We start from the raw sequence: 57,671 nt of genomic DNA, 5'->3' as shown, positions 1-57,671 counted from the left end.
TTCCAGTGCTTGTGCCGCTGTTGTGGGAGCAGTACCGTTAAGGCCGTGTCCATATTCCCGCTGAAAATCGAAAGTGTTCATCAGTTGCTCTGCACGAACACTGGTATTGAATTCTACACCAATACCTTTGCGCTTTTTGCCACTTTTAGTAGTGATCAGGATTACACCATTGGCTGAGCGGTAACCATAAAGGGCAGACGCAGAGGCACCCTTCAAAACAGAAATCGTCTCAATATCTTCTGGATTGATAGAAGATATACCATCACCACCATCAGCACCGCCCCACATACCGGCGGAGCCCAGGTTGGTGTTGTCGATCGGGATACCATCCACCACATAGAGTGGCTGGTTACCGCCGGAAAGGGAGTTGTTGCCCCGGATGACCACACGGGAAGAACCCGCTGCACCCGTTGCAGTAGTAGCAACGTTCACACCGGCTACCTTACCGGAAAGGGAGTTGACCACGTTCATTTCGCGTGCTTCCACAAAACCGGTGGGGTCCACTTCCGTTACGGAGTAAGACAATGCTTTCTTATCCTTGGCAATACCCAAGGCCGTGACAACCACCTCGTCCAGGTTAACACCCGCAGAGAGTTGTACATCAATCTTGGTCTGACTGCCCACCGCCACTTCCTGTGTTTCGTAGCCGGTGTAGCTGAATACCAAAGTGGCATCTTCTCCAACTTTAATGGAGTAGTTGCCGTCCAAATCGGTTAGCACCCCGTTTGAGGTTCCTTTCTCGATGATGTTCACCCCGATTAGGGATTCACCATCAGAGGTGACCGTACCCGTGACGGTCTGCTGTGCCACCAACGGGAACGCCAGCAGCATGGCAAAGCATAGGGTCGTTAGTAGTTTTTTACTCATTGTTTTGAATTTTGTTGATCACAATCATGAAAATTGGTTACAAGGCTTAGTTGATGATATAGTCGCGTTTTCATGACTTTGGGGATACTATAATAGCAAGCCTACCGGTCATGCCAGATAGGTAATGTTCGATGGGAAGGCAGGAAAACTAAAGGCTAAATCCATTAACCGCCGTTTTTTGCCTGTTTCAGATTTGCATTTTACGGGTAGGCCAAAAAGCTGGAATTTCCTATTGGTAATTTTGCTTCCTGCCCTATTTTATCGCTTTCCGGGGACTAATTTATGCATAATTGTTAGATTCGCACAATAAATTTGAGAAAATTGTGTGCGCACACAATTTTAGATATGCAGTAAATCAGTTGCCGGTTGTTGCCGGAATTTGCACGTTTTTGCCTAATTGTGCGGGAAACGTTGCAAACCTGGCTTTTTCAGGCTTCTGATTTAGCCCAAACTGCTGAATTCCTTGCATCAAAAAAAAATGACTTTATAAAATGAAAAAAAACTTAGCCTGTTACCTGATGATTTGTTTTGTCTCCCTGCTGATGGGATGTGCCGGCTCAGATGCACCGGTGTCCGATCCGGTATATGATGTGCTTGTTGTCGGTGAGGGCACAGGCGGCACAGCTGCCGCCATTCAGGCCGCGCGGTCCGGTGCTCAGACAGCCCTGGTCAATCCGCTGCCGTGGTACGGTGGGATGCTGACTTCAGCTGGTGTGAGTGCCATTGATGGCAACCATGAAATGCCGGCGGGGCTTTGGGGGGAATTCCGGTCTGCCCTCTACGATTACTACGGCGGCCCGGAAGCTGTCTTCACCGGTTGGGTGAGCAATACGCAGTTCGAGCCGCATGTGGGGGCGGCAATACTGGATTCCATGATACAAAAGGAAGCGTTGCTGACGGCTTTACCATCTACAAGGTGGGATTCGGTCTGGCGCTCCGGTGACCTGTGGGCCGTCCGTACAATATCCGAATCCGGAAGTACACAGGTTTTGAAAGGCAAAATCCTGGTAGATGGCACTGACCTCGGGGATGTAGCGGCAGCTGCCGGTGCAGACTTCTGGGTGGGGATGGACAGCCGGTCCGAAACAGGTGAAAGCATGGCGCCAGAACAAGCCAATACTATTGTACAGGACCTGACCTATGTAGCCATTCTTAAAGATTATGGAGAAGGCAAGGCTCCGCTCTTGGAAGCACCCGAAGGGTACGACCCGGAGGAGTTCTTCTGCCTTTGCCGCAAGCGCTGCGATGACCCGGAGCGTATTGAGTGCGATAAAATGCTGGACTACGGCAAGCTGCCCAACAATAAATACATGATCAACTGGCCCATCATCGGCAACGATTATTATGTGAACGTGATGGAAATGACCGAAGAAGAACGGGCAGCGGCTTATGAACAGGCGAAGCTTCAAACCCGGCAGTTTGTGTACTACCTGCAGAACGAACTGGGCTATACCAACCTGGGGCTTGCAGATGATGAATTCCCCACTCAGGACCGTATGGCACTAATGCCCTATCATCGCGAAGGGCGGCGCATCAAAGGGTTGGTGCTTACCACCATCAATCACATCAAAAGCCCTTTCGATAACAATCAGCCCCTCTACCGCACGGGTATTGCTGTGGGGGATTACCCGGTCGACCACCATCATGAGAAAAACCTGGATGCGCCGGAGATTGATTTCCCCAAGGTGCCTTCCTTTAACATCCCGGCGGGCAGCTTAGTCGCTAAGGACGTACCCAATCTGCTGATGGCCGATAAGGCCATCTCGGTAACCAATATCGCCAATGGCTCCACTCGTCTGCAGCCGGTAATCCTGCAGGTAGGGCAGGCGGCTGGCCTGATGGCGGCAATGGCTGCTCAACGAGGGCAGCGTGTGTCAGATATGCCCGTGCGCGAAGTGCAGCAGGGCATGTTGGAGGCTGGTGGTTACCTGATGCCGTATTACGATGTAAAACCCGGCGATCCCCACTTTGAAGCCATTCACCGGATCGGTGCTACCGGTCTGCTGGCAGGCACGGGTGAGCCTTACAAGTGGGCCAACCGGACCTGGTACTACCCGGACTCCATCCTGACAGACACTGCTCTGTCGCAGGGGCTGGCCCGCTTAGGCGTGTTATGGAACAAAAAGACTACTGCAACCCCCATCACCTTAGCTCAGGCTAAAACCGCTCTGGTCCAATTGGCAGGGGCACTGTCGCTGGAGGTTTCCTGGCGGGGAAAGCCCGATGCATTCGAAGCTGCTGTGGCAGAAGTGGGACAGGCTGCCGGGCTCGACCTGCCCGGAGCAGATGCCCCAATCACCCGACGGCAATGGACCGTGTTAGTGGATGAACTGATAAGCCCCTTTCAGCAGCTGCCGGTTACGTTTGAAGGCGTGCTGAAGGAGTAAACGGTTAGCCTCCGCCTGCCAGGCTGGGGCTAATACAGTTCTTCAAAAAAGGACTCCTGCCTTTTCAGCCCTTCATAAAAGAAGAACACCTCGCCTTCCAATCCGAGCGAGCGATTGTGTTCCACCATTTGGCGGAGCAAAGTGTCGGAGGCGATGTAGTCGCCGACTTTCAGGAGGATGCCAGGGGCTAGCAAACGATGATGTTCTGGTGCAACCTGTTCATTAACGATGGCATCAAGGGCGGAGCGGTAAGCCTCAATATTATAGCGGTAGACCTGCGGGCAGATTTCATCCACCCAGCCGTTTTCCACCCAGGCCGGCCAGTCTTGGAGGTATTCGAATTTGCTCCAGGGGTAGATGCTGGGCGAGAAGGAAAGCGTCAGGGTATTGTCCAACGCCCGAAGCTCCCGGCTCATCCGGCCCATGAAGTCGTTGAGGCGGTTGGCGCGCCAGTCCACCCAGGCGGTATCTTTATAATTCATCGGTGGGCGCTGCCCATCGTGTTCTGTTTGGTAAGCGGCTACCGTGAGGCTATCGTAACCGGCCAGAGAGGGCAAAGCAGGCAGGCGGTCGTCGCCCTGAATGCCATCTACATCGTACTTTTCGACTACCTCTTTTACCAGGCTCAGCACAAAGTCCTGTACCTCTGGGTCGAAGGCGTTCATCCATTGAAACCCATTTTTGGAGACGATCTGCCCGGCGGAGTCCCGGGCGGCCCAATGTGGCTTTTGCCGGAGCAAGTAGCCGCCATCTGCTTCTTCATAAGAGCTGGCGAATCCAAATTCGAACCAGGCAACCACTCGGATATTTTTAGCATGAGCGAGGTCAATGAGCTCCTGTAGCGGATCGCGACCTTCGAGCTTAGGGTCGATAGGTACATCAAAGGTTTTTTCCATAACCGCACTTGGGTAGAGGGTATAGCCCCGGTTCCAGGTGACGGTATAGATGGTGTTGAAGCCCAGGCGGGAGCAGTGCTCCACTGCGGCTTGCAGCCCGGCTTTGGAAAAGAGGGCGTCACTGTCTACGTTGGTCAGCCATACGCCGCGGGTGGGTTGTGGTGTGGGTTCCGCTGCCTCCTGAGTTTTGGGATTCCTACAAGAGGCAAGAACGATTAAGGTGAGCAATATTGGCAGGAGGGTCTTTGTCATCCGTTTTTTGACAAAGCTACTAAAGGTTTTTCTAACACCGGGGGCACGCTCTGACCGCCATAGTCTTGACGGAGGCGGTACCTTCCCCCGGTGATCTCGGTTAGTCTTAGCCAAGACGCCCGGCGAAGGGACCGACTTCGTTGTTCTTAAACTACGCCGGACAGGGAGAGCGCCGGGCGTCTGCGCCGGGCCTACTCAAAACCGCCACTGCCTGGTCACCTCCCAGCAAACGACCCCTACGCAGACCGCAATATTCAGGGAATGCTTGGTGCCATACTGCGGTACCTCCAGGCAGCCATCAACCTGTTCCATCGCGGCATCACTGACGCCTTCCACTTCATTGCCGAAGACCAGTGCGACTTTTTGGCTTTCCGGCCAGCGGAACTCCTGCAACCAGGTCCGCTCATCGGCCTGCTCTACAGCCAGCACAGTATAGCCCTGTCCCTGTAGCTGTGTAATAGCAGCGACGGTGTCTTCCTGGTAGCTCCAACTGACGGACTCGGTAGCCCCAATAGCGGTCTTCAGAATTTCCCGGTGCGGCGGGCAGGCGGTGATGCCGCAAAGGTGGATGTGCTCCAGCGCAAAAGCATCAGCAGTCCGGAAGGCAGCCCCGACATTCAGGCCGGAGCGGATGTTGTCCAGCACGAGGGCCACAGGTGCTTTGGGCTGTGCCTTGAAAGTGTCGATATCCGGGCGGTTGAGTTCCTGCAATTTGAGTTTACGCATAAAAGCTGTTTGTTTTTCTGATTCTTTACCGAAGGAGCTGCACACCTCCCCGCCATACCCGCCTTGTCCCATCTTTCAGGGCGAGCACCGCCTGATAGGCATAGAACCCATTATTACAAGGCACTCCGGCTCGTTGGCCGTCCCAGGTATCGTTGGGCACGCGGGAACGAAAGACCAGGCCGCCCCACCGGTCAAAAACTTCCAGTTGGAGGACCTCCTGCACGCAAGGTCCGAAGAAAATCTCAAAGTTATCATTCCGGCCATCGCCGTTGGGGGAGAAACCGGTAGGAGCATAGACATCCTCACAGGGCGGTATGATGATCCGCTGTTCAAGGGTGTCGGCACAACCGGTGAGGCTGTCGCGCACAGTAGCCAGGAAATTAGTGGTTTCCAGCAGGGTCGCTGTTGGCTCGGGGCAATCGCTGCAATCCAGTTGGTCATTGGGCTGCCAGGACCAAATCAGCGGCCCAACCCCGTTGCCACTCCCTTGCAACTGAACGGATTCTCCGGCAATAATAGTATCTTGCGAAGCTCGCACACTGGCCTCAAAGTCAACGGTAGACAACTGCAATTGCACCACGCTGTCGCACCCCAGGCTGCTTAGTAGTGTATCGGTGTAAAAACCAGGCTCATCGTACCATCGGTCGCCAACTGCAAAGGCTTGCCCGGGGCACAGGAAAGTATCCAGCATCACTTCATCCCCATTACCATCAATGATTTCAGTGATCAAAATGCTGTCATTGCAGAACTGAGCACCTGGTAAGGTATCCCGATAGGTGCCGGGCTCTGGGAATTCCCGCCCGTCAATCACCAAAGGGGCACTTGTACATAGAGTGGCTGTCTGTTCCCGCACCGGATTGCAAATGCGCAGGCTCAAATCGTCTATAGCGAAGTCATTGCCGCAATCGCCAGGCGCAAAATTAACGATACTGAGCCTGACAGCTTCCTGGTCTTCTGGCAGGGTGAAAACGATGCCAAACCGGTTCCAGCTCAGGATAGGAGTGGTCGGCAAGTTTCCGGTCGAGAGGCTTTCCAACAGCTCATCATCATCCGGATCACGGAGCTCAAAGCGGATACTGGGCTCCGTGCTTTCCCCACCGCATGCAGAGGGCGTAACGACATTGGTTATGAAGGCACTGAATTCATACCGGGTGCCGGGACAAAGGCCATCAATAAGGAGGCTGAAAAACTCACCAGGGGTATCAGCCGCATCAAAAAGGAGCATATACCCAAACCCATCATCCGGGGTGTTGTCCAGTCCATCGTGCCAATTTGCCCCATTGAGCTGCGTGCGGTTGGTGACCATGTAGGTGCCTGCCTGGGGGCTCCCGTCGTTGTAGCTGTAACTGGTTATGCCGGATGGCAGCGGTGGGCCGAAGTTGGTGCCCTGCCCAAAACCTTCGGATAGGGCGGCGGCACCGGGCTCGCCTTCACACAGCTGAGCTAATGACCAAATGGGAGATGCAAAAAGCAGGAAAAATAGCCAAAGTCTCATGGGGTTTATGGGTTATCGGTAATTAAAGACGATAAACCACCAAAATTGTTGACGACAGCCCTGGCTTTCTTTGCCTTGATTGTTAAAGCTTTCCGAATAGAATCAGCTTTACGCTGCCACTTTCTAATTGTTTTACAACTGTCCACTCTTCCTGTAGCCGCTCCAACTCCCCATCCGAAAAATCATTCATCACATTGGAGTATAGGATGTAGTGCTGTTTGGATAAATTCTTTGGCGAAAAGCCGGCTGTCCTGCCGGATAAATCTTTGAGATACTGTGGCCCGATTTCCGGAAAAGCGGTCCCTACTGTCTCCAACGGGATGCCCTGCTTATCCAGATAGCTAATCATCCGGCTTTTAAGGCGGTAGTAGGGTACGTGGGCCAGGGTGGTGTCCCAGCTTTGGGCGATGTGGTCAGGGTAGGCCCAAAAGTGCCCGGTAATCAAACCGGTGAACAGCAAAGCGAACAGACGAACCTTCCAGATTTGGTCCCATGAGCTTTGAGTAATAGCCGTAAAGGTGAGGAGCAATGCCGCAAGCAATAAAGGCAGCAAATATCGGTGCTGCTGCAGCCCGCTGTACAGCAAAAAGGTCGGCGTGAGCAAAACCAGGCTTATGCCGGCCAGCCAGAGTGCACTTTTGACTTTAGGATGGCGGAAGGTCGCCGGCTTACGCCAAATCACCAGCCCCAGGAGCAGCCAACTGAATACCATGCCGTAGTCTGCCAGCCGCCAACCCAGTACCAGCCCGTTCTTGAGCAGCCCGCTGAAGCCCACCCGTGCAAAACTTGGCGCCCATTCGGAACCAGCATGGTAGCCGACCCAGCCTTTTTCCAGATAATGGTAAAGCAGGAAAACCAGGGCTAACAGCCCGGAGGGAAGATAGGGCGGGAGCGCTTTCAGGGCGCCATACAGGTATGCCAATGGCTTTTTTGCTGCCTGAGTGTGCATTGAAAAGCGAAGGTACAGGTCAAATAAAAACAAAATCACGACCGTCATCATCCCACGGGTACTGATAGCGGCGAGCAGGAGCGCACCAAGGGCCAATGCCCAGCCTTTTTGGTAAAGCACACCAAATAAACCCAGGAGAAAGCCAAACGCCAGCACCACATCCGGGCTGACCAGTACCAACTGCCCGGACAGCGGTGGCAGCGCCAAAGCCAAAAGTGGGAATATCCAACCCCAGTCACCGGCAAAGTACCGCCCTACGGGGAACAGCAGCCCTGCAATAGCCAACACAAAAGGCAGCATGGCCCAGTGGCTTACCGCCAGCGATTTCCCAAACAGCATCCACGCAGCCGCCAGGTACATCCCGAAAAATGGCGGGTGCCCGCTGTCAATGGCATCGGGCAGCAAGAGCTGAGCAAAACCAGTTTGGTAATAATGATGAGCGTGCTTTGAGCCGAGTTGTATCGTATCCCAGAAAAAAGGGAAAGGACTGCTGTATGCAATCCCCAGAACAGCTGCGGCCAGCAACACTGGCCGCAGCCACTTTTCGGTCCGGGTGGGCGGTACCAATTACTGCTCTGAATTGTACTTCCGGTCCAGGGCCGCTTTCACAAAAGCCACAAACAAGGGTTGGGGCACTTCCACAGTACTCTTAAGCTCCGGGTGGAACTGCACGCCAACAAACCAGGGGTGGTCTTTTATTTCCACAATCTCTACCAGGTCTGTATCAGGATTAATGCCGGAAGCGATCATACCGGCTTTTTCCATAGCCTCCCGGTATTGGTTGTTGAACTCGTAGCGGTGGCGGTGGCGCTCGCTGACTTTCAGGCTGCCATAGGCTGCACTGGCTTTGCTGCGGCGGCGGACCTCACAGGGATAAGCCCCAAGGCGCATGGTACCGCCTTTTTTAGTAATCTTTTTCTGGTCGGGCATCAGGTCGATCACCGGGTGGGGGGTACCGGGGTCAACTTCCGTGGAAGAAGCGCCTTCCAGCTGCATGACGTTGCGGGCGAATTCCACAACGGCACACTGCATGCCCAGGCAAATGCCAAAGAAAGGGACCTGCTGTTCCCGTACATACTTAATGGCGTTGATTTTGCCTTCAATACCCCGCTCTCCAAAACCGGGGGCAACGAGCACACCGTCAAAATCTCTCAGCCGCTCGGCTACTTCTTCGGGCGTACCTTCGAGTTGCTCAGAGTGGATAGGGTGGACTCTGACTTTGCATTCATTTACAGCGCCAGCGTGGACGAAGGATTCGTGTATGGATTTGTAGGCATCCTGCAGCTCGTTGTATTTGCCAACCAGACCGATATTGATGGCGTAGGTCGGGTTTTTGAGCTTGCCCAGGAAGTTCTTCCAGGCATTGAGCTGTGGCTCCCGCCGGTCTTTCAGGCGCAGGCGGGTGATGGCCACCGTATCGAGCTTCTCACGTAGCATCAACAGAGGCACATCGTAGATGCTCTCCGCATCAATGGCTTCAATGACAGAGCCCACGTCAACGTTGCAGAACAGGGCCAGTTTACGACGGATTTCCATGCCGATGGGGTGCTCCGTACGGCATACCAGGATATCGGGTTGAATACCGGTGTTGAGTAGTTCCTTTACAGAGTGTTGGGTCGGCTTGGTCTTCAGCTCCTTGGCCGCATTCAGGTAGGGGATGAGGGTCAGGTGAATGACCAGGCAGTTGTCGGTGCCCAACTCCCACCGCAATTGCCGCAGTGCTTCCAGGTAAGGAAGGGACTCAATATCGCCGACTGTACCACCAAGCTCAGTAATCACGATATCGTATTCATTGGTAGCGCCCAGCAGTTGAACCCGCCGCTTGATCTCATCAGTGATGTGGGGAATGACCTGTACGGTCTTGCCCAGGTAGTCGCCGGCCCGTTCCTTCTCAATGACGGTCTGATAAATACGGCCAGTGGTCACGTTATTGGCCTGGGAAGTAGGTGTGTTCAGGAAGCGCTCGTAGTGCCCCAGATCGAGGTCCGTTTCCGCCCCGTCATCGGTCACATAGCACTCCCCATGCTCATAGGGATTGAGGGTGCCCGGATCGACATTGATGTATGGGTCGAACTTTTGGATCGTCACGGAAAAGCCCCGTGCCTGCAATAATTTAGCCAGTGAAGCTGCAATAATACCTTTACCGAGGGAAGAGGTGACCCCGCCCGTAACAAAGATGTACTTGGTCATTTGAAATTACTTTGGTAGATGCTGGTTGCCCAACAGGTTGTTTTGTTACGGGGTACAAAGGTAGGGAAAAGGGCCTTAGAATGGGAAGAATCCGGGCAGTAAGTGAAATGGGGTCTGCCGATAATCGGCAGACCCCATTCCAATGAACAATAAATCAGTCGTTTACCCTTTCTTCGGGTGTACCAAAGTCATCTCCTCCACCAGGTGCCCGGCACCGGCAAATTTATCGATGACAAACAGGATGTAGCGTGCATCTACCATAATATTGCGGCAAATGGAGGCATCGTAGTTCAGGTCACTCATCGTACCTTCCCAGGCGCGGTCAAAGTTGAGGCCGATCAGATTGCCGTAGGCATCAATAGCAGGGCTGCCGGAGTTGCCGCCCGTAGTGTGGTTGGTACCGATAAAGCAGACCGGCATTTTGCCCTCTTCTCCGTAATCACCGTAGTCTTTCTTTTGGTAAAGCTTACGCAGGCGCTGCGGCACATCAAACTCATAATCACCGGGCACATATTTCTCCATAACGCCATCCAGGTAGGTGACGGGCTCGTAGCGCACGGCATCCCGGGGCTGATAGCCATCCACCTTGCCGTAGGTGACGCGCAGGGTGCCGTTGGCGTCCGGGTAGAAGCGGCGCTCGGTGAAGACTTCAATCTGGGCGCGCATGTACTGCTGCTGCAGGTCATCAATTTCGGCTTTGATGTCGCGGTATTTGCCCGCGATATTGTTATCGTTATAATCGGAAATGGCGCGGGCCAGCGCATAGGCCACATCGTTTTTGATGAGCTTAATCAGGGCTTCCGGGCCTTCTTCCATAGCCAGTTCCAATACGCCCGGGCGGGCCAGCTTGCTTTTCAGGTAGATCATGGAGGCCAGCTTTTCAGCATCCTTGCCCGCTTCCACGTAACGCTCTACGGCAAATGGCGCCTGATGCTCATCGGAGATTTCGGTAAAGTAGTAGTCCATCAAAGTGGCGAAAACGCCCTGATCCACTGCCGGCTCGTAGTCTTTGTAGAAATCCTCCACGAATGCCCGGATGCGGTCCATACGGCTTTCCACCATGGGGGCTCCGCTGGATTCATACATTTTGACAACGCTGTGCAGCGTATTGGCCAGGCGGAACAGCTCGATATTGCGGCCGGCGATTTCCCCCACCGCGGTATTGGTCGCGGCGTAAGGCTCAAGGTCACCATACAAGCGCTCGAAGCTGCTCAGGAGGCTACCGTATTTTTCACGCCAGTCAGGATTGCCCATCACGCGTTCTTTGAACTCTGCTTCGTAAGCTTTCTTGCGGCCTACGCCATCCGTAGCCTTAATCCCCTGATTCTCACCAATCCACTTTTTCCAGTAGTTGGCAATGCGGGATTGCTTGGAGGCATACTTTATGTGTACGACCGGATCAGCCTGCATAGCGGCATTCACAACATTCAGCGCTCGGTCGCGGATACCGATCCGGATGGGGTTGACCACATCCACCCGCTGCTCAATAGCAGCAGCCGGGAGGTATTCTTCGGTACGCCCGGGGAAGCCAAAAACCAGGGTAAAGTCGTCTTCTTCCACACCGTCCAGGGAAATCGGCAGGTGGTGGCGGGGCTTGAAGGGCACGTTCTCCTCACTGTACTCCGCCGGCTTATTGTCCGGGCTGGCATAAATACGGAACAGAGAGAAGTCACCGGTGTGCCGTGGCCAGACCCAGTTGTCAGTGTCCGCACCAAACTTGCCAATAGATGATGGGGGCGCTCCGACCAGGCGGATATCCCGGTAAGTCTCCGTGATGAACATGTAGTATTTGGTGCCCTCAAAGAAATCACGCACCATGGCTTCCTGATAGTCCTCCATTTTAGCGGCAGCGGTCACTTCCTTCGTGTTTTTGTCTACCCAGGACTGCCGCATTTTGGCGTCCATCTCTTCCGTGACGTTGTTTAGGACCAAATCCGTCACATCTTCAATGCGGACAATAAAGGTGACAAACAGCCCGGGATTGGGGATTTCCTGTTTCCGGTTCATGGCCCAAAATCCATCCTCCAGGTAGTTGTTCTCCAGAGTAGAGTGGCTCTGAATCTGTCCATAGCCGCAGTGGTGGTTGGTCAGCACCAGGCCTTGATCAGAGATGACCTCCCCGGTGCAGAATCCGCCAAAATGAACAATCGCGTCCTTCAGGCTGCCCTTATTGACGCTGTAGATGTCCTCGGCAGTCATTTTCATGCCCATGCTCTGCATTTCCTGCTCATTGAGCTGGGCCAGCAGCAAGGGCAGCCACATGCCTTCCGTGGCTTTTACATAAGTGCTGAGGCAGATCGCCAGCAGCAGAATCCAAACATTCTTCATGGTTATACTTTGGTTATGTTAGTCAACTACTTTACCGAAGGTACGCACTACGCCGAACAATACGGCAAGCCCAATAACCAGCAGCAGCAGGCAAATGCCCCAGCCGCCACCTAAAAAGGTAGACAGCCCACCAGTGACTAATGCCACCGCCCCAACCGTTAAAGCATAAGGCAGCTGCGTGCGCACGTGGTCAATATGGTTGCAATCTGAAGCCAGCGAGCTGAGAATGGTGGTGTCCGAAATCGGCGAACAGTGGTCGCCCAGTACCGAAGCCGCCAGGGTCGTAGAGATGACATTGAATAAAAGCTCCATAGCAACTTCTGTTTCCACGCCCTGTGCTGCACAAATCGCCCAGGTGGTTGGAATGGCAATAGGGTAGAGGATAGCCATGGTGCTCCAGCTTGAGCCCGTGGAAAAACTAATGACCGCCGCCAGAATGAAAATAATGACCGGCATCACAAACGGATTGATGCTGTCCTGCAGGGCTGAGGTGAGGAAGGTTGCCGTATGCAATTCCTCCGTAGTGGCCGCAAGAGACCAGGCCATCGTTAGAATGAGAATAGCCGGCAGCATAGCTTTGAAACCGGTAATCATAGTGGAAATGGCATCTGCCAGCCCCATGATGCGCCCGCCCACAGTAAGGAGGATCGCTGCGATGACGCCTGAAAGGGAAGCCCACAGCAGCGCGACGTAGGAATCGGAATTGCCAATCAGCTTACCCACCTTCATCAGGAAGGAATCGCCCATATCCGGCAGGGCGCCGATGCTGCCCCATACCGCTCCCCAGCTTTGAGAAGCCGGTGCTAGTCCGGCATCAAGCAATTCTCCGTAAGTACTTGCCAGACCGGTGTCAATGAGCCCATAAAGGGTAACCAGGATGACGAGCGCAACGGGGATGACGGCATTGTACCACTTCAACGGGGCCCCGTCAATGGGGTCGAGGTTTTCCATGTCTTCTTCGGCTGCGGCGCTGCGCTTGGTGAACAGTTCGCCCGTTTCCCGTGCCCGTTTCTCAGCGGCATACATGCCTCCGAAGTCCCGTCTGGTATAGACCAGCATGAGGATGAAAGCCAGGGTCATCACCGGGTAGAAAGAGTATTTCAGAGAACTAATGAAGACCCCGTAAGGCGTTAGCCCCAGATCTGTCCCTGTTTTTTCAGTGATTTGCAGCAAACCATCATCAATGTACCCCAATTCGGCTCCAATCCAGGTGGTAATAAATGCCACAGCCGCCACCGGTGCCGCCGTACTGTCTACGATGTAGGCTAGTTTTTCCCGGGAGACCCTGAATTTATCCGTCACCGAACGCATGGTATTGCCTACGATGAGCGTATTCGCATAATCATCAAAAAAGATGGCCACGCCCAGCAGCCAGGTAATGAACTGTGCGCTGCGGGGGGAGCGGGCGTAACGCGAAAAGGCCAGGACCACCCCGGCCATGCCCCCGTTGCGGGAAATGATGGCCACCATGCCTCCAATCAATGAAGAGAATACGATAATGGCCAGGTGCCCGCTGTCGGCCAGAGCCTGAATAACATAGCGCTCTACCACATCAAACAGGCTCAGCAGTGTATAATAAAGGGATTCAATGCGCATACCTCCGGCAATAAAGGCCCCCACCCAAACCCCAACGAACAACGATACGATCACCTCCTTAAATATAAGCGCCAGTAAAATGGCGATAAGCGGCGGTACTACCGATAGCCACATCGGGATGCGGCGCAGGCGGGGTGTGCCATCGTTGCGGGCGGATAGGTGATAAAGGCGGTAGCCTTTGCCGGCATGCTGAATCAGGAGTAGTTCTCCGCGCTGGGAGAGCTCAACTGGCAATTTGGCTTCTCCACCCACGAGCGGCAGGGTATGTTTGGTGCTGTTGATTTCGAGCGTGAGCGAGTCCCCGTGCTGGGCAGAAGCGAAAACCAGGTGGCCCCGCCCGGCACGCAACTGGTAGTCTTTGCTTAGCGTCGGAGCAGAATTTTGCCCGAAGGCAAATATGGTAAGCGCACTGCAAAAGAGTAGAAAAAAGTACCGGTAAGCGTTTTTCATGCTTGCTTTTTAATAAATTCAGCCGCCGTAAAGCAGGGGCAAAGCCATAACTCCTGCGCTGTATAACTGTTCTGAGGAAATAGAATTCCGAAAGGCACACAATTAACGAAGATTTCAATAAACGACCAATTCCGAATTATGAAAAGATTGGCGCTACTGCTCGCGACCGTATTGTTCCATTCCCTTTCGTCGGATGCACAACCTTATCCGGCCATCTCCTTCCCGGTCACAGTGGATGGGGAACAAAAGGGCCTGCCCTTCGCCGGTGGGCTTAACAATCCACAGCCCAACGAAGTAGACCTTAATCAGGACGGGCTTATGGATCTGGTGATTTTCGACCGAACCGGGAACGTCCTGCTGCCTTTCCTGAATACCGGAGGGGCGTTTTCCTACGCTCCAGGCTATGCTCCTTACTTCCCGGAACTGCTGGGCGACTGGATCATTATGCGGGATTTCAACGATGACGGTGTAATGGATATCTTCGGGCAGTCCCAGCGCACTGAATTTGTGCAGGGCGTTTTAGTCTACACGGGCTATTACGAAGACGGGCACATCGCCTTTGAGCGCCTGCCCATGAAACACCCCAATAACATCATACCCTTTGTACTGTCTAACGGGACGACCACGCAGCTCTACGTAAGTAATGTGGACTATCCGGCAATTGACGACCTGGATTGCGATGGGGACCTGGACATTCTCACTTTCAATCCGGCCGGCGGCTATATTGAGTTGTTTGCCAACCGCTCCGTAGAGCAGGGCTATGGCAGAGACAGCCTGATTTTCCAACTGGTGGAAAACTGCTGGGGCGGCATTTTTGAGAATAGCATTGAGCAAGAAGTAGGGCTGGCGGAGAACCCCGGAGGCTGCTTTAGCCTGCAGGGCGGGCTGACTGAACGCCACCCGGGCAGCACCCTGCTCACTTATGATGCTGATGCAGATGGCGATAAAGATATGCTGCTGGGAGATGTTACCTACTCCACCCTTAATTTTTTGCACAACGGCGGCAGTTGCGAGCAGGCCTGGATTACGGAGCAGGAACTTGGCTTCCCTGTGGATGGGGTGACGGCGGATGTGCCGCAATTCCCGGTAGCCTTCCTGGCAGATATCGACTTTGACGGGCTTAAAGATCTGTTGGTTGCGCCCAATTCTGTCAATATTTCTGAAGACCGAAACGTGCTTTGGGCTTATCCGAATGCAGGAACAGCCGATGTGCCGAATTTCCAGTACCAGCAGCGGGACCTTTTCGTGGAGGACATGATCGATTTAGGTACCGGTGCGAGCCCTACCTTTGTCGATTATAATGCAGACGGGCTCCTTGATATGGTGGTGGGAACTGTAGGCGCCTTCGAGCCCTTTGGCGAACGAGATACCCGGCTGTACCTCTTTGAGAATACCGGCACGGCTCAATCACCCGCCTTCGAACTTGTAGATGAAGACTACCTGGGGCTTTCCGTTTTCAACTCCTACACCAATTTTGCCCCCACTTTCGGTGATTTAGACGGGGATGGCGATGAAGACATACTGGTGGGAGAGGTGCTGGGCCGCCTTTTTTATGCTGAGAATATCGCAGGTGTCGGCAATCCGATGGTTTTCGGCCCCTGGCAGTACGAGTACATGGATATAGATGTGGGCAGCCTCTCCGTGCCCCAAATTATCGATCTGGACCGAGATGGGCTGCCGGACCTGGTTATTGGTGAGCGGACCGGTAATATCAATTTCTTTAAGAATGTTGGAACGGCAAGTGAGCCTATGTTCGACCCTGATCCGGAAGCCGCCCCCAATATCCTTGCGCTGGGCAACATCAATACGGCCATCCCCGGTAGTATCTCAGGCTATTCTTCACCGCAAATCATTGATCAGCAAGGTACTTATGTTTTGGTGACAGGAACAGAAGCCGGGCAGCTGGAGGTCTACAACAATATCGAGGGCAACCTGTCCGGCACCTTCGACCTGGATTCCGAGCGCATGGGCGATGTCTATGTAGGTATCCGTACCCGTCCAGCAATAGCTGATATAGACAACGATGGGAAGCTGGAAATGGTCGTGGGCAATGAGCGTGGTGGCTTAAACGCCTTCCAAACCAACTTATGGCTGGACAGCACTTCTCCGGTGGCGGAACCGAACTGGGCAAGCCAAATGGAGGTTTTTCCCAACCCGGCACGGCATATACTTCAAGTGCAGCTGGGGCAGGAGGTTCAGGCTTCAGTGGAGCTCATTAGTGCAGCCGGGCAGGTCGTTGCAACAGCACAGAGCCAGGATGCCAGGGCACAAATATCCCTGCAAGCCATTCCAGCCGGTGTCTACTTCCTGCAGGTCACCGCTGCCGGGCAGCGGGCTATACGTAAAGTAGTCGTCTGGTAACGTCCGGGCTATTCCTCAAAATTCAGCTGGACCCTCGGCGGCTTTTCAATGTAGGGATAAGTGACGCTGGAAAGGTACAAGCCTTCCGGATAGGCAGAGCGCAGGGGGCGCGGAGGGTCATGTTCACGAAGGGGCCGCAGAAACTCCTCCTCCGTGATTTGGCCCCAGCCTACCTCCAGCAGACGGTGAACCAGGATACGGATCATGCCTCTCAGGTAGCGGTTAGCGGCAAATTGCAACCGTATCCGGGTCCGGTCTGGGTTGGCAAAAATCCGGACCTGGCGGAGGTGGCAAATCGTGGTATTGTGCCGGTCGGGCGTCAGGCAGTACGCCTGGAAGTCTTCAAACTTTAAGAGTTGTGCTGCTGCCGTTTGCATGCGGGCTATATTTGGTGCATCCTGCAGGTACAGGGCACTAAGCTCGCCCAGGAAAGCTTGTTTGCGGGTATGCAAAAGGTAGTCGTACTGCCGGTCGGTGGCATCATAGCGGGCGTGGGCTCTGGGGTGGACCGGTATCACATCGAAAATAGAAATTGTCGGTGGCAGATTCTTATTAAGGATGAACTTGAAATCCGGCCGCAGTTCCTCCGGTGTATCGAAATGCGCAAAATACTGGCTGGCATGGACCTGCGCGTCTGTGCGGCCACAGCCCACGAGGGAAATCTCATGCTTTAGAATGCGTTGCAAGATCCCTTCCATCACCCCCTGGACAGTACGCACCTCACCCGGCTGCTGCTGCCAGCCCCGGAAGTTAAAACCCTGATACGCAAAGTGCAGAAAGTACCGCATGAAAATGGATGTTTCCCGCAAATGTAGCCAAACTGGAATAGGAAAGAATTGTAACTTTGGTAAAAAATGAAACTATGTTCCGCTCCCTACTCTTCCTGATCTTACTTTGCCCGGCTTTGCTACAGGCTCAAAACCTGGACGAAGAACTCCGAGCCATTGAGACCGAACTGGCTGCCCTGGAAGCCAAAAAGAAAACCCTGAACGAGCGCCGGGAGGGCATAAAGCTGGAGCGCATACAACGCGATCTGCAAGCCATCGGGCTGCCCTCTGAATCCTACATTTTGCATTCGGCTATGGCCTTGGAATATGCCGAGGCGCACGAGCAGGCGGCATGGGTAGCGCATATTATTCTGCCGGACGTCACCTCCGGCAACGTGGGCTGTACGAATGATTTCCGGCCAGACCCCAAAGTGGCAACTGGTACGGCGGTGGAGGAAGATTATTTCCTAAAGTACCTGCAGCCTGACAGCACCTATGAGTACGATGGGTTTGGTTACGACCGCGGGCACCTGGCACCCTCTGCTGATTTCAGGTGGTCCGAAAAAGCGCTTTCAGAGAGCTATTTCTACTCCAATATGTCGCCTCAGGTCGCGGAATTCAACCGGGAGGCATGGGCCGAACTTGAAGCCCTGCTGCGAGGCTACCTGTACGAAAACCCTGGTGCACAGTTGTATGTGGTCACAGGCCCTGTGCTGGAGCCGGATTTACCGGTCATTGAACGTTCCATCAACAAGGTGTCCATTCCGGAGCGGTACTTCAAAGTAGCACTTGATTTGGAGAACGGGCGCGGGATTGGCTTCATTATGCCGAATGAAAAGATCAGCTATCCGCTGGAGAGCTTTGCCGTGCCGATAGATCAGGTGGAAGAGGTGACCGGGTTAGATTTTTTCAACAAGCTGCCTGAAGTCCAGGAAAACGAACTGGAGCAACGCCTGGACAAAAGCGCGTGGCTCCCGGAGCTAGCCGGTGGAGACGTGGAGCCTTTGTTTCCGCCCGACTTGCCGCCCAATCATTTCAATACGGTGCAAAGCCGGCAGTATATGGGCAAAGGTGAGGAGATTAATGTTTGCGGTACTGTGGTAAGCACGCGCTACAGCCGCAGCGGCAACCTTTGGCTGAATATCGACAAGCGCTTCCCCAACCAGATTTTTTCCGTCTTTATCCGCAAAAAGGATTTACCCAATTTTTCTTTCGATCCGCAGATCGTCCTGGCCAACAAAAAAGTCTGTTTCCGTGGAGAGGTAGAGAACTTCAGCGGCACGCCCACGATGAATATCCATCTGGAAGAAGCCATACAGATTGGGGTGCCGGGACAGTAGCTTAATCGAAGCGTTCGGGAAAATGCTGCTGGATCACCTTCAGCAAGTCTTCTTCTGTTAGGGGCTTGTTAAGAAAGCCGGAGAAGTTAGGTAATCTTTCTGCCCGTTCCCGGTCTTTGCTGAAAACAGAGGTGGTCAGCATTACGATAACTACGGCGCTTTGCAGTTCGTCGGGAAGCTGGGCATAAGCTTCGAGGAACTCCCACCCATTCATGCGGGGCATATTGATATCCAGAAAAATGAGGTCAGGAGGTAGCTGATCGGCTCCTTTTTCCAGGTACTCCAGCGCTGCTTTGCCATCGGGCTGATCTACAACACTCTCCGCAACTTCAGCTTCAGAAATGATAAGCTTGTGCAAATAATTATCGGCCTCATTGTCATCAACAAGCAGTATCTTATTCAGCTTTTGAGTCATATCCTCCTTTTTTTAGGGTGAAAAAGAATGTAGCGCCCTGGCCTTCTTCTGATTCCAGCCAAATCCGCCCGTGGTGCATCTCCACAATCTTTTTGCAGTTTGCCAGGCCAATACCTGTGCCCTCGTAGTCTTTTGATAGATGCAGGCGCTGAAAAATAGTGAAAATCTTGTTTTGATATTTCAAGTCAATACCAATACCGTTGTCCTTTACGGAAAACTGCCAGTAGGCCTGCTTTTCAGCGGCATGAATTTCAATGAGAGGCTCCTCCCCGGGTTTATGGAATTTGATGGCATTGCTGATCAGGTTTTGGAAGAGCTGCCGCAATTCCACCTTATAGCCCTGCAAGGTAGGCAGGTCGTTTACCTTGATCGTTGCTTGGTGTTTGGTGATGCTGGAGTTCAGGTCTTGAAGTACCTCTTGCAGCAGCACGTTGCAATTAACTGTGCCGACCTGACGGTCGGTTCCAATCTGACTGTACTCCAACAGCCCTTTGATGAGGTTGCTCATGCGCAGGGAAGCATCGCCAATGAAATTGAGAAACTGCTGCCCGTCCTCTCCTAACTGATCGCTAAAACGGCGGTTGAGCAGGCCAGAATAGCTCCGTATGGTACGCAGCGGCTCCTGTAAATCATGGGAAGCCACATAGGCGAACTGTTCCATCTCCTTGTTCTTCACTTTTAGCTCTTGGGCAAACTTTTGAATTTCCTCAAGTTTCCGCTGTTCTGTGATGTCCTGGAAGATACCGTACCAAACCATTGTTCCATCTGCTTTTTGCTCTGGTTGGGAAATGGTCCGGTGCCAGCGTATTTCATCATCAGGATGAACCGTGCGATAATCGGCAAAGAACGAGGTCAGATTTGTTTTGGACTGCTCAATCTTATCGAGAATGTCGGGAAGATCCTCCGGGTGAATGATTGAAAAGCCGACTTCGGGTTGCGCCTCTAGAAGGGCAGGTGTCAGGTGCTCATGCAAATCTTGTATACCATCACTCATAAAGGGGAATGCTATTTTTCCTTCTGCATCCATTTCCATCTGGAAGATTGCGCCCGGCACACTCGCGGTCAGCTTAGTAAGTTGCTCCTGACTGGAGCGCAACTCCTGATCGTTTTTGGCACGGGTAAGGGCATTCACGAGGACTTCGCTGAAAAGTTTTAGCAGTTTGAGTTCGCCCTCCGAATAGTCATGGACTTGCTTAACGGAATCAAAGCCCACGCAGCCCAGACATTCTTTTTCCCGCATCATGGGCACGGTCAGCAAGCTTTTAATCTGCTGCCGCTGAAGGTCGGTTTTAGCAGGGCCTTCTTCCATCTTTGAGATGTTGGGGATGATAAAGTTTTTACCCTCTACGTGGAGATTTACAAACACCATATATTCCTCCATAGGGACATTCTGGAGGCTGTCTTTCACAGATTCGATAGAATCCGCACACCATTCATGGGTATTGGAGGCTGTATTTTTTTCAAAATCGTACTGTATCACATATACCCGGTCTGCGTTCACAAACTGCCCAATCTCTTTCAGGGAGGCCTGAATGTGGCTGTCCATTTCCTCAATGGGGAAGTTGATGTATTCAGACGCAATTTTCATCAGCTTTTCCTGCATCAGGCTTTGGCTGACTAAGGCTTGCTGGGCATTTTTTAAGGGTGTGATGTCCGTAATGATGGTATTCCAAACGGTACTGCCGTCTGAGGATCTTTTGGGAGAGCCTTTGCCATTAACCCACTTGATTGTTCCATCCCTGTGGCGGATCTTCCAATCAAAGGAAAAAGTCGTCATTTCCCGGGCGGAATGCTCAATTGCTGTTTGTAGCCCCTTAGCATAACCTGGTAGAATAGCGTTCCATAGTAGGTTTACATCCTCAATAGCTTCTTCAGGGGAGATGCCCCACAGGTCATTGGACCCCTTGCTGAGGTACAATAGCTCCTGCTTACCTTCAGGGGTGTTTTTGTATTGCAGGACGGCTCCTGGGATGTTGGTAGTGAGGGAGGTCAGTTGTTCCTTGCTGTGGCTGAGTGCGATCAATGCCTGCTTCTGCTCTGTAATATCCTGGAACAGACCCTGTACTTCGGCTGTGTGGCCATTTCTCAGCACTGGTGAGCCGGTCACCCTTACCCATTTTTGGTTCCCCTTAGCAGAAATAAATTGAAAAGTATGATCGAAGCTTATATTGGAATGAATAGCTTTGTCAAGGGCCATTGTTAAGGCTTCCTGGTCGTTGGGATGATAAAATTTGATCCCGGATTCTTTATTATGATTGAAGCTCTTTGGGACTTCATGAATTCGGTAAACCTCGTCAGTCCAGGTGGTTTGCCCACTTTTAACGTCTAAGCGCCACCCTCCGACTTTAGCCATTTTCTGGGTGTCGCTAAGCAGTTGGCTGGTGAGCTGTAGTTCCTGCTCAGCTTGCTTGCGCTCGGAAATGTCCCTGATCAGGAGTATAAGGCGGTCTCCATCGTTGTCAAGATTGCCTTTAGTTTCCACCCAAAGGGCCTGATTTTCAGATAGCTTAAGGCGGTGCTCCAGCGCTTGTGGCGATGAGTTGCCATCAGCGATTGAAGAGATGAAGGCTTCAAAATCAGGCCGGTCATCATCCAGGCAATAATCTGCGACCGATTGGCCTATGGCTGTTTCTTGGTCCAGATTAAAATTGGTGTTCCAGCTTTTGGAAGCATAGGAGATGTTGCCTTTTAAGTCAGTGGTGACCAAAGCGTCCCCAATATTATCTACCAATAATCGGTATTCGGCCTCAAGTTGTTTTTTGGCAGAAATGTTGTAGCCAATACACAGTATATTATCCGGAGCTCCTTTGCTATTGGTTTGTGCAGAGAAATGCCATCTGTTCGTCTGCCATCCGCCCTGCCTTTTGGGTTTGCGTAAGTCAACTAGAAACGCCGTATTGGGTTGCTCCATGCATCGGGTTACAATATCAATGCACGCCTGATGGTCATCTGGGTGAATGGAGGGCAAAGAATCCTTGCCGATTGAAACAAAAGGGTGCCAGCCAAAGTCGTGTCTGAACTTTTCATTAAAATAAGTAAAGCGCCCTTCTATGTCTGTACTTAAAATATACAGCCCGGAGTTTTCCAGCACAGCACTGAGCTGCCGGTTTTCCTTTTGCAGCCTGATTTCAGTTTCTTTAAGGCGGGTGATATTATTGTGGGCGCCGAGCATCCTGGTGGGATGCCCGTTTTTATCCCTTATCGCCATCCCCCGGCACCTTACCCAAACAATATACCCTTTTTTGTGCCGGTAACGGACTTCCTGATCATAGGGATGGGAGGGATCTGCGAGGTGGGCGGCCAGGTTTTGTCTTGCGAGTTCAAGGTCATCCGGATTGATAAGATTTTGCCAGGACTTAGCCGTATGGGGCATTTCGGTAGGGTCGTAGCCCAGCGTTTTCCAAAACTTGGGGCTCATCCACTCCTGCTCCGGGTCGTTCAGGTCCCAGTACCAAAGCCCATCGAGGGAGGCTTCCTGCAAAAACTCAAAAACATCTTGATCAGATTGGACCAAGTCATATAGCTCCTGTTTCAGATAATGGTCTTTCATGGAATTGAAAATCAAGCAGCCTAACGGCTAAGGGGGACTGAGGGGAGGTTTTGTGCAAAATGTGATTAAATATAGTTAGGTTTGTTCATTAGTCAAGCCACGATGGGCTATTTTATGACTTTTGAAGCTACTTTTTTTTCTTTTTCCGCTTTTGCTCTGCTTCCAGATCTTCTATTTCAGAGAGCATGTCTTCTAAGCTCAACCCGGCATCTTCCGAAAGCAGGCGGGTGTTTTCGTATTCTCCCCGCTCTACATCCAGGACTTTGATCGCCTTGCCAATATAAGCTTCGATAGCCTCCAGCAGTTCCGCTTCATTAGGACTGCAGAAACTCAGCGCCTGCCCGCGGGCCTTACCCCGTCCCGTCCGCCCTACGCGGTGCACATAGTTTTCCGCCTGCTCTGGTAAGTCGTAGTTAATGACATAGGTTACACCGGGAATGTCAATGCCCCTTGCACTCACGTCAGTGGCAATGAGCACCCGTGTTGCCCCTTCCCGGAATTGCCGAAGTACAGCTGAACGGTCTTTCTGATCTTTGTCGCTGTGTATGGTCAGCGCCTGAATATCGACCCGCTCCATCGCTTTGGCGACCCGCTCGGCACGGACTTTGGTGCGGACGAAGACCAGGATTTTACTGTCGGGATTCTCTTTGATGATCCGCTCCAGAAAGAAGCGTTTGTCATCCATTTCTATCGCCGCTACGTAGTGGTCCACGTTTTTGGAAACCGGGTCCTTTGGCGAAATCTGAATGCGTATGGCCTGCTGATTGATTAGCGCGTAGGCCATTTTCTTAATGTGCAGGTTGATGGTAGCAGAGAAGAAAAGGGTCTGCCGTTTGGCCGGTAGTTTGCGGTGCAAGTCGCTAATGTCCTGCAAAAAACCCAGGTCCAGCATGTGGTCCGCTTCATCAAGCACCAGAATTTGAATGCGTTCGGGCCGCAGGTGCCCCTGACTGATCAGGTCGAAAAACCGCCCGGGAGTGGCAACGAGTACGTCCACACCTTTTTGAAGGGCCTCAATCTGAGGTTCCTGGTCCACCCCCCCAATAAGCGCCATGGTTTTTACGAGCGTATGGGCGCCGAGGTCCTGAAAGACTTTAGCTACTTGCAGGGCCAGCTCGTGGGTGGGCGTCATGACCAGGCAGCGCATGCCATCGTCTCTGCGGGCCTGCTGTTTTTGTACGTGCAGTTTGTGCAGGATAGGTATGGCAAAGGCAGCCGTTTTTCCCGTACCGGTTTGGGCAACAGCCAGCACGTCCTCTCCTTTGAGAATGCCGGGTATGGACTTATACTGAATATCGGTGGGCCGTTTAAGCCCGGCTTTTTCAATCCCTTTTTGTAGCTGTGGATGTAGGTTGTAGTCCTTAAACTTCATGTACTGCCTGTTTGACTTCGAAGGTACAATAAAAACTATTGGATTTCGTGCTTCGGCAGTCCTGTAGTGTATGTCATGCTGCCGTCAGGTCTGAGACTGCGATTGTGGGAAACCCCGGAGAACCCGTATTTTACCTTTCAAAACGAAAAAGCACCTTATGCAAATGATTCAAAAGTTAAGCTGGCTGTTGGTTTTCAGCCTTAGTGTTTTATCCTTTCCTTTATCCGGTCAGAATATCGACCTGGACCACTTTGAAGCCCTTGCGCCCCGCAGTATTGGCCCTGCTGGGATGAGCGGGCGGGTCACCACCATTGATGTAGTAAATGCTCAGCCTAACCGTATCTACATCGGCACTGCATCGGGCGGTGTCTGGTACTCCGGCAGCGGTGGCATCAAGTGGGAGCCTGTATTTGAGGATGCGCCTCTGCAGTCCATCGGCGCCCTGGCGATCAATCAGGATAATCCCGATGAAATTTGGGTGGGTACAGGCGAAGGCAACCCCCGGAACTCCCACAATAGCGGCGCGGGCATTTTCAAATCCATCGATGGGGGCAAAAACTGGAAGCGGATGGGGCTGGAAAACACCCGCACCATCCACCGGATCATTATCCATCGCGACAATCCGGATGTGGTGTACGCCGCTGCACTGGGCTCCGCCTGGGGCTCAAATCCGGAACGGGGCGTTTTCCGGACCGAAGACGGAGGAGAGACCTGGGAAAAAGTCCTGTTTGTCAATGACTCCACGGGCTGTGCGGATTTGGTGGTGGACCCCTCCAATCCGAACAAGCTGATTGCTGCCATGTGGGAATTCGGGCGTAAGCCCTGGTTTTTCAATTCTGGTGGCGAAGGTTCCGGCCTCTACGTATCCTTTGACGGTGGAGACAGCTGGGAAGAACGGACTTCAGAGGATGGCCTGCCAAAAGGAGACCTCGGGCGCATGGGGCTGGCGATTGCCCCTTCTAAGCCTAATATCGTTTATGCGTTGATCGAGGCGAAGAAAAACGGATTTTACAAATCTACGGACGGCGGCTTCAAGTGGAAACTGGTCTCCACCGAAGATATTGGCAATCGGCCTTTTTACTATGCCGATATCTTCGCAGACCCTAAGAACGAAAACCGGATTTTCAACCTTTGGTCCTATCTGTCTAAATCGGAAGATGGTGGCAAGACTTTTGAAGGCTTTGGCCGGGGCACCCACCCGGACCACCACGCTTTTTGGGTGCACCCCGAGAACCCTGCCTACATGATCGAAGGGAATGACGGCGGCCTGAATATCAGCCACGACGGCGGTGACACCTGGCGCTTTGTGCAAACTCTGCCCCTGGCGCAGTTTTACCACATTAGTGTGGATATGGATGTCCCTTACCATATCGCCGGCGGTATGCAGGACAACGGTTCCTGGGTGGGCCCCAGTTCGGTTTGGGAATACGGCGGCATTCAGAATACAGATTGGCAGGAGGTCTACTTTGGCGATGGCTTTGATGTGGTCTTCCGGCCCGATAACAACCGTTACGTATACGCCATGTCACAGGGTGGCAATGTGTCCTATATCGACCGGGAGACAGGCAAAAGCCGTTTCGTCAAGCCGGTACATCCGGAAGGGGAGGAGCTGCGCTTCAACTGGAATGCGGCTATCGCACAAAACCCCTTCCACGATTGTGGGGTGTATTTCGGCAGTCAGTATGTGCACAAAAGCATGGACTGTGGCCTGACCTGGGAAATCATTTCCCCTGACCTCACCACCAACGACTCCACTAAGCAGCGGCAGTTTGAAAGCGGCGGGCTGACCATCGATGATACCCGGGCGGAGAATTTTACCAATATTCTGGCTATCGCTCCCAGCCCGGTGGCCGAAGACGTGATTTGGGTGGGCACAGATGACGGCCACCTGCAGCTTACCCGGGACGGCGGCAAAACCTGGACAGAATTGAGCAGCCGCCTGCCCGGTGCCCGCCCCGGGAGCTGGATCCCCTATATCGAAGTCTCAGCAAGCGATGCCGGTGAAGCCTTTGTCATCGTCAATGATTACCGCCGCAACGACTGGCGCCCGATGGCTTACCATACGACCGACTTTGGAGCAACTTTTGACCGAATTGTAGATGAAGACCAAGTGGAAGGGCACGCGCTGTCTATCGTGCAGGACCCTGATGCTCCCAGTCTGCTGTGGCTGGGCACAGATTACGGGCTATACTTCAGCCTGAACGGCGGAGCAGACTGGCAGCAGTGGGATCAGGGCTTTCCGGCCACACCGGTACGTGATCTCAAAATCCATCCCAGGGACAAAGATTTGATTATCGGCACTTTCGGGCGTGCGGCCTGGGTACTGGACGATACCCGCCCGATGCAGGAGATTGCCAGGACAGAAGGCGGCGTTCTACAGGATACGTTCCGCACCTTTCCGGTCCCCGATGCGTACCTGGCTAATTACAAAAGCTACGAAGGCTCTCATTTTCCGGCAGACGGAGAATTCAGCGGGAAAAACCGCTCGCCTTACGCCCGGATTACCGTTTGGCAAAAACCAGCTGAGGAAGAAGAAGCTGATGAGGAGAAAGAAAAGGTGGACAAGCAGGAGGCTGAAGAAGAGACTCAGGAGGAAGGCCGGAAACTGGGCAAGAAAGCCCAAATCGTCGTGTTTGACATGGCAGGCGACACCATTCGCCGGTTTTCAGAAAAGCTTAAGCCCGGCATGAACCGCTTTACTTGGGACCTGCGTACCGAGGGTGTGCGATTCCCTTCCCGGCGGGCGGCGAAGCCTGACAGCGATCCACCACGGGGGTATCAGGTACTCCCCGGTGAATACAAGCTGGTCATCAGCAGTGGAGACTTTTCCGATTCCACAAAGGTACAGGTCCATGCCGATCCGAGGCTAGACGTTAATTTGGCCGATTTGCGGGCGGAGCACGCGGGCTATAAGGCGTTTTATGAGATGGTGGAAGAAGCGGAGGAAGCCTTCACTCGTCTTCAGGAGGCTCAAAAGACCATCAAAAGGGTGAACGAAGCGCTGGTCCATGCACCAGACAGTACGCTGAAGGCCATCAAAGCGCAAGGTAAGGTACTACAGGACAGCATCACGCAGCTGGAAGAGTTGTATATGCTGCCGGAGGACTTCAAAGGCATCCGGCGATCGACCGGCTTGCTCAACAGTACTTTATATGGCGTTTACTCCTACCTGGAAGGCGTGCAGGGGACCCTGTCACCGATGGGCCAAATGAAGGTGGACCAGGCAAAAGTGCAGGTCCGGGAAGTGACGGATAGAGTGGAATCCTTCTTTGAAAACGACTTTGCCGCTTACCGCAAAACGGTGGAAGCTGTGCCATTCTCACTATTTAAAGAATAGGACCGGACAACAAAGCAGGAAAAGGAGAAGCCCCGTTGGTATATCAGACCGGCGGGGCTTCTTTTCGTTTAGGAATGATGCGGAAAGTTACTTTTTGGTGCGCTTTCCGCCTTTGAGCTCCTTTTGAAGTTCCTCCAGTTTCTCCCATTCGCCAGCGTTTGCCAGTTTGGCCTGCTCCATCCAGGTAGCCGGATCGTGCATTTTGTAGCGAGGGCCAGCTGTGGTCAGTACTTCCTGTACTTTTGTCTTTTTTGCGGTAGCGAGGTCCTTGAAGGTCTTGATGCCTGCTTCGGCCAGCAGGGTAGCGATTTTTGGGCCAATGCCTTCAATTTTCTTAAGGTCATCAGTTGCTGTCTTCTTTGCAGCGGCTTTTTTAGGTGCTGCTTTTTTAGCAGGTGCTGCTTTCTTTGTCGCCGCTTTTGCCGGCGCAGCTTTCTTGGCTGTTTTTTTGGCAGGAGCTGCCTTTTCAGCTTTGGCAGGGGCTGCTTTGGGCTGTTCTTCCAGCACCACTACAGAGTTGTCGATGCCAGAGTAAGGAGAAGGAATGTAGCCATCGGCCTGGTGGTCATTTTCCCAGTAGGCTTCATCGATGAGGTAGCGGAACTGGTACTGACGGCCGGTTTCCAGTTCGAGTACGGCTTTGTACTCGTCCTTTGCGGCTTTCATTTTTGGAGCGGATTCAGGGCTCCAGTTGTTGAAGTCACCGAGAAGTTTTACTTCCTTAGCGCCGTTCACGGCATGGGCAGGCAGGCTGAAGGTTACTTTACAGACTGGCTTAGTTTTCAGATACTGTTTCTTAAGCATGGTTATAAGTTTTTTGATAGTGTTTGGTTTACACTAAGGTGCAAAGCTATTACAAAAATAGTTTTAATTCAATGCTTGTACAAAGATAATTGCCTGATTATCAATAGACGGTTGTAAGGGATGGACAACAAAGACATGGTCGCTAAGGGGAGGCTCGGAACAAAAAGTGTAGATTGGCAGTTTCCTCCGTTTTCTTTTTTTAAGCGACCGCTCCTTTCCGAATTTACTACGGTTTTAAAAAAGTGGATTCAGGACAGGGAGTTCAGGCAAAAAATAATTTCTTATTTAGATTTTTTTTATCTAACTTTACACTTGTCTTAAGAACCCAATCAAAAGACGCAACACAAAAACTCACCGGCTTTCAAGCCACTCTTTTACCTACAATAAGTAAGGACTATTTATTTAGTATCCTGTAATTATTATACACCCTTGATTTTGCGGAAAAAGCGCCTAAAACCCTAAATTAAAAGCGCAGGCGGTCTATTGTGTACCTCCCCCTATGCCAAATAAGACCTAATTATTTTACGCAAATTATAATCCACCTACAAATTAATACTGAAGTTACAACTGCTGTAGCCGTACGCTTAATCGTGTACACTATACCGGTTGGCGTTGGTCATACCTTTGGGTAAGGGACCGAGATGAAGATTTATTCTGCCTGCTTAGCGGCGAGGCCAAACGATCTGGAGCTGAACAATACTACTTAAACCTAAGAACTCCAGCAGACACTATGAAATAATTTTAGCCGCTACTTTACGGATGCCTGCCTTGCGCAGTGCATCCGTTTTTTCTTCCAAACATAGCCTTAAAATTCAATGCCCCCACACCCGCCTTGAGGCAGGGTGCAGGGGCATTATCTACTACATGCAACCCGCATTTGGAGCTTACATGCTAAGCTTTTTACGCAGGCTTGCCGGTATGCCTTCCTTATGGAGCAGGAACGACAGGGTCTTAAAACGAACGTAGTTTTTGCTCACGTACAGATAACCTTCGTAGTCGTTGCCCGTACCCCAGGAGTTCTTCACCAGATACCATTCCTTGCCGTTTTGATCTTTGGAGATGCCCACAATCTGCATGCCGTGGTCATCTGTGGTGGTATAGTTGTCATAAGCTTCCTGGCGCATTTCCACTGTGATTGCTGCTTCCGGCTTGGGTCCGTTGAAGAGTTGTTCCCGCTCTTCGGCAGACATATCGGCGTAGTCCTGCTCGGGCACAAATGCAATACCGTTCTTCCAGGAGAAGTACTTTTCGCTTACATCTGCTGCCCATGAAATGGAGTACCCATTTTCCAAGGCGTGGTCAATGATGGTGATCATGTCTTCCATGGCCACGTTGTACGACTCCCCGTAGGTCCAGTTGTCCGGCACCAGGATGACACACTTTTCGTAAAGAGGGTGATGGGTCCAGCTGGTGACCTGCACATAGTCATTGGCTTCAACGCCCACGACTTCTTTTGCAAACGACTTTGGGGTATAAGTCTTGCCCATGTATTCAAACGACTCTGGGTGTTCGCCCAGGTAAACATCCAGGACTTTGTTGTAGGCTTCTTTCCAAGCAGGGGAGAGGCGTTTGTTTTTATTCGCGATGACGGCATCAAGCATGCCTTTCAGGATCGCTTCCATCTCGCCGTGGCGGTTGTAGTCGTACCCATAGTTCAGGCCGGCATAGGCAGACTGAGGCACGGCCCCATATTTGCCGTACATATCGATCACATCCGGCAGTGCACCGCCCTGCCCGAAGTTCAGGTTGCCGTGAAGGCGCACGTAGCGGTCGGCTTTTTCTTCATAGGTATTGCGCACGGTGAACATTTCGGCCAGATCTACCGGCTCTTTACCCATGCGGATCATTTCGGACTCCAGAAAGGAGTTAGAGCTGTAGCTCCAACAGGTGCCGGATGCGCCCTGATTTTTCACGGAAGTACGCTCCAGGTCCACCACAGGTGTCCATTGGAAGCCGGCTTTGGCGTTTTCACTTTGGTTGTTTTTTACCTTGTTGATGAGGTCTACCTGAGCTCCTGCGGGCAGAGCCAACAGGAAGGCGAACAGGATAATCAGGATTGGATTGAGCTTCATGATTTATCTTTTGATGTTTCGGCGGAAAATAAGGAAATCTGCCGAAAAGACCTATGCATTTGCTTACCCCACCTGCCTTTAAACATCTACAGTGGCTTGCTTATGCTACCGCTTCCACATCTTCTGACATAGGAACTTTCGATTCCAGGTCGCATTCTTCATGCATGACAATGGTTGCAGCTACAGCCGCAATGAGCGGGGCGACCACCGGGCCAAGTACCGGCACCCAGAAAAGCAACCGGACTACGATGCCAATTGCGAGGTTGATGCCCAGGTTCTCTTTGGCTTTTTTAAAGCTTTCGTTTATGCTCAGACCATACTGTTCCTGATAGTTATCTACGACTGAAAAGCCAAGGAAGAAAGCTTCAATCACGAAAAGAAATCCCGGTTTCAGGAAGTCCAGGAATTCAAAAATCCCGAAGAAAATCTTGACCGGTATGGCCACTAGTAGTGTCATCAGCCAGGCAAAACCACTGACGATCAGCATCCGGATTTGGGCATTCAGAAAATCTCCAAATGCGGCCTTGCTGTCCCTGCCTGCAATGAGGCGCAGGGTCTGACGGGAGGCATGGAAAATGATGACCTCTAGCAGGACGAGCATGAGGAAGCGGCTACCGCTGTCCGTCAGAAAGCCGATACTGTTGTCGTAAAGATTTTGGGCAAAAGAGGTCACTCCGGAAAAAGACAGTGCTATGGCATTCTCGTTGAAGCCTTCAAAGAATTCCAGGGCATCGCCAATCATATTGAGCCCCACCAGAATGGCCACAAAAGTAAGGATACGGGAAAACCATCCATAAGTCCAGAATCCCTCCCATACGCGCTCTCTGAGAATAAACCGTACGGCGGCGGGAAAACTCACTACCGTGTACCGGAATTGTTCTGCCTCTTCTTTATAGTCGATGTCTTTCCACTTCATGGTGTCGGGTTTGAAAGAAATCTAAAGTACAGAACAATCGGTCAATAGAAAAAGGTTTTCGCTGAAAATGGCACGCTTTTGGACCAACAACCCAACCCTTTTGGGCCGGGCATACGACTCACACCATATACCTGTTACGGATGGCCTACCTTAAGTGCCGCAAGGGGCGTTTCATGTCATAGGCTGCGAGGCCATTCATCAACAGTAAACTAAACCGAAACCATTATGCATAAGTATCTTGTATTATTTCTGGCTACTGCCCTGCTTTGGGGATGTTCTTTAGACGAAAGCGATGAGCCCGGGCGGTACAGCGACAGTACCCTTATAAACGGTGTTAACGGAGCAGGAGGGCCTTACATTAACTATGATGTTACGGGTGAGCAGTACGCCGAAATCATCGAAAACCCCTTCATCGCCACTGCCGAAGAACCCACTTCCACCTTCTCCATTGATGCGGACGGCGCTTCCTACAGCAATGCCCGCCGTTTTCTGACCGATGGCATTATGCCGCCCCCGGATGCTTTGCGTACCGAGGAGCTCATCAATTACTTCGACTACGACTACCCCCAGCCTGAGGGCCCAGACCCGATCGGGCTAAACGGAGAAGTCAGCCGTTGTCCCTGGGCGCCGGCCCATAAACTGGTCCGTATTGGCATAAAGGGTCAAACCATTGAGGAGGAGGATATCCCGCCTTCCAACCTGGTTTTTTTAATTGACGTTTCCGGTTCCATGGGGAGTGCAAGGAAACTGCCGCTTTTGCAGGAAGCCTTCAAACTACTGGCACAGGAGCTTACTGCCGAAGACCGTGTCGCTATCGTCACCTATGCCGGACAGGCGGGTGTGGCTTTGCCTTCCACGGCAGGGGATCAGACCGAGACGATTATCAACGCCATCGAAGGGCTGACCTCCGGTGGCAGCACTGCGGGCGCTGATGGCATCAATACGGCTTACGAAATTGCCCTGGATAACTACATTGAAGAAGGCAATAACCGGGTAATACTGGCTACCGATGGCGATTTCAATGTCGGGCCATCGAGTACGGATGAATTGGTGCAACTCATTGAAGAGAAGCGGGAGCAGGGCGTCTTCCTGACCGTCCTGGGCTTCGGTACCGGCAATTTAAACGATCAGCTCATGGAGCAAATCGCCAACAACGGGAATGGCACTTACGAATACATTGACAATCAGCAACAAGCGGAGAAAGTCCTGGTGGAAGAGCTCGGCAAGCTATATACTGTAGCCAAAGACGTAAAAGTCCAGGTCACCTTCAACACGAATTTGGTAGAAGCCTATCGTTTGATCGGCTACGAAAACCGTTTGCTGGACAACGAAGACTTTGAGGACGATGAAGCAGACGGAGGGGAGATCGGTTCCGGGCAGGCCATTACAGCACTTTACGAAATCAAGCCAGCCGGTGGTGGTGGGAGCAGCTTTGGCGTCCCTACATTTACCATCGAATTCCGGTACAAAGACCCCACTTCGGATGTTAGCCAGCTGATCTCTTTAGACATCCCTGATCAAAGCGCAACCTTTGATCAGGCATCTGAGCATATGCGGTTTGCGGCTGGGGTAGCCAGTTTTGGGCTGCTAATGCGGGATTCAGAATACAAAGGGCAAACCAGTTATGATGAGATTTATAACTGGTGCTCCGGTGCAATGACTTACGACCCGGGCGGGTACCGGCAGGAATTGTTAGAACTCATTGAAAAAGCGAATGAACTTAGTGACTAATCGCCTACGGGCACTTCAAAGAAAAAAGTAGTGCCCTTGCCTTCTACGCTTTCAAAACCGATGCTGCCACCCAGCAGCTCCAGGTAGCGGTGCACGATATTCAGGCCCAGCCCGGTGCCTTGGATATTGACGGCATTATCGGCCCGGAAGAAGCGGCTGAACAAGTGTTTTTGGTCGCTCTCCGGGATGCCGATGCCCTCGTCCCGCACCTTAACTTTGAGCGTGCCTTGCTCAAGCCGGGCCGTCAGCCATACGGTTGAGCCGGCATCGGAATATTTGATGGCATTCGACAGTAGGTTGAGCATGATGTTTTTGAGGATTTTTTTATCGATCATCACCTTCTCGCCCAGGTCCTCGAAGTCCCGGACCACGCTTTGTTCTTTTTTCAAAAGGACATGCACGTCATCAACGGACTCTTCGAGCAATTCCGGCAGGCTGACCGGAGAAGGCACGTTGCTGATTTTACCCTCTTCCAGTTTGCTCAGGGAGAGGAAATCGCCCAGGATGCCGGTTAGGTTAGTCACGGCAGACTGAATGCGGCGCAGGTGTTTTTCGCGTTTGGGCTGTTGGGTAGTATCCGTGTATAGCTTGACCAGTTCAGAGGAAGAAGCAATGGTCGTAAGGGGGGTACGGAATTCGTGTGAAGCCATAGAGACGAAGCGCGATTTGAGTTCGCTCAGTTCTTTTTCCCGTTCGAGTGCTTGTCGCAGTTCCTCCTCGTTTTGCCTCAGGGCTTCCTCTGCGGCCCGCCTTTCCTTGATTTGCTCTTCCAGTTTGAGGTTGGACTGAAGGAGTTTGTTGACCACCTCGGTCAGCTTTTCCGTTCGTTCTTCGACTTTTTGCTCCAGCTCCCGGTTAAGATTGATGATTTCTTCTTTAGCCTTATGTTCTTCGGTCAGGTCGTGGATAACGCCGGTGAACAGCAGCCCAACCTCTGTTTCAATGCGGCTGACCCCAAGCCGGAAAGGGAATAATTCGCCGTTTTTGCGTTTTCCCTGTACTTCCCGGCCCACGCCAATAATTTGCCCTTCGCCAGTAGCCATATAGTTTTGGAGGTAGCCATCGTGGGCACTACGGTGGGGCTCCGGCATGAGCATGCTTATGTTTTGCCCAAGCATTTCCTCAGCCTGGTATCCAAATAGCTGGCTTGTGGCTTCATTAGTCATTTGAATCTGGCCCCGGTGGTCAATAATGATGATACCGTCCACAGCATTGCCAATAATCGCTTCCAGGGTGTTGCGGCTCTCCTTTAAGGCGCGGGCATTTACATTTTGCTGGGTGATATCCTGCAAGAGGACTAAAATAATGCTTTCATCTAAAGTGGGGATGAGACTGGTGGTCGCTTTGAGGCAGACCGGTTGGCCATCCGGAGTAGTCAGGTGTACCTGAAAGGATTGTTCCTGGTCCCATCGGATGCCGGAGAGCTGGGTTTTAAGCTTTTGGCTCAAGACGCTGTCCGGATGGAGTACTTCCGCTTCTGTAGGCACATTTATCAGGTCGAGCAGCCGCTGATTACAGGTGAGCGGCATTTGCTGATCGAGGTTATAAACCACGAGGCCAGTAGGGATCCACTCAAACATATGACGGTAGAGCTCCAGCCCTTTGGTTATAGAGTCACGGAGGTGGAGGACTAAAAAATAAAGGCTCTGCTCCTTTTCCCATCCCCCCCTGAGGGTATAGGCTACGGTATGGGCATATTCTTCGTGCTCAATGGTCGTTAGGCCATGCTGTTCTTGCGCAGAGAACGTCTCGGGTATCTCAAGGACAGGTATGAAATCACGGATATTTTTGCCTTTCACGGATTGGGCATCTACACCAAGGATACGGGCAGCAGAGGCATCTACGCCAAGGATAAGCCCATCCGGGCGGACGGTAGCCAAACCGCTTATTTGCTGGCTCATAAAGCGCTCAAAGAGAAGCGGCGTTCGATGTGATGGTTGACTATGGTTGGGTGTATCTGACATTTCTGCTTAAACGTTACCGGTGCGTAAATATAAACGCCTGTGGGTAAAAAGCCAATACCGGAGCACTTTATATCAGAAACTGTTATTAATGGCAGTGTCCGGAATCAAGCTTGCCGAAGGGGGCAGGCTGATATAATTCAAATACCTACCTGACTTATGTCATAAGTACCGTACGGCCTTTTTGTGCACCTTGCTGCCAGATTAAAAACCGAAGGAGCATGAATAAGATATTAGTACTAGGCTTGGGCAATAGTCGCCACCGGCAGCTTTTCCGGCAGCTGGAAGACGTTGTCCGGGAGCTGGACCTGACTGCTCCGATAGAACAGGTGATGGACGTAGAGACGATCCTGGCCTCAGGCGTCAGTTCCATACCTGCCATTATTGTGAACGGCAAGGTCTTTTTTGACGGCAAAACCAATCCAACACGAGCAGAACTTCGACGCCTTTTTTTAAGCGTTTTAGCCAGCCCCAGTGAGCATTAGCTACAGGGGGGCACTTCCATTTTTCAACTTGGCCACAAAGGAGTTCAATGAAGAAAATATTGCTGGTAGAAGACACGCCTACGATCCGGGAAAACCTTACCGAGTACCTGGAACTAAGCGGTCATGATGTAGTAGTGGCAACCAACGGGCAGGAGGGCTGGGCTTTCCTGCAGGCGGAACAGCCGGACCTCGTCATCTGCGATGTGAAAATGCCGTTACTGAACGGATTCGAAATTAAAGAACGCGCCAATCAGGACAAGGCGCTTAAAGACATTCCCTTTATCTTCCTGTCTGCAGCGGCTCAGAAAGCGGATGTCGCCAGAGGGCAAACCCTCGGGGCAGTCGCTTACCTGACTAAGCCTTTTGATATGAAGGACCTGCTGAGCTGGGTAGACAAAGTTTAAGGTTTTAGTATCGCTTGCAGGTCGGCAGGAGAGTAGGCAACGGACTTCAGGGTCTTGTTGTCTTCCTTCCGGTAGACCAGAAAGCGCCCGTCCTCCTCCACGACATAGCTGTCGAAGCCACGCTCGGTTTTATAGTAGGCCATCGTCTGCTCCGCTTCCTCCCGGGTGCTGCAGGCCTTGCTCATATTTGAACGCTGCACCTCCTCAAACAGGGCTTTGAACTTATCCGCCAGCCCAAATTCCAGGATGGCTCCCGAAAGCACGTACTGAATGTCACAAAGCGCATCGGCGATTTCCGTAAGATCGCGGTCGGCAATAGCCTGCTCCAGCTCCTTTACTTCTTCTGCCAGCAGACTGACCCGGAGCTTGCAGCGGGTTTCATCCGGAATGGTGGGCGCCGGCTCTATGGGGTGCTTAAAAGTACGGTGGAAGGCAGCAACTTGCCGAAGTGCATCTGGGTGGTCCATATCGTCTGATTTTGCCCAAAAGTATTATTTTTCGGGCAACTTTCCGGAGCGCCCTGCCCAATCTCCGAATATTAGTTTGGCTTTGAAAACAATTAATAGGCTTTCGCGCTTCCATATTGGCGTAAGTCGACTAATTTTGCGCTGTTTTTTGTCCAATTATCATTAAACCAGAAGCATTGGCTGCAACCAACCGATACTTTGACCTCATCGATCAGACCTTCTACTTCCCGCAGGAGGGCTTTGATCTGGAAGATGGCAACCTGTTGTTCAACGGGGTCCCGCTTCGTTACCTCATTCAGAAATACGGCACTCCCCTTAAGCTGACGTATCTGCCCAAAATTGGTTCGCAGATCAAAAAAGCCCGGAATATGTTTACCCGGGCTATGAAGGCAATGGGCTACCGTGGCAAGTACCACTACTGCTACTGCACCAAAAGCAGCCACTTCAGCCATGTGCTCAATGAGGTGTTGCGGCATGGCGTGGAGATAGAAACCTCCTCGGCATTCGATATTGACCTCATCCGCCGCCTGCACAAGCGGGGCCGGCTGCAGAAGGAAACCATTATCGTTTGCAACGGCTTTAAAACCCGGGGCTATCTCGAGCGCATCGCTGCCCTTATCAACGATGGCTTTGAGAATGTCATTCCGGTCTGCGATAATATGGCGGAGCTGGACTTCTACGAGCAGCACGTGAAAGGAGTCTGCAAAATTGGCTTGCGCGTGGCTACAGAAGAGGAGCCCAACTTTGAGTTTTATACCTCCCGCCTCGGCATCCGGCACGCGGATGTCCTGCGCTTTTTTGAGGAGCGTGTTAAGAACAACGATAAGTTCCAGCTCAAAATGCTCCACTTTTTTGTGGACACGGGTATCAAGGACTCCCTCTACTACTGGGGCGAACTGAAGAAAGCCATCAAATTGTACTGCGAGCTGAAGCGCAACAGTCAGGACCTTAAGGCCATCAATATCGGTGGGGGAATGCCTATCCGCAATTCTCTGGGCTTTGAGTTCGACTACAAATACATGGTCAAGGAAATCGTAGGCCTCATTTCGCAGGCCTGTGAGGAAGAGGAAATTCCGGAGCCGGATATTTTCACCGAATTTGGCAAGTACACGGTAGGGGAGAGCGGCGCGACCATCTTCTCTGTCCTCGGCCAAAAGCTACAGAACGATTCCGAGATGTGGTACATGATCGACAATTCCCTTATGACCACATTGCCCGATACCTGGGGCATCAGCGAGCGGTTCATCCTCCTGCCCATCAATAAATGGTACAACGACTACCGACGGGTAAACATCGGAGGGCTGAGCTGCGACAATTCCGACTACTACAACTCTGAGGTGCATGAAAGCCAGGTTTACCTGCCGGCCTTCCCTTCCACCGATGAGGAGCCGCTTTACCTGGGCTTCTTCCACACCGGCGCCTATCAGGATTCGATCAGCGGGTACGGTGGCATCAAGCATTGCCTGATCCCTTCGCCCAAGCATATTTTGGTGTACAAGGACGATCAGGGGAATCTCGTGGACGAGCTCTATCAGGCGGAGCAAAGCCCGGAAGCTATGCTGAAAATCCTGGGCTACTAGAGAAATTTACAATGAAACGCCCCGCTTCCAGGGGATAAAGTCGTCCTGTTGCAGCTGCATGGCTTTCGGGTCTGTTTCCCCGTTGGCTACCTCGATGATGAGCTCCAGCAGGGCTTCGCCTTTTGACACCAGGTTGTCTTCACCGGTGATGATGGTGCCCGCATCGATATCGATCAGGTCAGGCATTCGCCTGGCCAGTGCCGTATTTGTAGACATTTTGAGGGTGGGCGCTACGGGGTTGCCGGTGGGGGTGCCCAGCCCGGTGGTAAATACAATGATATTCGCTCCGGAGCCGGCCAGGCCGGTCGTGCTTTCCACATCATTACCAGGTGTACAAAGTAGGTTTAGCCCAGGCGTGAAGGCCTGCTCGGTGTAGTCGAGCACAGCGGTGACCGGTGAGGAGCCTCCTTTCTTCGCAGCCCCGGCGGACTTGATCGCGTCTGTAATCAATCCGTCCCGGATATTGCCCGGTGAGGGGTTCATATCAAAACCGGACCCCACTTCCGCTGCCCGGCGGGCGTAGGTCTGCATAAGGTCGTAAAACTTCTGCGCGGTTTGCTCATCCCGGCAGCGGTTCAACAGTTCCTGTTCCACGCCGTTCAGTTCCGGAAATTCAGATAGAATAGCGGTGCCGCCCATGGCCACCAGGATATCCGTAGCGTGGCCCAGCGCCGGATTGGCAGAAATACCAGAGAAGCCGTCCGAGCCGCCGCATTCCAACCCAAGGGTGAGTTTACTTAACGGTGCAGGCTCCCGTTGCGCCTTATCAGCCTGAATCAGGCCCACGAAGGTCTGCTTAACGACTTCGGCTATGAAGTGCCGTTCGGATTGACTTTGCTGTTGCTCCAAGATGAAGAGTGGACGGCTGTATTTGGGCGCTATACGTTGCAGGGCTTCCCGGAGGTGCGCGGCCTGTGCATGCTGACAGCCCAAACTGAGCACGGTTGCGCCTGCTACATTGGGATGGGCAATATAGCCAGCCAGCAACTGGCAGAGTGCTGTTGCATCTTCCCTTGTGCCCCCACAGCCTGCCTGATGGGTCAAAAACTTTATGCCATCCACTTGCGGAAACACCCGGTCTTCCTTCAGAGCAGCCCCTTCCCGGATGATTTCTTCCTGCAAGAGGGCGGCTTCATCTGCTCCCGACCGGTAGGCTTCCACGAGGCGGCGGGTGTCTACGGCAAACTGACGCTCCGTTACGTAGCCCAGTTCTGCCGTCATAGCTTCCCGTATGACCTGTATGTTTCGGTTTTCACAAAAGACCAGCGGAATGACCAGCCAGAAATTACGGGTGCCGACCCGTCCGTCTTCCCGGTGGAATCCCCGGAAGGTCCGCCCCTCAAAGCGGGAAATGTCTGGTTTTTCCCAATCGGCTGATCGTTCCGCCATGGTGAATGCTTCGGCAGCGTGCACCAGGTTTTCCGTTGTGATTTTCCCACCCGCAGGAATATCCCGGGTAGCCTTCCCTACAAGTACACCGTACATATATACCGCTTCGGCGGCTGATAGTGGCTGCAGGGTGAATTTGTGCTTGGCGGCAATGGGTTCTGCCAGCTTTACCACACCCCGGGGCGTATCCAGTTGTTGTGCTTCAGCAAGATCACGCAGGGCAACGCCTACATTATCTTTCGGATGTATAATCAGAAATGGGTCGTGCATTGCTGGTTTTTTTAGTAGCCAAATACTCCCGGCAGCCACAAGGACAGCCCCGGTACATAGGTGACAATGAGCAGGGCAACAATCATGGCAATAAATAGCGGCAGCAGTGGCTTGACGACTTTCTGAATGCTTGTGCCGGCTACACCGACGCCCACAAACAATACCGATCCCACCGGAGGCGTACACAGCCCAATGGAGAGGTTCAGTACCATGATGATCCCGAAGTGGACCGGATCCATACCCATTTCCTGTACCACCGGCAGAAAAATGGGCGTGAAGATGAGCACTGCTGGCGTCATGTCCATAAACACCCCCACAAACAGCAGGATCAAATTGATAATCAGAAGGATCACCACCGGGCTGTCGCTCACCGATAGCAGCAGTGCGGTAATCTGCTGAGGGATATTCTCAAATGCCATAATCCAGGACATGCTCATGGACGTACCAATGAGCAGCATCACAATAGCTGTGGTACTGACCGCGTGCAGTAAAATACCTGGCATGTCACGGATCTTAAACTCTTGGTACCAGAAGCCCAGGACAAGGCAGTACAACACGGCTACAGCGGAGGCCTCTGTGGCTGTAAAAATACCTGCCACAATCCCGCCGATCACGATAATCAGCAGCAATAAACTGGGCAGGGCATCCAGAAAAGCCCTGGCAACTTCCCGCAGTTGACTGCGCTCGCCCACGGGGTAGCCTTTCCGTTTGGACCAGACCCCAGCGACAATCATCAGGAACAGACCGGTGAGGATTCCCGGCAGGTATCCTGCCAGAAACAGGGCCGCAATCGAAGCCCCACCGCTGGCCAGGGAATAAACAATCAGGATATTACTGGGCGGGATGGTCATGCCCGTGGTTGCCGAAGTGATGTTAACAGCTGCACCAAAAGATTTGTCATAACCCTCGTCCTCCATACGCTTGCCCATAAAGCCACCAATGGCAGAGGCCGCAGCTACAGCCGAGCCGGAGATCGCCCCAAAGAGCATAGCGGCAATGATATTCACATGTGCCAGCCCCCCGGGCAGGGAGCCCACCAGGGTCTTGGCAAAATCAATCAGCCTTCGGGCAATTCCGCCCCGGTTCATCAGCTGACCGGCCAGGATGAAAAACGGAATAGCCAGCAGCGCAAAGCTGTCGAGCCCCGTGGCCATGCGCTGGGCCACAGTCGTGAAAGCTGGCATAGCCGGTATGCTGACCAGCATGGTAAACAGGCTGGAAATACCAATACTCCAGGCAATGGGAACTCCAATGCCCAGTAAAATCAGAAAGGACAAGACCAGAATAAGGACTTCCATAGGGTGTATTTAGGCCTGAGCTTCGGTTGGGGCACCGCGCTCAGCAAGTTTGTAATAGATAATGAGCAGCCCGCTGACAGGGACGACGCTGTAGACCACCGAAAGCGGCACCTGCAGAGCAGCAGAATATTGCCCGAGCTTGTAGGTGATGTAGACCAGGCGGGCACCGCCAGCCACTAGCACTGTGGCCGAAAAACCTGCGATCAGCAGGCGGATGGCCCACTGCAGCCGTTGTTTAGCGGCGCCTTCCAGTCGTTCCGGCAGGATGTCAATAGCAAGGTGCTGATTTTGCCCGGCTACATAGGCTGCACCCAGCAAACCAATCCAGATCAGCAGAAACCGCGCCAACTCCTCTGTCCAGGGGCTTTGCGAGCCCATAATGTATCGGGTGAAGACCCCCCAAAGCACATCTACGGTCATGACAGCCATGAGAAAGGCCAGGAAATAGCCTACATACTTATTGATGTTGTTTCGCATTACTGTACGGCTTGAATTTGCTGAATCAGTTCGTAAATTTCGGGGTCATCCTTGTAGCGCTCGTAGATGTCTTCCACGCGTGCTGCAAAGGGAGACTTATCGGGGTAGTTGATTTGCACACCCGCGGCTTTTACTGCATCCAGGGCTTCCTGTTCGGATGCTGCCCAAACTTCCCGCTGGTAGCCGACCGAAGCATCTGCTGCTTCCTGCAGCCAGGTTTGTTCCTGTGCGGTCAGGCGCTCCCAGGTATTGGTGCCGATCAGCATCACATCGGGGACGGTGCTGTGCTCATCGATGGAGTAGTACTTGCAGACCTCATAGTGGCGGGAAGTGAAAAAGCTGGGCGGGTTATTCTCCGCTCCGTCCACTACGCCCTGCTGTAGTGCGGTATACAATTCCCCAAAGGAAATTGGGGTGGGGGCGCCGCCCAGTGCCTTGACCATTTGCATGGCGGTCTGACTGTTCATCACGCGGACCTTCAGGCCGGCGAGGTCTTCCGGCGAATTAATGGGGCGGTCCTTGGTATAGAAACTCCGGCTGCCGGCGTCATAAAAACAAACACCCCGGAGCCAGTAGTTCTGGGCTTCCAGCAGGAGGTCTTTGCCGATAGGCCCGTTTAAGACCGCCCAGGCATGTTCATCGTCCCGGAACAGATAAGGCAGGCCGAGCACCTTCATCCGGGGCGCAAAATTCTCCAAAACAGCAGCCGATACCTTCGTCATGCCCAGGCTGCCAATCTGCAGCAACTCCAGGCATTGCCGCTCGGAGCCTAGTTGGCCACTGGGATAAATGTCGATGCGCATTTGCCCGTTGGACCGCTCCTCCACCTGCCCGGCAAAATAGACCATGCCCTTGTGTACAGGATGGGAAATATCCAATCCGTGCGCCAGTTTGATAGCGGTCACAGCATCTTGCTGGCTACAGCCACTAAACAAAAGGAACGCAACCGGGAGTAGTATTAATTGGAGGGATGACTTCATGTCTGCTTCGGCTTTACTTCCTGAATCGTGTCGAGGGTGGCCCTGACATCGGCGGTCAGCTGGTCAAAGTCCCCGCGTTTGAGCACTGACTTGGTAATCAGCTTGGAGCCCATGCCCACGCAGGTCACCCCGGCATCAAACCAGGATTTGAGGTTGTCCGGATCGGGTGAAACGCCGCCGGTAGGCATGATGCTGGTCCAGGGGCAGGGGCCTTTGATGGCTTTCACAAAGCCCGGCCCGAGGGTGCTTCCCGGGAAGACCTTTACAATCTCTGCCCCCAGTTCTTCTGCCTTGGCAATTTCGGTTAGGCTGCCGCAGCCGGGCGACCAGAGGACCTTCCGCCGGTTGCAAACGATGGCAATATCTTCCCGCAGTACTGGTGTGACGACAAAGTTTGCGCCCAGCTGTAGGTACAGGCTGGCGGTGCCGGCGTCCGTCACCGAGCCTACGCCCAGCATCATGCCCGGTAATTCCTTCAGGGCATATTTATTGAGTTCCTGAAATACCTCGTGAGCGAAGTCCCCCCGGTTGGTGAATTCCAGTATGCGGGCACCGCCATCATAGCAGGCTTTGAGCACCTTTTTGCACAACTCGGTATCACTGTGGTAAAACAGGGGGACGAGGCCGGTTTCCGCCATCGTTACCGCGACTTCTATTCTTGAATATTTGGCCATAAAAGGTTTATTTTTCTCCGTCACTTATTAAACCATTTGGTCGCGCACGGGGCGCAACCAAATGACCAAAGTAGTTTATGAAACAAAATTCTTTTAGTTTCGGTACTGTTTTAGCGGCTCACCCGCCCGGAGGCATCTCCCTGCATTAGTTTTTCAACCTCGGCTACCGTAACGAGGTTAGCGTCTCCATAAATGGTATGCTTCAGGCAGGAGGCGGCTACCGCGAAGTCCAGCGCCCGCTGATCATCGTCTGGATAAGTCAGCAGCCCGTAAATCAACCCACCCATAAAGCTGTCGCCACCACCTACGCGGTCCACGATGTCGGTAATTTGGTAAGTCGGCGCTTCGAAGAGGGTTTTCCCATCGTACAGCACACCGGACCAGGTATTGTGGGAGGCGCTAATAGAGCCCCGCAGGGTAATAATCGCTTTTTTGCACCTTGGGAAACGCTCCATCAGCTGCTGGCAAACCGAGGTATATGCCTGTGCATCAATGGTATCTCCTTTAGTGACATCTACGCCTTCGGGCTCGATTCCAAAGTGTTTTTCGGCATCTTCCTCGTTGCCCAGGATGACATCACAGCCTGCCACCAGGTCGGGCATGACCTTGGCAGGTTTTTTCCCATATTGCCAAAGGTTTTTGCGGTAGTTGAGGTCTGTTGAAACCGTAATGCCCATTCGATTGGCTGCTTGTACTGCTTCCAGGCAGGCATCGGCAGCGCCCTGAGAGATGGCAGGGGTGATGCCGGTCCAGTGGAACCACTGCGCATCTTTGAAGACGGTCTCCCAGTCGATCATACCCTTCTCAATGGAAGCCATACCGGAGTGAGCCCGGTCGTAGACCACCTTGCTGCCTCGGGCCACCGCACCGATTTCCAGAAAGTAAATGCCCAGCCGTTCACCACCGCGGGCAACATGCTGCGTGCCCACGTTGCGTTTACGCATTTCCATTAGGGCGCACTCGCCAATATCATTGTCCGGCAGGCGGGTGACAAACTCAGTTGGGAGCCCGTAATTGGCCAGAGAAACGGCCACATTCGACTCTCCACCGCCGTAGATCACTTCAAAGGAACTGGCCTGGGACAAGCGCCGGTGGCCGGGCGGCGTTAGGCGTAACATGATTTCACCAAAAGTGATGATCTTTTTCATTTGATTGAACAGCTTTAGAATTTAAAGTAGTTTTTTGCATTGTGGTAGCAGATGTCCGCTACGATTTTACCCAGCCACTCGATATCATTGGGCAATTGTCCGTTGTGAACATCCCTGCCAATCAGGTTGCAGAGGATGCGCCGGAAGTATTCGTGGCGGGGGAAGGACAAGAAGCTGCGGCTATCTGTGAGCATGCCGATGAAGCAGCTGAGCAGACCAAGGTTGGACAGTGCATTCATCTGCTTTTCCATGCCGTCTTTCTGATCGAGGAACCACCAACCCGAGCCAAACTGCATCTTTCCGCGCACGCTGCCGTCGTTGAAGTTCCCCGCCATGGTGGCAAAGATTTCATTATCCGCCGGATTGAGGTTATAAAGAATGGTCCGGGGCAACTGATCATCGCGGTCCAGGGTATCGAACAGGCGGGATAGCCCCTGTGCCTGCTTCCAGTCGCCCATGCTGTCGAAGCCCGTGTCCGGCCCCAGTTGTTGCAGCATCCGGGAGCTGTTGTTGCGCAGGGCGCCCAGGTGCAATTGCCAGGCCCATCCTTTCTGATGGTAGAGCTTGCCTAGTTCGGTCAGTACGGCCGTACGGTATTTGGCGCAAGCCTCCGCAGACAACTCCCTGCCGGCACGCTTGTCCGCAAAAGCCTGCCGGGCTTCTGCCATCGTCCATTCTACTGCATCCACGCACTCCAGCCCATGATCAGCCAGCCGGCAGCCCCGGTCGTGGAAATACGCAATGCGCGCTTCGAGTGCCGACAGCAGCTGGTCCAGGGTCTGAAGACCCGTACCCGCCACCATTTCCAGTTGGTCTATATAGTCGTTAAAGGTTGTTTTTTCAATTAGGATGGCCTTATCGGGGCGGAAGGCCGGCAGCATGCGTAAATCAGTATCAGCATCTGCCATTTGCTTGTGGTAAGCCAGGTCGTCCACGGGGTCATCCGTAGTGCAGACCAGCTCTACGTTCTGCTGCCTGAGCAGTCCACGGGCGCTGTAGGAAGCCTGCTGCAATTGCTCAGTGGTGGTATCGTAAACTTCATCTGCCACATCCGGATGGAGCAGCTTGGTTACCCCAAAGTAGCGCCTCAACTCCAGGTGGGTCCAGTGGTAGAGGGGGTTGCGCATGGTGTAAGGCACGGTTTTTGCCCAGGCCCGGAACTTCTCCCGGTCTGGCGCATCACCGGTGACAAAGCGCTCATCCACGCCGAGGGTTCGCATGGCCCGCCATTTGTAGTGGTCGCCGTCCAGCCAAACCTTGGTGATATTGGCAAACTGTGCATCTTTAGCGATGGCATCCGGTGGCAGGTGGTTATGGTAGTCGATGATGGGTTGTACCTTGGCGTAGTCATGGTACAACGCACAGGCCACCGGGTTTTCCAGGAGGAAATCGTCGTTGAGAAAAGGCTTGATTTGCTGTTGCGTAATGGTTGATGGCATCTGCGCTAATGGTTTAAAGTTTGCAATAATCCGTACTCCAGCCCCCGGAGTTCTGCCAGGCCCCTGAGCCGCCCGATGGCAGAATAGCCGGGGTTGACCTTTTTCCCAAGGTCGTCCAGCATCTGATGTCCGTGGTCCGGGCGCATCGGAATGGAGCGCTCCCGGCTTTGCTGCAGCCGGACAATTTTCTTCATCACTTCGTACATATTGGTACTTCCTGCAAGATGGTCATCTTCGTAGAAACTGCCGTCCTGTTCTCTCCGTACATTCCGGAGGTGGAAAAAGTAGATGCGTTCGCCAAACTGCTCAATCATAGCCGGGAGGTCATTATCTGCCCGGGCACCGTAAGAACCGGTACAGAAGCAAAGCCCGTTGTTGGGGTGGTCTACGCCCGCCAGAATTGCCGCTGCATCCTCCGCTGTGCTCACAATACGGGGCAGGCCCAGTATGGGGAAGGGCGGGTCATCAGGATGGATGGCCAGAAAAACGCCCGCCTCAGCTGCCGTTGGGGTAATGGCGCTCAGGAAGTCAATCAGGTTTTGCCGGTATTCCTCTGGCCCAATATCCTGATACAGGGCAACCTTACGGCGTAGGGCTGCGAGGTCATAGCCTTGATCCGTCCCTGGCAGCCCGGCAATGAGGGTGTTGATCAGCTCCGCTTTTTCGGCAGCTTTCATTTGCCCGAAGTAGCCTCTGGCGCGCTGCAGCTGTTTACTATCGTAATGCTGCACTGCTTTGGGCCGCTCCAGGATGAAAAGGTCAAAAGCCGCCAGTGCAGTCGCATCGTACCGCAGGGCATGGGATCCATCGGCTACTTTGTAATGCAAATCGGTACGGGTCCAGTCCAGCACCGGCATAAAGTTGTAGGTCACCACCGGAATACCACAGGCCCCCAGGTTGCGCAGGGTCTGTTGGTAGTGTTCGGTATAGCGTTCCCATTCGCCCGTCTTACGCTTGATCTCGTCATGCACGGGTACGCTTTCCACAACCGACCAGGTCAGCCCGGCGGCTTCAATCTTCGCCTGGTGCGCCTGAATGGCTTCCACCGGCCACACTTCCCCAATTGGGATGTGGTGCAGTGCACTAACAATACCGGTCGCTCCGGCCTGGCGGATATGCGAAAGGCTTACCGGGTCCTGATCACCAAACCATCGCCAGGTTTGTTCCAACTGCTTCATGGGTGCGTTTTAGGAATGTGATATTTATTACTTTCTTAGGGGGTCCATCCTATCTTTACCTGTAACCTTACTGATAAAGATAAAGACCCAAAATTTACAGCTTACCAGACGAAGCTTAAACTTTGAAAGCGATTTCCTATTAGTTAAGTATTCAAACGATTAAAAAGCAGTTTAATGTCAGCAGTACGTTTTAGAGTAGGCGGTGTACCGGAGCATTTCAATTACCCGTGGTATATGGCGGGAGAAGATCATCCTAAATTTGAGTGGGTGGTACAGCCCGGCGGCACCGGTGCCATGTGCGAAGGGCTGCGGAATGGCACATTGGATATTGCGCTCCTGCTGACTGAAGGGGCGGTTGCTGACCTGCATAAAGGCAATCCCAGCCAAATCATTGGCACTTACGTGTCCAGCCCACTGACCTGGGGCATACACGTAGCGGCCGGCAGCCCTTATCAGTCGGTGGATGACCTGGAGGGAAAAGTCTTTGGGATCAGCCGTTACACTTCCGGTTCACATCTAATGGCTTATGTTAATGCCCGGCAGTTGGGCTGGGACACGAGCGCCCTGCAGTTTGAGGTAGTCGGTAATTTTGAAGGGGCCCGCCAAGCCATGCAGGAGGGCCGCATTGATGCCTTCATGTGGGAAAAATACACCACCAAGCCTACTGTGGACAGCGGAGAATGGCGCCGCCCGGGCGTATGCGTAACGCCCTGGCCCTGCTTTGTACTCGTGGCCCGGGAGGAGATTGTTGAACAGTATCAGCCCGAATTGCTGGAGCTTATGCATGATATCCGGCAGCGACTGGATCATACGGACCGGACGGAAAAACTGAGGTTCATTAGCGATCACTTCAAATTGCAGCCCGAAGATGTAGCCGACTGGTACGGGCAGACCACCTGGAGCTGCGCCCCGGCGATTGCCGCCTCGGAACTGGATAAGGTACAGGGCGACCTGCAGGCCTTGGGTATTATCGAAGACCCGGTCTCACCCCGTCAGCTTTGCGCCCCATTCGTAACCTTTGAGGAAGAAAGCCTGTCCTCTGTGATGTACAACTGGCGGGTGGACAGTGTCTACAAAAAGCTGGAGGAGAAAGGCCTGGCAGATGGCCCGCTTCAGTTAAGCGATCTGCTCGGGCTCGGGCACCTGGATCAGTACCATTACCTCGGAGCTGAAGCCTGTTATGAAGTGGCCGAAGCATTGAGTTTGGAAGACAGCGACTATGTCTACGATGTCGGCAGCGGAGTAGGAGGGACGGCCCGGGTGCTGGCTGATTGCAGCGGCTGCCGTGTCCTTGGCGTGGAATTACAACCGGAGCTGTGCCGTTTGTCCACGGAGCTGACCCAACGGGCGGGGCTTTCCGACCGGGTGGAATTCCGGGCAGGCGATCTGCTGAATTACGATTGGGAAGCTGTATTCGACCACTTCATTTCCCTATTGGTTTTCCTGCACGTGCCAGACCGGGCCAAAGTACTGGCACATTGCCACAAAGCCCTAAAATCCGGCGGGCGGTTTTTTATTGAGGATTTTGTGCTCCGTAATCCCCTGAGTACCAGGGAAGCCCGGCAGCTAAAGGAAACGGTGAGCGCTCAATCGGTCAGTAACACGGAGGTGTACCTTCAAGCATTAGAGCAGGCTGGATTTACAGATTTAGAAGTCGTAGAAATGGATACCCTTTGGCGGGAATGGACCAAAAAACGGTTTGATGATTTTAAAGTCAATGAGAACGCTCACCGTACGTTCTATGGGGAGGCCCTTTTTGAAGACCGGCTGTCCTTCTATCAAACCATTGCGGACCTGTTTGCAGGCGGTAACCTCGGAGGTGTCCGGATTACCGGGCGGAAGAAACCTTAGACCATGACACTGACCCAATTAGAATACATCATTGCTGTAGACAATGAAAAGAGCTTTGCAAAAGCAGCCAAATCCTGCCGGGTGACGCAGCCAACCCTCAGCATGCAGGTGAAGAAGCTAGAGGAAGACCTCGGCGTGCTGCTTTTCGACCGTTCCAAGAAGCCCATTTTGACTACGGATATCGGGCAGCGCATCGTTAGTCAGGCCCGGACCATCATCCGCGAAACGAGCCGCATACCGGAGCTGATCCGGGAGGAACAGGAAATGGTGAAAGGCGAGCTAAGGGTGGGCGTTATCCCGACCCTGGGCCCTTATCTGCTGCCAATGTTCCTGCCCCATTTTATGCAGGCTTATCCCGATGTGCAGCTCCACATTCAGGAGTTGCTGTCGCACGAAATCATGGACCGTCTCAAGGCCGACCAACTCGATGTCGGGCTGCTCGTAACGCCCATCCGCTCCGATGGCTTCACGGAAATCCCGCTGTTTTATGAGACCTTTGTGGTGTACATGTCCACCTCCCATCCGCTAACGGACAAGGACCGAATTGATTTCGAGGACCTCAACCTGGAGGACATGTGGTTGCTGCAGGAAGGGCACTGTTTTCGCTCTCAGGTCGTTAACATCTGCAGCGATCAGCAGGAACAGCATACGCAGCGGGGGTTGCGTTTTGAAAGTGGCAGCCTGGAGACCCTCCGCCGTATTGTGGAGCGGCAATATGGCTACACCTTGCTGCCGGAACTGGCCACCCTGGAGCTTTCCGAAGAGCTGTACAACAAGCACGTCCGTACCTTCCGCAATCCTCAACCGGTGCGGGAAGTCAGTATCGTTCTGCGGCGCAGTTTTATGAAACGCCGGCTGGTTGACCTGCTGCAAAAAGCCATTTTGGAGGCTGTACCGGATATTCTGAAAAACAGCAAGCGTGGGCGCAAGGTAGAGTGGGAGGGGTATTGATTCAGACTGTGTTGGGAATTCGCTTTTGGAGCGAATGTAGTCAAATTTTATTCTGAACAAGGCGCGATGAAGAAGCATAGCCTGAGCTAAGCGACTGACCTGCCCGCCGTACAAGACTATGGCAGGCGGGAGAGCAACGAAGTGCAGGATGAAATTTGGCAAATGCAGCCCAAAGGGTGAAATCCCAACACAGTCTTACAACCCTTTTCCCCGTTCGTAAAGCTTCCAGTCAGCCGTTTCTGCCTGGAAAACCTGAATGAGGTGTTCAATACCTGCCTGCAGGTCAATCTCCCCGCAGGTAAAAATGTCAACGGCAGCGTACTGGTGCTCCGGCCAGGTGTGGAGCGTCAGATGGCTCTCCTGAATAATGACGACCCCGGAAATGCCATAGGGCGAGAATTGATGGAAATTGGAAGTGACCACCGTAGCCCCCATACGTTCCGCAGCGGCTTTCAGGAAGCCTTCCAGCTCATTCCCCGCTTTGAGGAGCTCCACCGGGCATTGATAGAGCTCCAGCAGTACATGCCGGCCTAAAGCTTGAGCCGCAGGTCTTTGGATCGGCCGTGTCATAAGGTAAAATAGTTTGCAAACGTCATTCAATCAGGTTGTTACGTAATGGCCGACAAATTCAGCGTCATCATCAACGATGAGACCATCCTGCCGCCGGAAACAAAGCGCACAGGCTTCTCCCCCGGCAATGTAAACGCTGGGCTGATAACGGTCGCCATCACTGTCCACATTAAAGGGGGCGAGCTCTTGGTAGATGCGGGGCAGATGCCCGTAATCGCCGTCATTCTCGGCAACCGGCTGCGAGGTGCCGTCAAACAGGCGTAAGTTGTCTCCGGTCCGGCCGTAGATGGGCTTTTCCGCATAACGCTGATTGGGAAAATCTGTCGCGCTACGAGTGGCTTTCAGCATAGCCGGGTGCAAGCCGCCCAATTCCCCCAGTAATGGCAGCAGGGCTTTAGACTGCAGCAGCATACTGTAAGCCGGATTGAGGATGACGCACAGGTCGCGCTTAATGATTTGCGTCAGCAGGCCCATCAGCTCCGGTTCTTCGTAGGCAATGAACTCCCAGGGTGCCATTTTGAATACGAAATCGTAGCGGAGGTATTCCTCGTGCTCCACTTCCAGGAAGATGCCCTCCTCCTCTGAGAAAATAACCTCCTCCATCGGTGCGCGGTGGACCTCCTCGAAGCCCGCCTGTTTCGCCGCCATTTCAATGACATCCAGGTTGAGCCAGTCTTCTTCGTGGCCCAGCCCGATGAGCAGCAGATTAGCGGGCCGGTTGGGATAGCGCTGCAGGATTTTCTGCAGCCCCTTTACGAGTCCGGTACGCAGGTGATTCCACTGCCGTGCATTTTTACGTTCGCGCCGCGGCAGCATATCCAGCATCAAAGGCTGCACACTCAGGGTTTCGGGCATGAGCGAGAGGGTGTCCCCGTTGAACTCCAGCATTTTCAGTGGCACGCCGTCCAGCCCGCCTGCGAAGTCAAAACGGCCGACCAAATGATTGCCCCATTCCCGCCGGAGGGAATAGTCCACGGCCTCAACTGCGTTGGGCGGTATGCCCGCCGCTTTCCACATTTCCTGTTCTCCGGCTTTTCGGGCAGCAAGGAGCAGGCGCTCGTAGAGTTCACCGGCTGGCTGACTGAAAGCAGCGATCTCGTTATCGGCTAACCGGAGCAGCTCCGGGGCGAAGTAGTCATGGTTATCTCCTTCGATAAACCATTCCAGGCCTCGTTTGCGGAGCTGCTTCGGGCTGAGCCGGCCTATTTCGGTCAGGCGATTATCCACCATAGGAGCGGGTTGATCCTGATCCATAACCTGACTTCCCTTTGGCGGGGCGGGTCACTGTTGTCTTACGTGCGGTCTGCTGCATGCGCTGTCCGGCACCGTTCGAGACCCGGTTATAAGTGCTCTGGTCTACGTAGGCAGAGCTGTTTGGACGGAAGGAGCCCATACTGCGGCCCATAAGGTAGCCCATCAGGCCGAAGGAAGCCATGCGCATTACTGAGCTTTGACGGCGGTAGGCAGTCGTTGTAGTGTCCTTGACCAGTTGCGCTTCATCCAGGGTGAAGGTGTCAATGGTGCTGTCCATGTACTTGGCAATGATTCGGCTGTCTTCGGTATTGGCGACGACTTCCTCGTCCTCAATCCTAAACTGATCGGTCTGTACTTCCTTAACAGTAGTGATCAGGCCTTCGGTGGGGATGGCTACCTCTTCTGTAACGGTTTCCGGCTCATCGCTGCTGCATAGGTTGACGCCGATTACGACAAGCGCAATCGCGCCATAAATAATCCATTTGATTTTCATGTAGACTGTGGTTTTAGTTAAAATTATAAAGGTGTTAGAAAAAGCGATTATCCACCGGACGAACGGGTTGAGCGCGATCCTCCGTACCCTGACTTCCCTTTTGAGGGGCGGGAAGAGGTACTTCTGGAAGTTGCATTCCGAAAGCGCGTTCCGGTGGTGTTACTGACTCTTTGGTAGGTGGATTGGTTAACATAGGCACTGGGGCGCGGGCGAAAACTGCTCCGGTTTCTGCCCAGCATATAGCCCATCATGCCCCAGGAGACGATGCTGAACATGGAGCTGTGCCGGCGGTAGTGGCGGTGCCGGTGGTGCGTGGTATCCTGAGCAGCCTGCGCCATGGTGCTATCGTTCATCATCTGCTGCATCTCGCTGAGCGGGATGGTGTCGGTGGTATTGTCGGCGTATTTGGCGATGATGGCGCTGGCACTTTTGTTTTCCACCATTTGCTCGTCTTCGATTTTGAACTCGCCCTCACTTACTTCTCTTACGGTGGTGATAATACCCGCATCCTGGTCAACCCGTTGGGCACCACCGCATGCGGACAGTACGAAAGCCAGGGCTATGGCATAGCAAAGGTCAGGACGTAACTTAATCATAGTATGCAGTTTAGGAAGTTGAAAATGTGTGTTGATGATTAGTACAGAGCTTCTATCTTTGCGCCTTATAATCGACATTGTAAAATTAGGTAAAACTCCATGACCTTCCAAAAAAAACGTGCTGAGAAAACCGTCCTGGGCATTGCGATTTTCATCGCTGGGCTGTGTTCTATCATTTACGAACTGCTGATTAGCACCACTTCCTCTTACTTTTTGGGCGACAGCATCACCCAGTTTTCGCTCACCATCGGGTTTTATATGGCTGCCATGGGATTGGGTTCCTACCTGAGCCAATGGTTTCCGGAGGAGCGCCTGGCTGCCTGGTTTATCGGCGTGGAGGGCCTGCTGGGGCTGGTAGGCGGGGCGAGCGTGCCGCTGCTGTATTTTTTCTTCACCCGGGTTTCACCGGAGGCCTATCAGGGGCTGGTGGTGGGATTAACTGTAGTCATCGGGGTGCTCACCGGCTTTGAAATTCCCCTGCTGGCGCGGATTATGAAAAAGTACTACCCGCTGCGGGAGAACCTGGCCAATGTGATGTCACTGGATTACTTCGGAGCTTTGCTGGCGACGCTGCTGTTTCCGTTTCTGCTGCTGCCGTTTTTCGGGCTATTTCGGAGTTCAGTTTTTTTTGGGCTGGTCAACGTAAGTCTGGGTGTTTTTATATTGCTCTATTTTGCGGGCCGGTTGCCCCGCTCACTGGTCCGAGGGGTGTTTGGCGTTACCTCAGGCATCAGCCTGGTTTTCGGCATCCTGCTTTACCAGGCACAACCGCTTCTGGAAGATTGGGACAGCCGTTCCTACCCGCACCGCATCGTGTACAGTGAGCGCACGCCCTACCAACAGCTGACGGTGACCAAAAACCGGTCGGACGTCCGCCTTTACATCAACCGGGTCATCCAATTTTCCTCCGCCGACGAGTATCGCTACCATGAGGCCCTGGGCATCATCCCACTGGAAGCAGCCCCTTATCAGGAGCAGGTTCTCATTCTGGGCGGGGGAGAAGGGCTGCTGGCGCGGGAGGTGCTCAAGCATCCTGGCATAAAACAGGTGACCATTGTCGATCTCGACCCGGCCGTCTTCCGCCTCGGTCGGGAGCAACCCTACATCAGAGACCTTAACGAAGGCGTGCTGGACCATCCAAAGGTGCAGACCATAGCCCAGGACGCCAGTCAGTTCCTGGCAGAAACCGAAAACTACTACGATCTCATCCTGGTAGATTTGCCTGACCCCTCCAATGAAGCCGTGGCCCGCCTTTACAGCACCTGGTTTTTTGGCATGGCCCGTAACCGCCTTACGGCAAATGGGGTGTTAGCCACGCAGGCCACCAGCCCCTTTCACACCCGCGATGCCTTCTGGTGCATCGTGGAGACCCTGCGGGCGACCGGCTTCCGGCACGTACTGCCTTATCATACTTACGTACCTTCCTTTGGTGACTGGGGCTTTGTGCTGGCCGGTCCACAGCCGATTGCTATTACGCCCTTCAGCACCAAGCTGCCCGTGCGCTATCTGGACGGGGAGGTCGTGGAGGCCATGCTTCATTTCCCCGACGATTCCGCCCGCCCTTCCGGCCTGGAGCCCAACCGCCTGGACCAGCCTGCGTTGCTGGATTACTACCTGGAAGATTGGGAGAAGTGGAGCCGGGAAGTGGTGGTGGAGTAGCACAGGTTAGGCTTATTTTTCGGCTACTCCCGTCACCCCAAAAGCCCGCTTTTTACGGTTTGTTTTCCTCTACGCTGTACCGGTATTCTCAAAACCGGAACGCAACCGCTCGCCTGTAGCCCCTTTTTAGCCTTAATTCTTTATGCAACCAATAAAATACTGATAGTCAGATAGGTATAAAATTTTTTACCGATTCGTTGCATCATGAAAAAATCTCCGATGCAACGAATTGACCAATCTTTGCAACGAATTGAATAACAACTTCGGAGGGCGTGGGGCTAGATTTGTGGGTGAATCAGCTGTGTGGTAATGCCCTCATTTTGCCGAGGCATATTCAGCCAGATTCTTGATCAGGAACGAACAAATTTCAATCTCTTACAAACACTAATGTGAAGCTACTGGAAAGACCTCTGAAACTTAAGATAATGAACAAAATACTACTCTTCTTTTTTACCTTGCTGCTAGCCGGACAAGCGCTGCATGCACAGTGTCCAACCAATAATAGGTATTACGTCGATGCTGACGCTACCTCTGGAGCCAATGATGGGACTTCCTGGATGGATGCTTACACGGATTTGCAGACCGCACTCTTTGAAGCTCGATTTAACTGTATGGCTGTAACTGAAATTTGGGTGGCTGAGGGCACCTGCCGAAGAACGCCATACAATGTATCGAAAAGGCTCCTAGCCACCTTTGGATATAAAAGTCCAAACATCAACCCATTTTCCGTTCATAACCCAACACCTAAATCCACCATGCTCTCAGTACCAAATCACAGTAATGAATGGCTGAAGCGCTTAAACAGCTGCTTTGAAACACACATCAGTGAATCTAACTTCACTCAGCAGCAACTAGGCCCACTTATGAATATCAGCCCCCGGCAACTCAACCGGAAAATCAAAAAATTAACGGGCATGCTCCCCCAACAATACTTTCGGCAATTAAGGTATGAGAAAGCATTTCATTTGCTGAAAGAACGCCGATACGACACCGTAGCTGAAACAGCTTACGCTATAGGGCTTAAAGACGTAGTACATTTCTCTAGACAGTTTCGAGCTAGATATGGTAAACTACCTTCTGAGTTTTTAAAATAACACACTAGGTATACCAATATAAAAATGCTCCACATCATCCATAAATGGCAGATTTGCCCCAGTATATTGTCTTAATTATCTCAGTTAAGATTCCCTAGCTTTGTGGTGTGAGTATTTGAATCGATTTCCCTCCCCCGAAGACTTTATTCTGTATTCGTTAATCGTACTCTACCGTTAGGGTACGGATTAGTTTAATCTATTCAACTAAGCTTGGATAACAAACCCACCCTTGTGAATAACCATTACACCAACCCAATGATCAACCTATTTACCAAAGACAACACATTGTTGCTTTCAGGTGAAAAAAAACTGCTCTGCCCCTTATTTCTCTTAGTTTTCCTGATACTGTCAGCACCTTCTCTCCTTGCTCAACCTGGTAATACTATTAGCTTTATTGCTCAAGAAAACTGTGGTATTACGGCTTCACTTTCTTATCTTGATACAGATGCCACGGGAAGACATCGTTATGAAGACAGTACGGTAGATGTGCTAGCTCAATGGAACAATACACTTATGCGCTGGGAATTCTTCGATACCAATAATAGTCAATTGATTTGCTTTAGCAACTATCAATCCTTTCCTAATCCACCTGACGATGGAATTGGAAACTACGATGGTTTATTCTTCGATGTTTTAGATTGTCCGGCAAGCCCTGACTTTAGCGTCACGGGTTCGGGCACTCAAAACTTTTTGGGCAACGCCTGCACCGACACCGAAAACCCCGACATCGTCTGCCCAAGCAATGTAGTCACATCCAATCTTGCTGGGCTATGTTCAGCCAGCGTCAGTGGCCTAATTGCTACAGCCACCGATGATTGCACAACTTCACCGTCTATCACACACACCATAATGGGAGCCACTTCTGGCAGTGGCGGAGCGGACGCCAGTGGCATATTCAACGTAGGTATTTCAACGGTGACGTTTACGGCTACTGATGATGAAAGCAATACCGCTCAATGTGCAACCATTGTCACCGTCAATGATACCGAAAACCCTACTGCAAACTGCCCGTCGAATATTACCCAAAACAATGATGCCGGGCAATGCGGCGCTATAGTCAATTTCGTCATTCCCAGCCCAACCGACAATTGTGCTGGTGCTACATCTTCCGCCAGCCCCGCTTCCGGTTCTATCTTCAGCGTAGGTACGACTCAAGTCACTGTTACCGCTACCGATGGGGCCGACAATACCGGCCAGTGTACCTTCGATGTCGTCGTCAATGATACTGAAGCGCCAACTGCCATTTGTCAAAGCGTCACTGTTGCCCTTGATGGCAGCGGTAACTACAGCCTGGCGGCTTCCGAGATTAACAATGGCAGCAGCTCTAACTGTGGAATCAGTTCGCTTTCGGTGAGCCCGAATAGCTTCGACTGCGCCAATATCGGCAACAATACCGTAACCCTGACCGTGACGGCTAGCAACAGCAATATGGCATCCTGCACAGCCAATGTAGAGGTACAGGATAACATGGCCCCAACAGGTGTTACTTGTCAAGACGTCACTGTTTCCTTGGATGCCAGTGGGGTTTTTAACCTAAGCGTTCTTTTTGTTACTAGTAATATCCTTACTTCCTTTACTGATAATTGCAAACCATTTCCTACCATTATTGGTGTAGGTAGCCCCTCTAAAGTACAGTATACCTGTGAAGATTACGGGACTTTCCCGGCGACTTTTTCCTTTAAAGATGGCAATGGTAATGAGACGCCTTGTACCGTCAATATAACGGTTGAGGATCCGCTGAATACTTGCTGCGACATCTCTATTAACAACGTAGTAGTCGCTGATGAAGGTTGTCCCGGGGCCAACGACGGCACCCTCACTGCAACGGCCACCTGAGGCTCTTGTGACGGCGGTAATTCCGACATTCGTTACAGCATTGACAACAGTGACTTCAGCAATACTACCGGTGTATTTACCGCACTGGCACCAGGCACCTACACGGTGTATGTACGGGATATGAACGACATTGACTGTACGGACAGCGATGGGCCGCATACCGTTCAGATGGGAATGGAAATCCCTGCACCCACCGGCACCATGGCAATCACCAACAGCACCTGTACCGACTGTAACCTCTCCGGCGGCACCATCGCCATTGGAACGGTCAGTGGCACCGGCGGCACCATCGAATACTCAACGGACAACGGCGCGACTTGGAGCAGCAGCCTTCCGGTATACGATCAGGACGGTCCGGCGCAGACGATTTTGGCTTCCGTGCTTAGCGTCAGCGGTTGCCGCAGCGGTAGTGTACAGGTCGGCGTGACGGAGCCTGGTGAGTGCATGACCCCCGCAGCCCCGACCGGCTCTCTAGCCATCACCAATAGCACCTGCACGGACTGCTCGCTCAGTGGCGGCAGTATAGCCATCGGCACGGTGAGCGGTATGGGCGGCACGCTGGAATACTCAACGGACAATGGCGCGGTATGGAGCAGCAGCCTTCCGTTATATGATCAGAATGGCCCGGCGCAGACCATTTTAGCTTCTGTAATCAGCGCTAACGGTTGCCGTAGCAACAGCGTACAGGTCGGCGTGACGGAACCTGGGGAGTGTACCTCTTCAACCGCGACTCCTAATGTATCCTTGGACATTATCAACAGTACCTGTAACAGTTGTATGGTTGGCGGCGGCAGTATCACGATCGCTGGTGCTTCT

42 protein-coding genes and 1 pseudogene (1 of these 43 running past the window's edge) are annotated in these 57,671 nt (G+C 52.7%); 14 read left to right on the top strand and 29 right to left on the bottom strand.

The genetic code is table 11. From position 1 onward, the window contains the following. Positions 1-867 carry the beginning of a SusC/RagA family TonB-linked outer membrane protein gene (locus MRY86_RS20170; RefSeq protein WP_293571846.1) on the bottom strand. The gene continues 2,241 nt to the left of window position 1, outside the view, so 867 of the gene's 3,108 nt are visible here — the first part of the coding sequence; its start codon is at positions 865-867; the stop codon falls past the left edge of the window. Positions 868-1,358: 491 nt separating this feature from the next. On the opposite strand from MRY86_RS20170, the gene MRY86_RS20165 reads away from it, so the two are divergent. Continuing rightward, a complete protein-coding gene (locus MRY86_RS20165) occupies positions 1,359-3,254 on the top strand; it encodes an FAD-dependent oxidoreductase (protein ID WP_293567682.1) in 1,896 nt (631 codons plus the stop codon). A gap of 29 nt (positions 3,255-3,283) precedes the next feature. Here the strand turns inward: MRY86_RS20165 and MRY86_RS20160 are convergent, their stop codons facing one another. From MRY86_RS20160 to MRY86_RS20130, 7 genes are all read right to left on the bottom strand, one after another. Then, positions 3,284-4,402 (bottom strand): family 10 glycosylhydrolase, encoded by a 1,119-nt coding sequence (locus tag MRY86_RS20160; protein ID WP_293567684.1) that lies wholly within the window; start codon positions 4,400-4,402, stop codon positions 3,284-3,286. A 195-nt stretch (positions 4,403-4,597) separates the two neighbouring features. Then, entirely contained in the window at positions 4,598-5,128 is a 531-nt protein-coding gene (locus tag MRY86_RS20155; protein ID WP_293567686.1) for an RNA methyltransferase, read from the bottom strand. Positions 5,129-5,153: 25 nt separating this feature from the next. After that, complete coding sequence (locus MRY86_RS20150) at positions 5,154-6,623, bottom strand: gliding motility-associated C-terminal domain-containing protein (RefSeq protein ID WP_293567687.1); 1,470 nt, start codon at positions 6,621-6,623, stop codon at positions 5,154-5,156. An 82-nt stretch (positions 6,624-6,705) separates the two neighbouring features. Then, on the bottom strand, positions 6,706-8,139 hold the full coding sequence (locus MRY86_RS20145; RefSeq protein ID WP_293567689.1) for a hypothetical protein: 1,434 nt from the start codon (positions 8,137-8,139) through the stop codon (positions 6,706-6,708). After that, on the bottom strand, positions 8,140-9,762 hold the full coding sequence (locus MRY86_RS20140; RefSeq protein WP_293567691.1) for a CTP synthase: 1,623 nt from the start codon (positions 9,760-9,762) through the stop codon (positions 8,140-8,142). Between the two features lie 162 nt (positions 9,763-9,924). Beyond that, positions 9,925-12,090 carry a S46 family peptidase gene (locus MRY86_RS20135; protein WP_293567693.1) on the bottom strand — a complete coding sequence of 722 codons (2,166 nt, stop codon included), beginning with the start codon at positions 12,088-12,090 and terminating at the stop codon, positions 9,925-9,927. 18 nt (positions 12,091-12,108) lie between these two features. After that, the gene (locus tag MRY86_RS20130; protein WP_293567695.1) at positions 12,109-14,136 is read right to left on the bottom strand and encodes a Na+/H+ antiporter NhaC family protein; all 2,028 of its coding nucleotides are present in this window, start codon (positions 14,134-14,136) and stop codon (positions 12,109-12,111) included. A 138-nt stretch (positions 14,137-14,274) separates the two neighbouring features. On the opposite strand from MRY86_RS20130, the gene MRY86_RS20125 reads away from it, so the two are divergent. Then, complete coding sequence (locus tag MRY86_RS20125; RefSeq protein WP_293567697.1) at positions 14,275-16,497, top strand: T9SS type A sorting domain-containing protein; 2,223 nt, start codon at positions 14,275-14,277, stop codon at positions 16,495-16,497. Between the two features lie 8 nt (positions 16,498-16,505). Here the strand turns inward: MRY86_RS20125 and MRY86_RS20120 are convergent, their stop codons facing one another. Next, the gene (locus MRY86_RS20120) at positions 16,506-17,285 is read right to left on the bottom strand and encodes a tRNA pseudouridine synthase A (protein ID WP_293567699.1); all 780 of its coding nucleotides are present in this window, start codon (positions 17,283-17,285) and stop codon (positions 16,506-16,508) included. A gap of 74 nt (positions 17,286-17,359) precedes the next feature. Here MRY86_RS20120 and MRY86_RS20115 point away from each other — a divergent pair, with 74 nt between their 5' ends. Then, positions 17,360-18,604 (top strand): DNA/RNA non-specific endonuclease, encoded by a 1,245-nt coding sequence (locus tag MRY86_RS20115; protein WP_293567701.1) that lies wholly within the window; start codon positions 17,360-17,362, stop codon positions 18,602-18,604. Position 18,605: 1 nt separating this feature from the next. Here the strand turns inward: MRY86_RS20115 and MRY86_RS20110 are convergent, their stop codons facing one another. From MRY86_RS20110 to MRY86_RS20100, 3 genes are all read right to left on the bottom strand, one after another. Beyond that, a complete protein-coding gene (locus MRY86_RS20110) occupies positions 18,606-19,019 on the bottom strand; it encodes a response regulator (RefSeq protein ID WP_293567703.1) in 414 nt (137 codons plus the stop codon). Then, on the bottom strand, positions 19,000-22,569 hold the full coding sequence (locus tag MRY86_RS20105) for a PAS domain-containing protein (RefSeq protein WP_293567705.1): 3,570 nt from the start codon (positions 22,567-22,569) through the stop codon (positions 19,000-19,002). Before MRY86_RS20105 ends, MRY86_RS20110 begins: the two co-directional genes overlap by 20 nt. Before the next feature lie 127 nt (positions 22,570-22,696). Next, positions 22,697-23,941, bottom strand: coding sequence for a DEAD/DEAH box helicase (locus MRY86_RS20100; protein WP_293567707.1), 1,245 nt, complete (start codon positions 23,939-23,941; stop codon positions 22,697-22,699). Positions 23,942-24,098: 157 nt separating this feature from the next. Here MRY86_RS20100 and MRY86_RS20095 point away from each other — a divergent pair, with 157 nt between their 5' ends. Next, complete coding sequence (locus MRY86_RS20095) at positions 24,099-27,278, top strand: hypothetical protein (RefSeq protein ID WP_293571845.1); 3,180 nt, start codon at positions 24,099-24,101, stop codon at positions 27,276-27,278. Between the two features lie 87 nt (positions 27,279-27,365). Here MRY86_RS20095 and MRY86_RS20090 read toward each other — a convergent pair whose 3' ends face one another. From MRY86_RS20090 to MRY86_RS20080, 3 genes are all read right to left on the bottom strand, one after another. Next, positions 27,366-28,082, bottom strand: coding sequence for a helix-hairpin-helix domain-containing protein (locus MRY86_RS20090; protein ID WP_293567711.1), 717 nt, complete (start codon positions 28,080-28,082; stop codon positions 27,366-27,368). Between the two features lie 884 nt (positions 28,083-28,966). Next, on the bottom strand, positions 28,967-30,154 hold the full coding sequence (locus MRY86_RS20085; RefSeq protein ID WP_293567713.1) for a C1 family peptidase: 1,188 nt from the start codon (positions 30,152-30,154) through the stop codon (positions 28,967-28,969). Between the two features lie 100 nt (positions 30,155-30,254). Next, the gene (locus tag MRY86_RS20080; protein ID WP_293567715.1) at positions 30,255-31,070 is read right to left on the bottom strand and encodes a hypothetical protein; all 816 of its coding nucleotides are present in this window, start codon (positions 31,068-31,070) and stop codon (positions 30,255-30,257) included. Positions 31,071-31,295: 225 nt separating this feature from the next. On the opposite strand from MRY86_RS20080, the gene MRY86_RS20075 reads away from it, so the two are divergent. Continuing rightward, positions 31,296-32,801, top strand: coding sequence for a VWA domain-containing protein (locus MRY86_RS20075; protein WP_293567717.1), 1,506 nt, complete (start codon positions 31,296-31,298; stop codon positions 32,799-32,801). Here the strand turns inward: MRY86_RS20075 and MRY86_RS20070 are convergent. Next, complete coding sequence (locus tag MRY86_RS20070) at positions 32,798-34,702, bottom strand: PAS domain S-box protein (protein ID WP_293567719.1); 1,905 nt, start codon at positions 34,700-34,702, stop codon at positions 32,798-32,800. The genes MRY86_RS20075 and MRY86_RS20070 overlap by 4 nt on opposite strands. Before the next feature lie 281 nt (positions 34,703-34,983). Here MRY86_RS20070 and MRY86_RS20065 point away from each other — a divergent pair, with 281 nt between their 5' ends. After that, positions 34,984-35,247: a thioredoxin family protein gene (locus MRY86_RS20065; RefSeq protein WP_044224282.1), complete on the top strand. Its 264-nt coding sequence runs from the start codon at positions 34,984-34,986 to the stop codon at positions 35,245-35,247. A 47-nt stretch (positions 35,248-35,294) separates the two neighbouring features. After that, positions 35,295-35,651 carry a response regulator gene (locus tag MRY86_RS20060; RefSeq protein ID WP_293567724.1) on the top strand — a complete coding sequence of 119 codons (357 nt, stop codon included), beginning with the start codon at positions 35,295-35,297 and terminating at the stop codon, positions 35,649-35,651. Here the strand turns inward: MRY86_RS20060 and MRY86_RS20055 are convergent. Continuing rightward, a complete protein-coding gene (locus MRY86_RS20055) occupies positions 35,648-36,118 on the bottom strand; it encodes a nucleoside triphosphate pyrophosphohydrolase family protein (RefSeq protein WP_293567726.1) in 471 nt (156 codons plus the stop codon). The two genes, MRY86_RS20060 and MRY86_RS20055, sit on opposite strands and share 4 nt — an antisense overlap. A gap of 176 nt (positions 36,119-36,294) precedes the next feature. On the opposite strand from MRY86_RS20055, the gene MRY86_RS20050 reads away from it, so the two are divergent. After that, positions 36,295-37,698, top strand: coding sequence for a decarboxylase (locus MRY86_RS20050; RefSeq protein WP_044224288.1), 1,404 nt, complete (start codon positions 36,295-36,297; stop codon positions 37,696-37,698). Between the two features lie 6 nt (positions 37,699-37,704). Here the strand turns inward: MRY86_RS20050 and MRY86_RS20045 are convergent, their stop codons facing one another. The 8 genes from MRY86_RS20045 to uxuA all read right to left on the bottom strand — a co-directional run bounded on the left by MRY86_RS20045 (position 37,705) and on the right by uxuA (position 46,551). Then, complete coding sequence (locus MRY86_RS20045) at positions 37,705-39,357, bottom strand: altronate dehydratase family protein (protein WP_293567729.1); 1,653 nt, start codon at positions 39,355-39,357, stop codon at positions 37,705-37,707. Between the two features lie 11 nt (positions 39,358-39,368). After that, a complete protein-coding gene (locus tag MRY86_RS20040; protein WP_363325436.1) occupies positions 39,369-40,664 on the bottom strand; it encodes a TRAP transporter large permease subunit in 1,296 nt (431 codons plus the stop codon). Then, positions 40,665-41,132 (bottom strand): TRAP transporter small permease, encoded by a 468-nt coding sequence (locus MRY86_RS20035; protein ID WP_293567732.1) that lies wholly within the window; start codon positions 41,130-41,132, stop codon positions 40,665-40,667. Then, complete coding sequence (locus tag MRY86_RS20030) at positions 41,132-42,112, bottom strand: TRAP transporter substrate-binding protein (RefSeq protein WP_293567755.1); 981 nt, start codon at positions 42,110-42,112, stop codon at positions 41,132-41,134. Before MRY86_RS20030 ends, MRY86_RS20035 begins: the two co-directional genes overlap by 1 nt. Beyond that, entirely contained in the window at positions 42,109-42,786 is a 678-nt protein-coding gene (locus tag MRY86_RS20025) for a bifunctional 4-hydroxy-2-oxoglutarate aldolase/2-dehydro-3-deoxy-phosphogluconate aldolase (RefSeq protein WP_293567757.1), read from the bottom strand. Before MRY86_RS20025 ends, MRY86_RS20030 begins: the two co-directional genes overlap by 4 nt. A gap of 110 nt (positions 42,787-42,896) precedes the next feature. After that, positions 42,897-43,934 (bottom strand): sugar kinase, encoded by a 1,038-nt coding sequence (locus MRY86_RS20020; RefSeq protein ID WP_293567759.1) that lies wholly within the window; start codon positions 43,932-43,934, stop codon positions 42,897-42,899. Positions 43,935-43,948: 14 nt separating this feature from the next. Continuing rightward, positions 43,949-45,373, bottom strand: a complete 1,425-nt coding sequence (uxaC, locus tag MRY86_RS20015; RefSeq protein ID WP_293567761.1) for a glucuronate isomerase — start codon at positions 45,371-45,373, stop codon at positions 43,949-43,951. 5 nt (positions 45,374-45,378) lie between these two features. Next, the gene (uxuA, locus tag MRY86_RS20010; protein WP_293567763.1) at positions 45,379-46,551 is read right to left on the bottom strand and encodes a mannonate dehydratase; all 1,173 of its coding nucleotides are present in this window, start codon (positions 46,549-46,551) and stop codon (positions 45,379-45,381) included. Positions 46,552-46,725: 174 nt separating this feature from the next. On the opposite strand from uxuA, the gene MRY86_RS20005 reads away from it, so the two are divergent. Both MRY86_RS20005 and MRY86_RS20000 read left to right on the top strand, forming a co-directional pair. Next, positions 46,726-48,402 carry a methyltransferase domain-containing protein gene (locus MRY86_RS20005; protein ID WP_293567765.1) on the top strand — a complete coding sequence of 559 codons (1,677 nt, stop codon included), beginning with the start codon at positions 46,726-46,728 and terminating at the stop codon, positions 48,400-48,402. Positions 48,403-48,405: 3 nt separating this feature from the next. Then, a complete protein-coding gene (locus tag MRY86_RS20000; protein ID WP_293567767.1) occupies positions 48,406-49,353 on the top strand; it encodes a hydrogen peroxide-inducible genes activator in 948 nt (315 codons plus the stop codon). A 195-nt stretch (positions 49,354-49,548) separates the two neighbouring features. Here the strand turns inward: MRY86_RS20000 and speD are convergent, their stop codons facing one another. From speD to MRY86_RS19980, 4 genes are read right to left on the bottom strand one after another with little or no spacing between them, the layout of a single operon-like run. After that, a complete protein-coding gene (gene speD / locus MRY86_RS19995; protein WP_293567769.1) occupies positions 49,549-49,923 on the bottom strand; it encodes an adenosylmethionine decarboxylase in 375 nt (124 codons plus the stop codon). Positions 49,924-49,953: 30 nt separating this feature from the next. After that, positions 49,954-51,177 (bottom strand): glutathionylspermidine synthase family protein, encoded by a 1,224-nt coding sequence (locus MRY86_RS19990; RefSeq protein ID WP_293571844.1) that lies wholly within the window; start codon positions 51,175-51,177, stop codon positions 49,954-49,956. Next, positions 51,143-51,670 carry a hypothetical protein gene (locus MRY86_RS19985; RefSeq protein ID WP_293571842.1) on the bottom strand — a complete coding sequence of 176 codons (528 nt, stop codon included), beginning with the start codon at positions 51,668-51,670 and terminating at the stop codon, positions 51,143-51,145. Before MRY86_RS19985 ends, MRY86_RS19990 begins: the two co-directional genes overlap by 35 nt. A 47-nt stretch (positions 51,671-51,717) precedes the next feature. Continuing rightward, on the bottom strand, positions 51,718-52,266 hold the full coding sequence (locus MRY86_RS19980) for a hypothetical protein (protein WP_293571840.1): 549 nt from the start codon (positions 52,264-52,266) through the stop codon (positions 51,718-51,720). Positions 52,267-52,365: 99 nt separating this feature from the next. On the opposite strand from MRY86_RS19980, the gene MRY86_RS19975 reads away from it, so the two are divergent. The 4 genes and pseudogenes from MRY86_RS19975 to MRY86_RS19960 form a co-directional block, all read left to right on the top strand. Continuing rightward, on the top strand, positions 52,366-53,925 hold the full coding sequence (locus MRY86_RS19975) for a polyamine aminopropyltransferase (protein WP_293571838.1): 1,560 nt from the start codon (positions 52,366-52,368) through the stop codon (positions 53,923-53,925). Positions 53,926-54,350: 425 nt separating this feature from the next. Then, positions 54,351-55,019 carry a helix-turn-helix domain-containing protein gene (locus MRY86_RS19970; protein ID WP_293571837.1) on the top strand — a complete coding sequence of 223 codons (669 nt, stop codon included), beginning with the start codon at positions 54,351-54,353 and terminating at the stop codon, positions 55,017-55,019. A 231-nt stretch (positions 55,020-55,250) separates the two neighbouring features. Next, a complete protein-coding gene (locus MRY86_RS19965) occupies positions 55,251-56,855 on the top strand; it encodes an HYR domain-containing protein (RefSeq protein ID WP_293571836.1) in 1,605 nt (534 codons plus the stop codon). A gap of 120 nt (positions 56,856-56,975) precedes the next feature. After that, positions 56,976-57,671 (top strand): annotated as a pseudogene (locus tag MRY86_RS19960) (hypothetical protein); the annotation flags it as partial.

The organism is Phaeodactylibacter sp., assembly GCF_022763345.1.
Classification (GTDB): Bacteria; Bacteroidota; Bacteroidia; order Chitinophagales; family Saprospiraceae; genus Phaeodactylibacter.
Note: the sequence above shows the minus strand (reverse complement) of the source record. Positions and strands in the feature narration are given on the sequence as shown.

What these genes read in the sequence shown, in the direction of transcription:
- MRY86_RS19985 (WP_293571842.1), bottom strand. Translation starts at nt 51,670, where the DNA reads ATGAAAATCAAATGGATTATTTATGGCGCGATTGCGCTTGTCGTAATC.
- MRY86_RS20035 (WP_293567732.1), bottom strand. Translation starts at nt 41,132, where the DNA reads ATGCGAAACAACATCAATAAGTATGTAGGCTATTTCCTGGCCTTTCTC.
- MRY86_RS20060 (WP_293567724.1), top strand. Translation starts at nt 35,295, where the DNA reads ATGAAGAAAATATTGCTGGTAGAAGACACGCCTACGATCCGGGAAAAC.
- MRY86_RS20080 (WP_293567715.1), bottom strand. Translation starts at nt 31,070, where the DNA reads ATGAAGTGGAAAGACATCGACTATAAAGAAGAGGCAGAACAATTCCGG.
- MRY86_RS20085 (WP_293567713.1), bottom strand. Translation starts at nt 30,154, where the DNA reads ATGAAGCTCAATCCAATCCTGATTATCCTGTTCGCCTTCCTGTTGGCT.
- MRY86_RS20000 (WP_293567767.1), top strand. Translation starts at nt 48,406, where the DNA reads ATGACACTGACCCAATTAGAATACATCATTGCTGTAGACAATGAAAAG.
- MRY86_RS20020 (WP_293567759.1), bottom strand. Translation starts at nt 43,934, where the DNA reads ATGAAAAAGATCATCACTTTTGGTGAAATCATGTTACGCCTAACGCCG.
- MRY86_RS19980 (WP_293571840.1), bottom strand. Translation starts at nt 52,266, where the DNA reads ATGATTAAGTTACGTCCTGACCTTTGCTATGCCATAGCCCTGGCTTTC.
- MRY86_RS20125 (WP_293567697.1), top strand. Translation starts at nt 14,275, where the DNA reads ATGAAAAGATTGGCGCTACTGCTCGCGACCGTATTGTTCCATTCCCTT.
- MRY86_RS20130 (WP_293567695.1), bottom strand. Translation starts at nt 14,136, where the DNA reads ATGAAAAACGCTTACCGGTACTTTTTTCTACTCTTTTGCAGTGCGCTT.
- MRY86_RS20025 (WP_293567757.1), bottom strand. Translation starts at nt 42,786, where the DNA reads ATGGCCAAATATTCAAGAATAGAAGTCGCGGTAACGATGGCGGAAACC.
- MRY86_RS20140 (WP_293567691.1), bottom strand. Translation starts at nt 9,762, where the DNA reads ATGACCAAGTACATCTTTGTTACGGGCGGGGTCACCTCTTCCCTCGGT.
- MRY86_RS20045 (WP_293567729.1), bottom strand. Translation starts at nt 39,357, where the DNA reads ATGCACGACCCATTTCTGATTATACATCCGAAAGATAATGTAGGCGTT.
- MRY86_RS20095 (WP_293571845.1), top strand. Translation starts at nt 24,099, where the DNA reads ATGCAAATGATTCAAAAGTTAAGCTGGCTGTTGGTTTTCAGCCTTAGT.
- MRY86_RS19970 (WP_293571837.1), top strand. Translation starts at nt 54,351, where the DNA reads ATGAACAAAATACTACTCTTCTTTTTTACCTTGCTGCTAGCCGGACAA.
- uxuA (WP_293567763.1), bottom strand. Translation starts at nt 46,551, where the DNA reads ATGAAGCAGTTGGAACAAACCTGGCGATGGTTTGGTGATCAGGACCCG.
- speD (WP_293567769.1), bottom strand. Translation starts at nt 49,923, where the DNA reads ATGACACGGCCGATCCAAAGACCTGCGGCTCAAGCTTTAGGCCGGCAT.
- MRY86_RS20155 (WP_293567686.1), bottom strand. Translation starts at nt 5,128, where the DNA reads ATGCGTAAACTCAAATTGCAGGAACTCAACCGCCCGGATATCGACACT.
- MRY86_RS19975 (WP_293571838.1), top strand. Translation starts at nt 52,366, where the DNA reads ATGACCTTCCAAAAAAAACGTGCTGAGAAAACCGTCCTGGGCATTGCG.
- MRY86_RS20070 (WP_293567719.1), bottom strand. Translation starts at nt 34,702, where the DNA reads ATGAGCCAGCAAATAAGCGGTTTGGCTACCGTCCGCCCGGATGGGCTT.
- MRY86_RS20075 (WP_293567717.1), top strand. Translation starts at nt 31,296, where the DNA reads ATGCATAAGTATCTTGTATTATTTCTGGCTACTGCCCTGCTTTGGGGA.
- MRY86_RS19990 (WP_293571844.1), bottom strand. Translation starts at nt 51,177, where the DNA reads ATGGATCAGGATCAACCCGCTCCTATGGTGGATAATCGCCTGACCGAA.
- MRY86_RS20120 (WP_293567699.1), bottom strand. Translation starts at nt 17,285, where the DNA reads ATGCGGTACTTTCTGCACTTTGCGTATCAGGGTTTTAACTTCCGGGGC.
- MRY86_RS20090 (WP_293567711.1), bottom strand. Translation starts at nt 28,082, where the DNA reads ATGCTTAAGAAACAGTATCTGAAAACTAAGCCAGTCTGTAAAGTAACC.
- uxaC (WP_293567761.1), bottom strand. Translation starts at nt 45,373, where the DNA reads ATGCCATCAACCATTACGCAACAGCAAATCAAGCCTTTTCTCAACGAC.
- MRY86_RS20165 (WP_293567682.1), top strand. Translation starts at nt 1,359, where the DNA reads ATGAAAAAAAACTTAGCCTGTTACCTGATGATTTGTTTTGTCTCCCTG.
- MRY86_RS20110 (WP_293567703.1), bottom strand. Translation starts at nt 19,019, where the DNA reads ATGACTCAAAAGCTGAATAAGATACTGCTTGTTGATGACAATGAGGCC.
- MRY86_RS20115 (WP_293567701.1), top strand. Translation starts at nt 17,360, where the DNA reads ATGTTCCGCTCCCTACTCTTCCTGATCTTACTTTGCCCGGCTTTGCTA.
- MRY86_RS20055 (WP_293567726.1), bottom strand. Translation starts at nt 36,118, where the DNA reads ATGGACCACCCAGATGCACTTCGGCAAGTTGCTGCCTTCCACCGTACT.
- MRY86_RS20160 (WP_293567684.1), bottom strand. Translation starts at nt 4,402, where the DNA reads ATGACAAAGACCCTCCTGCCAATATTGCTCACCTTAATCGTTCTTGCC.
- MRY86_RS20030 (WP_293567755.1), bottom strand. Translation starts at nt 42,112, where the DNA reads ATGAAGTCATCCCTCCAATTAATACTACTCCCGGTTGCGTTCCTTTTG.
- MRY86_RS20005 (WP_293567765.1), top strand. Translation starts at nt 46,726, where the DNA reads ATGTCAGCAGTACGTTTTAGAGTAGGCGGTGTACCGGAGCATTTCAAT.
- MRY86_RS20135 (WP_293567693.1), bottom strand. Translation starts at nt 12,090, where the DNA reads ATGAAGAATGTTTGGATTCTGCTGCTGGCGATCTGCCTCAGCACTTAT.
- MRY86_RS20105 (WP_293567705.1), bottom strand. Translation starts at nt 22,569, where the DNA reads ATGAAAGACCATTATCTGAAACAGGAGCTATATGACTTGGTCCAATCT.
- MRY86_RS20100 (WP_293567707.1), bottom strand. Translation starts at nt 23,941, where the DNA reads ATGAAGTTTAAGGACTACAACCTACATCCACAGCTACAAAAAGGGATT.
- MRY86_RS20150 (WP_293567687.1), bottom strand. Translation starts at nt 6,623, where the DNA reads ATGAGACTTTGGCTATTTTTCCTGCTTTTTGCATCTCCCATTTGGTCA.
- MRY86_RS20065 (WP_044224282.1), top strand. Translation starts at nt 34,984, where the DNA reads ATGAATAAGATATTAGTACTAGGCTTGGGCAATAGTCGCCACCGGCAG.